This is a genomic window from Shewanella sp. SR44-4, assembly GCF_014163715.1.
Lineage (GTDB): Bacteria > Pseudomonadota > Gammaproteobacteria > Enterobacterales > Shewanellaceae > Shewanella.
In genome coordinates, this window is the sequence record NZ_JACJDU010000039.1 from 1 (window position 1) to 47,901 (window position 47,901).

At 41.1% G+C, this 47,901-nt stretch carries 35 protein-coding genes and 3 tRNA genes; 20 read left to right on the forward strand and 18 right to left on the reverse strand.

Annotation, left to right across the window (positions count from 1 at the left end; translation table 11 throughout):
- A partial coding sequence (locus tag H5125_RS16165) for a hypothetical protein (protein ID WP_182744758.1) occupies positions 1-370 on the forward strand: 370 nt, incomplete at its 5' end.
- 117 nt (positions 371-487) lie between these two features.
- Here the strand turns inward: H5125_RS16165 and katG are convergent.
- From katG to dacB, 4 genes are all read right to left on the reverse strand, one after another.
- Positions 488-2,674, reverse strand: a complete 2,187-nt coding sequence (gene katG / locus H5125_RS16170; protein ID WP_101088371.1) for a catalase/peroxidase HPI — start codon at positions 2,672-2,674, stop codon at positions 488-490.
- Positions 2,675-2,917: 243 nt separating this feature from the next.
- A complete protein-coding gene (locus tag H5125_RS16175) occupies positions 2,918-4,465 on the reverse strand; it encodes a bifunctional diguanylate cyclase/phosphodiesterase (RefSeq protein WP_182744759.1) in 1,548 nt (515 codons plus the stop codon).
- A 391-nt stretch (positions 4,466-4,856) separates the two neighbouring features.
- The gene (locus H5125_RS16180) at positions 4,857-6,269 is read right to left on the reverse strand and encodes a TonB-dependent receptor (RefSeq protein ID WP_182744760.1); all 1,413 of its coding nucleotides are present in this window, start codon (positions 6,267-6,269) and stop codon (positions 4,857-4,859) included.
- Positions 6,270-6,554: 285 nt separating this feature from the next.
- Positions 6,555-8,126, reverse strand: coding sequence for a D-alanyl-D-alanine carboxypeptidase/D-alanyl-D-alanine-endopeptidase (gene dacB, locus H5125_RS16185; protein WP_182744761.1), 1,572 nt, complete (start codon positions 8,124-8,126; stop codon positions 6,555-6,557).
- Between the two features lie 717 nt (positions 8,127-8,843).
- On the opposite strand from dacB, the gene pssA reads away from it, so the two are divergent.
- From pssA to H5125_RS16210, 5 genes are all read left to right on the forward strand, one after another.
- A complete protein-coding gene (gene pssA, locus H5125_RS16190) occupies positions 8,844-10,184 on the forward strand; it encodes a CDP-diacylglycerol--serine O-phosphatidyltransferase (protein WP_101088367.1) in 1,341 nt (446 codons plus the stop codon).
- Between the two features lie 71 nt (positions 10,185-10,255).
- The gene (locus H5125_RS16195) at positions 10,256-11,059 is read left to right on the forward strand and encodes a tRNA-uridine aminocarboxypropyltransferase (protein WP_182744762.1); all 804 of its coding nucleotides are present in this window, start codon (positions 10,256-10,258) and stop codon (positions 11,057-11,059) included.
- A gap of 150 nt (positions 11,060-11,209) precedes the next feature.
- Positions 11,210-11,563, forward strand: a complete 354-nt coding sequence (locus H5125_RS16200) for a hypothetical protein (RefSeq protein ID WP_101088488.1) — start codon at positions 11,210-11,212, stop codon at positions 11,561-11,563.
- A 135-nt stretch (positions 11,564-11,698) separates the two neighbouring features.
- Entirely contained in the window at positions 11,699-13,708 is a 2,010-nt protein-coding gene (locus tag H5125_RS16205) for an ATP-dependent DNA helicase RecQ (protein ID WP_182744763.1), read from the forward strand.
- The gene (locus H5125_RS16210) at positions 13,705-13,980 is read left to right on the forward strand and encodes a hypothetical protein (protein WP_011637386.1); all 276 of its coding nucleotides are present in this window, start codon (positions 13,705-13,707) and stop codon (positions 13,978-13,980) included. Before H5125_RS16205 ends, H5125_RS16210 begins: the two co-directional genes overlap by 4 nt.
- Before the next feature lie 324 nt (positions 13,981-14,304).
- On the opposite strand, the gene eco is transcribed toward H5125_RS16210, so the two are convergent.
- Positions 14,305-14,871 (reverse strand): serine protease inhibitor ecotin, encoded by a 567-nt coding sequence (gene eco, locus H5125_RS16215; protein ID WP_101088364.1) that lies wholly within the window; start codon positions 14,869-14,871, stop codon positions 14,305-14,307.
- Between the two features lie 398 nt (positions 14,872-15,269).
- On the opposite strand from eco, the gene H5125_RS16220 reads away from it, so the two are divergent.
- Positions 15,270-16,292: a GGDEF domain-containing protein gene (locus H5125_RS16220; protein WP_182744764.1), complete on the forward strand. Its 1,023-nt coding sequence runs from the start codon at positions 15,270-15,272 to the stop codon at positions 16,290-16,292.
- Between the two features lie 229 nt (positions 16,293-16,521).
- Here the strand turns inward: H5125_RS16220 and H5125_RS16225 are convergent, their stop codons facing one another.
- The 3 genes from H5125_RS16225 to H5125_RS16235 form a co-directional block, all read right to left on the reverse strand.
- Positions 16,522-19,224, reverse strand: coding sequence for an acetate--CoA ligase family protein (locus H5125_RS16225; protein WP_101088362.1), 2,703 nt, complete (start codon positions 19,222-19,224; stop codon positions 16,522-16,524).
- 290 nt (positions 19,225-19,514) lie between these two features.
- Complete coding sequence (locus tag H5125_RS16230) at positions 19,515-22,700, reverse strand: efflux RND transporter permease subunit (protein ID WP_101088361.1); 3,186 nt, start codon at positions 22,698-22,700, stop codon at positions 19,515-19,517.
- A gap of 5 nt (positions 22,701-22,705) precedes the next feature.
- Complete coding sequence (locus H5125_RS16235) at positions 22,706-23,893, reverse strand: efflux RND transporter periplasmic adaptor subunit (RefSeq protein WP_101088360.1); 1,188 nt, start codon at positions 23,891-23,893, stop codon at positions 22,706-22,708.
- A gap of 179 nt (positions 23,894-24,072) precedes the next feature.
- Between H5125_RS16235 and H5125_RS16240 the strand changes: the two genes are divergently transcribed.
- Positions 24,073-24,633 carry a GNAT family N-acetyltransferase gene (locus H5125_RS16240; protein ID WP_182744765.1) on the forward strand — a complete coding sequence of 187 codons (561 nt, stop codon included), beginning with the start codon at positions 24,073-24,075 and terminating at the stop codon, positions 24,631-24,633.
- Between the two features lie 63 nt (positions 24,634-24,696).
- Here the strand turns inward: H5125_RS16240 and trxB are convergent, their stop codons facing one another.
- A complete protein-coding gene (trxB, locus tag H5125_RS16245; RefSeq protein WP_182744766.1) occupies positions 24,697-25,650 on the reverse strand; it encodes a thioredoxin-disulfide reductase in 954 nt (317 codons plus the stop codon).
- 552 nt (positions 25,651-26,202) lie between these two features.
- Between trxB and H5125_RS16250 the strand changes: the two genes are divergently transcribed.
- The 3 genes from H5125_RS16250 to H5125_RS16260 all read left to right on the forward strand — a co-directional run bounded on the left by H5125_RS16250 (position 26,203) and on the right by H5125_RS16260 (position 28,104).
- Positions 26,203-27,231 carry a hypothetical protein gene (locus H5125_RS16250; protein ID WP_101088357.1) on the forward strand — a complete coding sequence of 343 codons (1,029 nt, stop codon included), beginning with the start codon at positions 26,203-26,205 and terminating at the stop codon, positions 27,229-27,231.
- An 11-nt stretch (positions 27,232-27,242) separates the two neighbouring features.
- Complete coding sequence (locus tag H5125_RS16255) at positions 27,243-27,602, forward strand: hypothetical protein (RefSeq protein ID WP_101088356.1); 360 nt, start codon at positions 27,243-27,245, stop codon at positions 27,600-27,602.
- Between the two features lie 259 nt (positions 27,603-27,861).
- A complete protein-coding gene (locus tag H5125_RS16260) occupies positions 27,862-28,104 on the forward strand; it encodes a hypothetical protein (protein ID WP_101088355.1) in 243 nt (80 codons plus the stop codon).
- A gap of 213 nt (positions 28,105-28,317) precedes the next feature.
- Here the strand turns inward: H5125_RS16260 and msrA are convergent, their stop codons facing one another.
- Complete coding sequence (gene msrA / locus H5125_RS16265; protein ID WP_101088353.1) at positions 28,318-28,797, reverse strand: peptide-methionine (S)-S-oxide reductase MsrA; 480 nt, start codon at positions 28,795-28,797, stop codon at positions 28,318-28,320.
- A 221-nt stretch (positions 28,798-29,018) separates the two neighbouring features.
- Between msrA and astE the strand changes: the two genes are divergently transcribed.
- The 5 genes from astE (at position 29,019) to nadA (ending at position 35,172) form a co-directional block, all read left to right on the forward strand.
- Positions 29,019-30,047: a succinylglutamate desuccinylase gene (astE, locus tag H5125_RS16270; RefSeq protein WP_101088352.1), complete on the forward strand. Its 1,029-nt coding sequence runs from the start codon at positions 29,019-29,021 to the stop codon at positions 30,045-30,047.
- Positions 30,048-30,203: 156 nt separating this feature from the next.
- Positions 30,204-31,382 (forward strand): thiamine pyrophosphate-dependent dehydrogenase E1 component subunit alpha, encoded by a 1,179-nt coding sequence (locus H5125_RS16275; protein ID WP_162023054.1) that lies wholly within the window; start codon positions 30,204-30,206, stop codon positions 31,380-31,382.
- 3 nt (positions 31,383-31,385) lie between these two features.
- Positions 31,386-32,363, forward strand: a complete 978-nt coding sequence (locus H5125_RS16280) for an alpha-ketoacid dehydrogenase subunit beta (RefSeq protein WP_101088350.1) — start codon at positions 31,386-31,388, stop codon at positions 32,361-32,363.
- Between the two features lie 9 nt (positions 32,364-32,372).
- Positions 32,373-33,992 (forward strand): dihydrolipoyllysine-residue acetyltransferase, encoded by a 1,620-nt coding sequence (locus tag H5125_RS16285; protein WP_101088349.1) that lies wholly within the window; start codon positions 32,373-32,375, stop codon positions 33,990-33,992.
- A gap of 112 nt (positions 33,993-34,104) precedes the next feature.
- Positions 34,105-35,172, forward strand: a complete 1,068-nt coding sequence (nadA, locus tag H5125_RS16290) for a quinolinate synthase NadA (RefSeq protein WP_162023056.1) — start codon at positions 34,105-34,107, stop codon at positions 35,170-35,172.
- A gap of 584 nt (positions 35,173-35,756) precedes the next feature.
- Here nadA and gap read toward each other — a convergent pair.
- Both gap and H5125_RS16300 read right to left on the reverse strand, forming a co-directional pair.
- Complete coding sequence (gene gap, locus H5125_RS16295) at positions 35,757-36,767, reverse strand: type I glyceraldehyde-3-phosphate dehydrogenase (RefSeq protein WP_101088347.1); 1,011 nt, start codon at positions 36,765-36,767, stop codon at positions 35,757-35,759.
- 230 nt (positions 36,768-36,997) lie between these two features.
- Positions 36,998-37,828 (reverse strand): DUF2989 domain-containing protein, encoded by an 831-nt coding sequence (locus H5125_RS16300; protein ID WP_182744767.1) that lies wholly within the window; start codon positions 37,826-37,828, stop codon positions 36,998-37,000.
- Between the two features lie 201 nt (positions 37,829-38,029).
- Between H5125_RS16300 and H5125_RS16305 the strand changes: the two genes are divergently transcribed.
- The 4 genes from H5125_RS16305 (at position 38,030) to H5125_RS16320 (ending at position 40,121) form a co-directional block, all read left to right on the forward strand.
- Complete coding sequence (locus H5125_RS16305; RefSeq protein ID WP_011637403.1) at positions 38,030-39,466, forward strand: glyceraldehyde-3-phosphate dehydrogenase; 1,437 nt, start codon at positions 38,030-38,032, stop codon at positions 39,464-39,466.
- A 328-nt stretch (positions 39,467-39,794) separates the two neighbouring features.
- Positions 39,795-39,870: transfer RNA gene (locus H5125_RS16310), tRNA-Gly, on the forward strand.
- Between the two features lie 42 nt (positions 39,871-39,912).
- Positions 39,913-39,986: transfer RNA gene (locus H5125_RS16315), tRNA-Cys, on the forward strand.
- Between the two features lie 49 nt (positions 39,987-40,035).
- Positions 40,036-40,121, forward strand: a tRNA-Leu gene (locus tag H5125_RS16320).
- Positions 40,122-40,790: 669 nt separating this feature from the next.
- Here the strand turns inward: H5125_RS16320 and H5125_RS16325 are convergent.
- From H5125_RS16325 to betI, 6 genes are all read right to left on the reverse strand, one after another.
- A complete protein-coding gene (locus tag H5125_RS16325; RefSeq protein WP_101088345.1) occupies positions 40,791-41,273 on the reverse strand; it encodes a MarR family winged helix-turn-helix transcriptional regulator in 483 nt (160 codons plus the stop codon).
- Between the two features lie 124 nt (positions 41,274-41,397).
- Positions 41,398-42,105, reverse strand: coding sequence for a TorF family putative porin (locus H5125_RS16330; protein WP_101088344.1), 708 nt, complete (start codon positions 42,103-42,105; stop codon positions 41,398-41,400).
- A gap of 27 nt (positions 42,106-42,132) precedes the next feature.
- Positions 42,133-43,350: a choline transporter gene (locus H5125_RS16335; protein WP_101088343.1), complete on the reverse strand. Its 1,218-nt coding sequence runs from the start codon at positions 43,348-43,350 to the stop codon at positions 42,133-42,135.
- Between the two features lie 235 nt (positions 43,351-43,585).
- Positions 43,586-45,280, reverse strand: a complete 1,695-nt coding sequence (gene betA, locus H5125_RS16340) for a choline dehydrogenase (RefSeq protein ID WP_182744768.1) — start codon at positions 45,278-45,280, stop codon at positions 43,586-43,588.
- A 13-nt stretch (positions 45,281-45,293) separates the two neighbouring features.
- Positions 45,294-46,760 carry a betaine-aldehyde dehydrogenase gene (betB, locus tag H5125_RS16345; RefSeq protein WP_182744769.1) on the reverse strand — a complete coding sequence of 489 codons (1,467 nt, stop codon included), beginning with the start codon at positions 46,758-46,760 and terminating at the stop codon, positions 45,294-45,296.
- Positions 46,760-47,356 (reverse strand): transcriptional regulator BetI, encoded by a 597-nt coding sequence (gene betI, locus H5125_RS16350; protein ID WP_101088340.1) that lies wholly within the window; start codon positions 47,354-47,356, stop codon positions 46,760-46,762. Before betI ends, betB begins: the two co-directional genes overlap by 1 nt.
- Positions 47,357-47,901 lie beyond the last annotated feature (545 nt).

Consider the following 47,901-nt stretch of genomic DNA (forward strand, 5'->3'; position numbering starts at 1 on the left):
AACTCAAACTCAAACTCAAACTCAAACTCAAACCGTTCAAGTACCTCAAGCCGTGTTTAATACAAAGGTAATCACTATTGAAAATTCTCAACTCAATCAATATTGGTCATTGGAGCAGATTAAACCTGTAATGTTAAACAAACGTCCTGATTGGTTACCAAGAGGTGCAGGTAAGGGCGAATATTATATTACGATTGACTCAAACGGTAACGAAGTCAGCAAAGCGCTTATTAGCTCGCAGCCAGAGGGCTGGATGACGCAAGCATTAGTCAATAAGATGCCAAAACAGCAGTATGTGCCAGCGGCATCGAATATTAAGCGAGTACCAGTGAAAGTGAAAATGGATTTTGAAGTAAAGCGTATGAATTGATCTTGAGAATACTTAACCTGTATTGAGCGATTTAACCAAATATAATTCGAGGGCAGAATAATACATTCCGCCCTCGATATTATTTTACAAACTATACATTATGACTAACCGTCGTCACTAGGCTAGGTCAAACCTGTCTGCATTCATTACTTTAGTCCACGTTTTAACAAAGTCTTTAACAAACTTCTCTTTTGCGTCGTCTTGTGCATAAATCTCTGCATACGAACGTAAAATAGAGTTTGAGCCAAAGACTAAATCAACTCGAGTTGCAGTCCATTTCACTTTATCAGTGCTGCGCTCCACAATGTGATACAGATTTTTACCTGCAGGCTTCCAGTTGTACGACATATCAGTTAAGTTGACAAAAAAGTCATTTGATAACACGCCAACATTGTCGGTAAATACACCGTGTTGACTGTTGTCGTAGTTGGTTCCTAATACTCGCATACCACCAACCAATACTGTCATTTCATGCGCGGTTAGCCCCATTAATTGAGTACGGTCGAGCATCATTTCTTCTGGCTGAACGATATAGTCTTTCTTTTGCCAGTTTCTAAATGCATCGTGTAGAGGCTCTAACACATCAAAAGACTCAACATCAGTTTGAGCTTGCGTTGCATCGCCACGTCCGGCAACAAAAGGCACCGATATCTTAACGCCAGCAGCATGAGCAGCTTGCTCTACTGCGGCTGATCCTCCGAGCACAATTAAATCTGCAATACTGACCGGCTTAGTTAGGCCTGCTTGAATAGTGGTTAACACCGCTAATACTTTTTGTAACCTTGTCGGCTCGTTACCTTGCCAGTCTTTTTGTGGCGCTAAACGAATACGTGCACCGTTGGCTCCGCCACGAAAATCTGAACCACGGAAAGTGCGGGCACTGTCCCAAGCCGTAGCCACAAGTTCAGCAATACTTAATCCACTGGCCAGAATCTTAGCTTTAGTGTCGGTAACTTCTTGTTCGGTTAAGCTGTAATCAACTTGTGGAACAGGATCTTGCCATATTAACTCTTCAGCAGGTACATCAGTGCCTAAATAACGACTTTTAGGACCCAAATCTCTGTGGGTAAGCTTAAACCAAGCACGAGCAAACACATCCGAGAAATAAGCTGGATCTTGATAAAAGCGATCTGAAATTTTTCTATACTCTGGGTCCATCTTCATCGCCATATCAGCGTCGGTCATGATAGGACTTAGGCGAATCGATGGATCTTCAACATCAACAGGCTTATGCTCTTCTTTGATGTCGATAGGCTGCCATTGCCATGCACCAGCAGGGCTCTTTTTAAGTTCCCACTCGTAGTTAAGCAATAACTCAAAGTAGCCATTGTCCCACTGAGTTGGGTTGGTTGTCCAAGCGCCTTCAATACCGCTTGTTACCGTATCGCGGCCAATACCGCGGCTTGTTTTGTTTAACCAGCCTAAACCTTGGTCTTCGAGTTCAGCCCCTTCAGGAGCGGCTTCGAGCTTTTCTGCACGACCATTGCCGTGACATTTACCGACAGTGTGACCACCAGCAGTAAGCGCGACGGTTTCTTCGTCATTCATTGCCATGCGTTCAAAGGTGACACGAATGTCTTGTGCGGTTCTCAGTGGGTCTGGCTTGCCATCAGGACCTTCAGGATTGACATAAATTAATCCCATCATTACGGCGGCTAATGGATTTTCGAGATCTCGTTCGCCTGAATAGCGGCTATTGGGTGTATCGCTTGTTGCCAGCCATTCTTTTTCTGAACCCCAGTATATGTCTTTCTCTGGATGCCAGATGTCAGCACGGCCGCCAGCAAACCCAAAGGTTTTTAGGCCCATAGATTCATAAGCAATGGTACCAGCGAGAATGATCAAATCAGCCCAAGACAACTTATTGCCATATTTCTTTTTAATTGGCCACAGTAATCTACGTGCTTTGTCTAAATTGGCGTTATCTGGCCAGCTGTTGAGTGGCGCAAAACGTTGGTTACCTGTTCCTGCACCGCCGCGACCGTCTGCTATACGATAAGTACCAGCAGAGTGCCAAGCCATACGGATCATCAGTCCACCATAATGGCCCCAGTCGGCTGGCCACCAATCTTTGCTATCAGTCATGAGTGCGTGGAGATCTTGTTTTACCGCAGACAAGTCGAGGCTTTTAAACGCCTCGCGGTAATCGAAGTTAGGATCCATTGGATCGGTTTTATTGTCATGCTGATGAAGAATATCGAGATTAAGTGCATTAGGCCACCACTCCATAACGTCGCTCGCGACTGTGGTATTGCCGCCGTGGTTTACTGGGCATTTGCCTTGGGTTTGTTGTGCTTTGTCCATGATAGGTTCCTTTATCACTAAAAATAGCATAAATTTTATGCATCACTGGATTTCTATAACAGGCTAACTGACTGTGACTACGAATGAAAGCGACTTTTTTCGGTCCGGCTAATCGATTTTATTGATGAATAAGATTAGTCATGCTGACTGTTAAAAATCGTTCGATAATAGAACAGTATGTTGATAGAGATTAGGCCAATAATTTGGTGTAAGTCATGATCCAAGTCATTAAAGACTATGATGCTAGACTGCGGTGCTCATTGATTGTTGTACTTGAATATAATGGGCAAAAGATGACATGGGCATAGGTTTACTATAGTAGTAACCTTGGGCGAGATCGCAACCGAGTGATGCTAGTAATGTCGCCGTTTCACTGTTCTCTACGCCTTCTGCTACAACATTACAATTTAAGTGTTGGGACAGAAAAATGACTGATTTTACTATTGCCAAGTCTGCATCGCTATGATGGATACTGTTGATAAATGAACCATCAATTTTAATTTGGGTAACAGGAAGGTCACGCAGTAGTTCTAGCGAAGAAAACCCCGTTCCAAAATCATCAATACTGAATGCTCCCCCCGCAGCGGTAATCTGTGTCATCGCATCCTTAGCTTGTGCAACATTGGTCATCATTGCACTTTCGGTTATTTCAAACATTATCTTCTGCGATGAGTGATTGCCGTTAACAAGTGACACACTTTTATTGATTAGGGTTGGATCTTGTAAATCTTTAGCGGACAAATTGAGGTGGATACACAAAGACAACCCCAAGGATTCAAAATGCTCAACGTCCTTTGCAACTTGTTGCATTACCCAATCGGTTATTTGGTTTATAAGGGTAGTTTGTTCGGCAATATTAATAAACACACTTGGGGGCGTGTAACTGCCATCTGGACGAGGCCAGCGAATAAGCGCTTCGACGCCGTAAAGGCTGTTGTCGCGAAGATTTATGATAGGTTGATACCAGAGTTCAAACTCCTGTTGTTCAATCGCGCGTTTTAATAAAGCACTGATATTCACTTTTTCGGCGGCATTGGTTTCAAGGCTATGATCATAGGTGGTATATAAGGTGGCTAGTTTTTTACTTGAGTACATAGCAATATCGGCTTGCTGTAACAATTGACCTATTTCACTTGCGTAGCTGGGATAGTGAGATAATCCTACGCTAGCGCCCACTAATAAATCATAACTCTCAATGCAAAATGCCTTTTCAAGCGCCTGGTGTATAGCGTTAATGGTGTGTTGAACCTGAGCTAATTCTACTTGAGTGACAATGACAGCAAATTCGTCTCCGCCAAGTCTAAATAACGTTGCATCATCGGGTAAGTGTTCCGAAACACTCTTACCGACTTCAATTAAGAGTAAGTCACCATAATAATGGCCTAAAGCATCATTGACTTGTTTAAAACGGTTTAAATCAATCAGCAACAGGCTGAATGGCAGTCCAACATCGACATGATGACTTAACGAGTTCATTAAATATTGTCGATTAGGTAGACCTGTTAAGCTATCGTGCAGCGCATTACTGCGCTCATTGATGACTAATTTTTCGACTTTAAGCAAACTCATTAAACTCAGTCGAGTGACCAACACAACAAATCCGCCACCAGAAAACATGATGATGCAAAAAATGACATCTGATATTGCCAAGTCAGATTGTTTACACAGGTAATAAAAAACCCCTGTATAGCCCAGCACGAAAAAGATGATCAATCCTCTAAGCACTCGCCAGCCAGTATTATTGTCCTTAACACAAATTTTGTTTACTGCTCTTAAACTAAAGACCAGCATACAGAGTCCTAAAATAAGCATTGATAAAGCCAATATCTGCAACAATCGCTATTTCCTGTGGTAAGAAGGGAAGGATAATCGATAAAACGAGCGAGCTGTTATTAAAGATTGCTGTAAAATGTAGTTGTGAAGGTGTGTTGTTTGTGTAGATTTATTAAGGACAGTGTATTTAAAATAGCGTTAAAAAGGTGTCTGTTAAGAAAATGGCTAACCCAAGATAGGTTAACCATTTAAATACTAGTGTACTAATGTTGTTTTTGCGTACTCAAAGTAGAAAATGAAATCAATTATTTAACGATGATTCTCATCATATTTAGTCATTGCACGTTGAGGTATCAAACATCTAACCGCGCAATGACATCTTGCCTTATACAGAATCAATATGTATTCATTAGCCGCGGTAACCAAATAATTTTTGCTCCATAATGGCTTTACTGACGGCGTCGGGTACGGCGTTAACCCATTCCCCTTGACCGCGACAAATTTGTTGTAAAATTTCTCGAGAAAAAATATTAAACAAATCAAGATTGCTTGATTCAATACTGGTGATAAAGCCGTTATCAAGCACGTGGCGGAATAAATAACGCAAGTTATTAGGCACACTGACATTGGTTAAGTCATTTAGCTCGCCTTTTTCATCCCGTTCTGGGTAGACAAACAAACGCGTATTATCAGGAAATAACTTACCAAAAGCTTCAAGAATGCCGCCTTCCATGCCACGATAATATTCTTCATCAAAAATTTGTTTAATGTTAACAATGCCCACCACAATGCCAATTTGTAATTGGGTGTACTGACGAAAATAAGCACGTAATGAAAAATAGCGGGTGTAATCAGAAATCATTACGTTATAGCCTAATAAGTTAAGCAATTTAACCCGTTCCATAATGTCCTTCTCGGTCATATTGGCATCTTTACCGTGTAAGTCATTCAGTGATATTTCTGCGATTAACACGGTATTTTTATCGGTTACCCCTTCTAATGTCGAAAAGGCTTTGTAGCCTTGCTCAATCATATCGACATTAAGGTTGGTAATGGGTTTAAATGAACCACGAATGGTTAACACGTTCTTTTTGTACAGCATATCGGCAGGTACCGCGACACTGCCATCGGCTTTGAACATAATAGCGCGAGTTTTCCAGCTGCGAATAAGATGAATATTCTTGGCTTGATTGTCGACATCTTCAAAGTAGGGACCTTGAAAGTCGATACAATCAATTTCAATCCGATTGGCTTTTAGGCTGTCGGTTAACGAATCGATAATCATTTTTGGATCTTCAAAATAATAGTAGCTGGCGTAAATAAGGTTAACCCCTAAAATACCCAGCGCTTGTTGTTGTGCTTCAGCGCTGTCATCAAACATGCGTACATGGACAATAATATTAGACGGCTCAGCACCAGGGTACATTTGAATACGCACCCCGCACCATGCATGGCATTCGTTTTTACGATTAAAGCTCTTGGCTGAGACAGTAGCTGCATAGGTAAAATATCGTGAAGACTTAGAGCGAATGGCTCCAACACGATCGACCACTAAATCAAACTCTTGCTCCATCATCGCTAGCACACGAGCTTTACTGACATAACGGCCATCTTCTTGGACACCATAGATGGCATCTGAAAATTTCATATCGTAGGCCGACATGGTTTTCGCTATCGTACCCGCAGCAGCGCCAGCCACAAAAAAGTTACGTGCGACTTCTTGTCCTGCACCAATTTCAACAATGGTGCCGTACTTTTTTTCGTCTAGATTTAAACGAAGGGCTTTTTCTTTGGTGCCACGCGAACTGACTTGCTTATCCATATTATCTCCACACGATAAAATATTCATATCTTAAGGTTACGGCTAACAATGTTATAGCAAGTTGAAATATGCGCTAGTGCTGAAAGGAAAAATGTGTCGATATAATGATGATTTTACGTTAATTGTTACTTTATTGATGTTTATAGTGGCATTTTTACTCAGGTCGTCGATGCAGATGGCCAGAATCATTATTTTTAGATTAAACAGAAGATAGCCGCCACAGTTTTAACAAAATGTGGTGGCTATGGTGATGTTATCTCGAGTCCAGGCTATCTCTAGTACTGGTTATCTTGGGACATCCATCATGGTTTGCAAAAACACCGCCGAAAAAGGCGCTTTTTGTTGTTTTTTAATCTGTGGACTTAACCCATTTTCAAATAAAACAAATAAATAATCATGACCATTACTGACATTCACTCTGCCAGCTAGGTTTGCAATGCCCAACATACTGCCTGTTTTAGCAAACACATGGTTTTTCAACGGTGATTTATTGAAATAGCGTTTATAGCGTAAAGTGCCACTAACACCAGATTCTGGTAACAACTCGAGTAAAAAGTGGTACTCAGGTTGTTGGTATAAGGTGGTGAGTACACTTAATACGTGTTCAGGCGTGAGTAAGTTATAACGCGACAAACCAGAGCCATCGGCGATGTTTGCATTTGATAAATCGATGCCAATAGAATACAGAATGGTTTTTAATGCTTGGCCACTTCGGGCAAAATCACTGGGTGCTTGATAATAAACCTCACCCAATTTTTTTAATAAACTGTCGGCAATTAAATTATCTGATTTAAGCAACATGGTTTCGAGCAATTTAGGCAAGGCTGCAGATTGGTGGCTGGCGATCACTTGTCTTTGAGCCATAAACTGCGGTTCTGTTTTCATTTTTTGTGCTGTAATGGGTTGCTGATGCACAATGCCTAAAGAAGCCAATTGTTTGGCTACGATCTGTTGCGCGTACAGTTGTGGTTCGGTAATGGCTATTGCCAAAGGCAATGATTTAGCGCCAACATGGCAGCCACTAAGATGATAGCGATTATTATCGAAACGGCTTAACGTTAACTGACACTGTGGTACTGATTCTGTTAGATATGCAGGAAGAACAACCGCATCGGTTAATGTCTTCACTGTGGGCTTAGCAACAGGTCGGTTGATGATTGGGGTGACAAAATAAGCATCATTGGTGATTTCAATGGGCCGATTTCCCATCATGGTGATGTTGGCCACTTTATTGTAGCCGGTTGTTGCTAATCGACCATAGACACAATTTTTATCAATGATGAAAGGCGATATTGGTGCTGCGTAGCAAATCCCTAAATCATCCCATACCCAGCCAGGTGCCTGCAGTTGGCTATCTTGCTCACTGGTTAATACAATATTGCCCGTCAGTTCAGTGATACCTAGCAGACTTAAAGAGGCGAGTAACTGTCGCAAATCTTGATACTTTAAGGTTGGGTCGCCACTAAATTCTATGTAAATGTCGCCAGAATATATGCCATTATCAATTTGGCTTTTATCTAAAGGTTGCTCTGCTAACGTAGTTAAACGGGTTTGATAGGTAAAGTCTTTACCGAGTTGTTTAGTTGCCGCCAATGCGGTTAACAGTTTTTGAACACTGGCAGGTTGCATTAACGATTGGTTGTTGTACTCAAATACTGTTTGTTGAGTCGTCATGTCCCACACTGTGATGCCGAGCTGTGAATGTGTTGGTTTTAGTAACTGGAGCATATTATCAAGATACAATGCTGCAGGTTGCTGGGTAGTACTATCACTATAAACTGTTTGTGGCTGACTGAGTGCTACTTGGTCGGGTGTTTCTGCTGCGATTGCAACATTCACCAGGCTTGTGATAATCAATGCTCCTAGCAGACATAAGGCTTGAGTGAACCGCAAAGAGGGTTGTTCATAAAAGAAACGAGGCTGGGGGAGACAAAAAAGAAAGGAATTCATAAAAGCCTATTGTGAGAGTTCAGTAACGATAGGTTATGTTAGCTGATGATATCCTTAGCTGATATGCATTTGATGTTTTTTGGTTATATTTCCTCATTTATGATAATTAGAATTAATGTTTAACTTATTATCATTGACGCTTTAGTTGACTAGTTAGCAAGCAATCTCGCTTTATTACGCAAATTATCAACAAAAAAGCGTACTAAAACCGCAGCTAAGTAAGAAAAATCTTGCTCATCACCTTGTTAGTCGGTAATTTCTATCAGCTTAACAGAACGCCAAGCTCACTAATCTTCAGAATTAGATGCCTCAGAGCTGCAATAGTTCTATTTTGCAGCATATTGTGGTGTGATATAAGTTGATTAGAGCGGATAGACAGACCACGATAGACCATTCAGCAATGATATTTATTATTGTAAAGGTTATCTCGTTAGCTCTATCGATATTGCGTTAAAAGAAACATCATCAATTGAGGTTGACGTTACTTATTCTGAAGTCACTTATTCCCTCAATTTATCTGTAAGCATGGCATGTATTACTTGCTAAACAGTTGAACAGCGTACTTACAATTACAATATATCGCTGTGATGTTTTTTAAACTTGATCCCATTACTGATTATGGTAATGGTCACCCATTTTAAGGAGGATGCCTTGCTGGATAAGCTAGGTGGTATTGCCCTAAATGCAGATGCTGTGTCTTGGTTGCTTAAGCCAAAAGATTTTAAGCAAGCCTTACTAACTAAAATTGCATCGGCAACATCTTCAATTTACATCGCAGCATTATATGTTGAAGATGATGAAGCTGGCCGTGAGGTATTGCAGGCGTTATTAGACGCAAAGAACCAAAACCCACAATTAGATATCAAAGTGTTAGTGGATTATCATCGTGCACGCCGAGGCCTAATAGGTCAAAAGGGCGACAGTGGTAATTATATTTTATATCGTCAATTAATGGACCAAGCAACGCATCCGTTTGATATTGTCGGTGTGCCGGTGAAGTCTCGCGAATTTATGGGTGTACTGCATCTTAAAGGCTTTATCATCGACGACACTGTTATTTACAGTGGCGCGAGCATTAACAACATTTATTTACAACAGCAAGAAAAATACCGTTTCGATAGATACCATGTTATCGATTGTCCTGAGCTGGCTCGCAGTATGCGTGACATGATAAAGCAGAATATCGTTAGCGATCCTGCCGTAAGTGTATTAAGTCAAGCTGCAGACAATGAAGATAACCCTGAAAAGAACGATGTAAAAAGTTTTAAACATCGTCTATCTCAGGCCCGTTATCAGTATACCTCTACCACTGTGGGTAACCGTGTTACGCCATTGATCGGTTTAGGCAGAAAGAACAACGGATTAAATGACACTATTGTTAAGTTAGTCGATGAATCAACTAAAGAGTTGTTTATTTGTACGCCTTATTTCAACCCGCCAACGATTTTAACTCGTGCATTAGCAAGACATCTGCGTGATGGCAAAAAAATAGATATTGTCGTTGGTGACAAAACGGCGAATGACTTCTACATTCCGCCGGATCAAGATTTTTCAACGATTGGTGCGTTGCCGTACATGTACGAGCAATCACTGCGTAAATTTGCCAAAAACCAGCAATGGGCTATTGAGAACGGACAACTGAATATTCATTTATGGAAAGATGGTATTAACAGTTTTCATTTGAAGGGCATCAGTGCCGATAATCGAAAGCATCTGATAACGGGTTCGAACCTAAACCCACGAGCGTGGGCATTGGATTTAGAAAATGGCTTATTATTGCATGATGAGTCAGGATCTTGGAAAGAGTCGTTTATTCAAGAGCAGCAATATATCTTGCTACACACTGAGCGGTTATTTCATTATAGCCAAATTGATACTTTGCAGAAATACCCTAAACCGGTGAAGAAAATAATGAATCGAATTCGCCGTTTAAAAGCAGACTTTTTATTACGCCGTATTCTATAATTTCCTCATAATGCGTTTATCAGTTCATCACCAGCATTGGTGATGAATTTTTTTCATCTTAGAGTTGCAGAATGTCAGAATTACCGACTAAACCCACTAAAGCGCCAATTCATGCGGTTCACCGTTTGCATGAGTATCGGAAATCCTTGTCGACAAAGCCCTTCGGCGCGCGAGGAAAGAAACTTATTAGATGTAATTTGTGCCTCTTGGGTGAATTATTTTGCACCTGTAAACATCGTCAATACTTGAATACCAACACCAGCTTTATGTTGATTATGTATAACGATGAAGTATTAAAACCAACCAATAGTGGTAGGCTGATTGCCGACTTAATTCCTGATACCCATGCGTTTTTGTGGACTCGAACCGAGACCGATACTGCAATGTTGGCCTTATTGTCTAATCCAACTTATCAACCATTTTTAGTTTTCCCACAACAATATATTGAGAACGATCAAGTCGTCGTTGAGCAAATAACGGTCACTTCGTTGACGACTGAGCAGGGCATAACCAAAATACCTTTGTTAGTTATGCTTGATGGCAGTTGGCGTGAAGCCATTAAAATGTATCGTAAAAGCCCGTATTTACAACAAATGCCAGTGCTTTCATTTGCACCTGAAACCTTAGCAACCTACGCTCTGCGTAAAGGCAGCCATGATTTTCAACTGGGCACAGCAGAAGTCGCGGCAATGGCATTAACCGCAGCTCAAGAGCCTCAAAATGGGTTAGCATTATCGACTTGGTTTGATTTATTCGTAGAATCTTCCTTGCTTGGGCGTAACCGTCGGGCAAAAGAAACCTTAACGCCAATTTCTGAGTTTATTGATGCTTTTAAACATGCATTACAGGCTAGTCATGAGGGCGGTAAAAAATAGCTTAATCGGCGCCAAACGGTTGCATATTGTGTTAAATTACGTGATGCTAACTGAACGTTAATGGTGTTAGTTATCGCTATTAGGTTATCAATTTTACCTAAGCAACATTCTAATCTGCAGGATTTTATTAAGGATCGTTTCGTACACATTATGGAAGAGTTGATAAACAGTGCTAGAGAGATAAATACTAAAAAATTAGTTGTTTTGTGTCGTCTTGAACCCGGTTGTTTGGGACCCGATGGTGCTGAGCATATCAACACTTTTTGCCAGGTGGCCGAGCGAGCATTAGTAAACTTAAATGCTGATGTGTGTCATTGGTTTCTTGCGCCTCGCTTAGACAAAAGCTTAATAGAAATTCAATACAGCCTTGCAGGTAAGGTGTTGTCTCGTGATAAAGCGGTTAAGTTTATTAGCTCGTTTGATCAAGACCTTGATGACATAGAAGAGCGTTTTGAAGATAAATTGACCCAATTAATTAATCAATATATTGCCCGTAAACGGTAAATGTAGCTCATGTGTTGTAGATTCCTTTCATAGCACTTTAGCCTGTACTTTAACTCTCCCCATAGTGCTAAGGCTTACCGTTTTATCAATTATCGTATAATCCTATGTTGTTTGGGGTTAATAACAGGATTTTATATGACTCCCTCAGCATATAGTGACGCAGCAACTTCTGACGTCGCTCCAACATTTTTCGATCAACAGACGCTACACCAATTGTTGCAGCAACAATTTGGTTTTACTGAGTTCAGAGAAGGCCAACAAGCCGTTATTGAAACCATTTTGGCCGGTCATTCTGCGTTAGCTATATTTCCTACCGGTTCAGGTAAGTCCTTGTGTTATCAGTTTTGTGCCCAACAGTTACCCAACCTAACCTTAGTTATTTCGCCTTTGCTGGCTTTAATGAAAGATCAGCTGGCATTTTTAGCCAGTAAAGGCATCGCCGCCGCTAGTATTGATTCAAGTTTAACTTATGAACAAACGCAACAAGTGATGCGCGATGTACGAGATCAACGTACACGAATTTTGATGGTGTCAGTTGAGCGTTTTAAAAATGAGCGTTTTAGGCAATTTCTTAAGTCAGTCCCTATTTCGTTGCTGGTGGTTGATGAAGCGCATTGTATTTCAGAATGGGGACACAATTTCAGGCCTGATTACTTAAAAATCCCTCAATATTGCCAAGAATTTTCAATCCCTCAAAGTTTGTTATTAACAGCGACGGCAACTGAGCAAGTAAAATTGGATATGGCTAAACGTTTTGGTTTGATACCAGAGCAGGTGGTGCAAACCGGTTTTTATCGGCCAAATTTAGATTTGTCTGTTGTCGCGGTTAATCAGCAACAAAAGCTCACTCAGCTCGCGTATACCGTTAAAAACTATCAAGGTGCTGGCATAGTGTATGTAACCCTACAGAAGACCGCTGAGGACGTTACTGCGCACTTAATCAGTCAAGGGATCAATGCTGCTGCGTACCATGCAGGTATGGATCAAACTGTTCGACAACATATTCAACAACAATTTATGCAGAACCACATTCAAGTGATAGTGGCGACTATTGCTTTTGGTATGGGCATTGATAAATCAGATATTCGATTTGTTATCCATTTTGATTTACCTAAGTCGATTGAAAATTACAGCCAAGAAATCGGTCGAGCAGGGCGTGATGGTTTGCTAGCCCATTGTGTGACGTTAGCAAATTTAGATGGATTAAATACTGTTGAAAATTTTGTTTACGGTGATACACCTGAAGCAGATAATATAGGTCAATTATTAGGCATTATTGCAGCTGAAACCGAAAGTGGTCGCTGGGAAGTACAAGAAACGCCATTGTCCACAGCATGTAATATTCGTTCATTGCCGTTGAAAACATTATTTGTGCAGTTAGAGCTTTTAGGCGTGATCCGCCCAAGCTATGCTTATTTTGCTGAATTTAAATATCGGTTTGTGGAAGACCAGCAAGCCATCCTCAGTCGGTTTAACGATCAGCGCCAGCAATTCTTGAGTCAGGTATTTGCCCATACGCAGTTTAAAAAGGTGTGGGGACAACTGGATTTTGACAGTTTATATCAACAACATGGTTGTGAACGACAACGAGTTGTTGCGGCATTAGACTATTTAGCTGAACAGAATTTGATAATTCTTGAGACAAAAAAAATCACTCAAGTGTATGATGTACAACAGCAGGCATTAGCGACACCGCAGCAATTACAACAATTGACCCAGCAACTCAGTCAATATTTTAGTGAGAATGAACATAAAGAGATTGTGCGGATTGGTAAGCTAGTCGATTTTTTTGAACTTGATCGTTGTTTAAGTGCAAATTTAGCTCACTATTTTGATGACCACTCGGTGCCACAAGTATGTGGTCACTGCAGCGTTTGTCGTGGGCAAATTGCCGTCTTATCCAAACAGGCTGTGGCTCCGTTACCAGACTCGGCCACAGTGACAACATTGCTTGAACCGTTAATTTTAGTGGCTCGAGCAAAATCGTTACCCACTCCAACCATTGCCACGCAGGCTAAATTTCTTGCTGGTATGATAATGCCAATGTTTAGTCGTTTGAAAGTTAAACAACTAGATGGCTTTGGACGTTTTAGTGCTTATCGATATCAAGATATTCTGGATACTGTTAAGAAGGTAAATTCATGAAACCGGTTCCTAAAATACTGTTAGAGCGACACGGTGAGTTAATACAAAGTGAAGGCGTGACGGTGGTGTCCCATATTCAACGGCAAGTTGGAGAATGGGTGGTTCAAACGTTAATGATTAAAGATTGCGATGTGCCATTTAAATACAAGCGACCTCAGCGTTTCAAGAGTTTGTTAGATCATAAAGTCAATTTAATTTACTACCCGGCAAAAGAAGTCGTGGGTGGATTTGAAATTGAAATAATGCAAGTGGTAAGGGTTCGCCGTTACTAAATCTAATCGATTAAGCTCAGCACACGATTGTCTCGGTGTGCTGAGTATTAAGAGTGGATCATTTGAGCTTTTCTCAATGTGATTCAACAATTGATGTGCCATTTTCATATCACGTTTCCAAGCATGGCAATATCGTCGCTTAGCCATTGTACAAGTGTAGTATCATCTCCCGCATCAATCTGCTCGACTAATGTCATTGCGCTTGCCACAGCACCCACATTGGCCGTTAGGCAGGGTTCAACTAACCCAAATCAAATACCCATAAATCGTCAACAGATTAACAAGGTAGCCCGAGAATAAAGATAAACTCTTTGCGTCTAATCATTATTGGCCACTATACACAAACTCGCTCGCAGTTTTCCACACTCTATATCGTAAGTCGGTGCCTTCTGGTAAATAAAACACTTTAGGTTGACGGCTGTCATAGCGTAATGTCAGTGCTTCATTAAGCACGATAAACTCAGCTGATTTAGCGTTAGTGCACATCATTTTGGTTGTCGGACCTTGCATCACTTTTTCGACTAGGTAATAGACATATCCCCAACCGGCTAATGATACTTTGTCAATGTCACCGATGAGCTTGGTCTTATTGCAATCGACGATTTGATTTTGACCAATTTGCACTTCAAACATGTAATCTTGCTCATTTTTCAGTTCAGGCAAGGTCAGTACATGTTGTACCATGCCCTCAGTGGGGGCTGGATACATTTTACTGGCTCGTTGCGGCTGATATTGACTGACATCCATAACCGTAGTGTTAATTTTCAGGGTGTTCAGATAATGATTGTCAACGGGACTGGTAGCTCGCGATCCAAACGAGATGACACCGGCACAGATGACCGTAACCGTCATCACGAATTTTATGGTATCAGTAACACTGATTCGTTTCATATTCTGTCCTTTTAAAATACATGTAATACCATCTCGCATAAAACGGCATTCTATTGTTCGTATGCACACACAAACGCTAAGGTATAGTGTGTACTTCTCACAATTAATCCCAGAAAAATAGGCCAAATCGTCTTTTACTTACCAATTGCCTTGTGCATATAATTCATAGCAGGTTTGGCATCAAACAATCCAGCTTAACCTTATTTACTCGCTCTTTCGTCAGAGTTGTATGAGTTAGTTAGTGTAAACGCTGCTTGGCATGAAAAGGGTTAAAATGATTATTTTTTATTTATGCTTGTTTATTGGACAACATCAATAATTGAGTTTAGTTCATAAGTATGACATAACATACTGATAACCTTTGACACATTGTATTTATTAATAAGGTATCGCCTTCGATGCATAATACCCAAAATCTTGAACAAACCTCGCATATACTGCATTTAGCGTTACCTAAAATGGCAGACTTAGCTATTCCTGTCACGCCAGAAAACTATGCTATTTGGTTTGATTATTTTGCTGAGAGCAACCTTAATCTAAAACGCGCAATTGACGGTTTAATTGCTAATGGTGTTCAATTTACTCCCGAAGTTAATTTAGGTTTATACAATCGATTTATTGAAGAACAATCACCAGAAATTATTGAAAACGTCCAAATCGAAACTCAAATTCTGATTAACAGCTTACTTAATAAGATTGAGCAGTTAAATGTTGGCACGGAATCTTTTTCATCTAACCTCAATCAATTTGGCGAAAAGCTGCAAACAAATCCTAATGCTGATGAGCTCAATTTTATCGTTGGTTCCATTGTCGCCGAAGTTGATCAAGTCATTGCTAATAATCGCCAAATGTCTGCGAGCCTCGAGTCATTATCTGAAGAAGTTGCTAACCTTAAAGACGAAATGGAAAATTTGAGTAAAGTGGCTATGACGGATGAACTTACATCGTTAAAGAACCGCCGCTCTTATGAGTTGTTTGCTGCAGAGCAGGTCACCAAGTTTGTCGACACTCAAACGGTATGCAGTTTGTTGATGATTGATATTGATAATTTTAAGATGTTTAATGATACTTTTGGCCACTTAATTGGCGATAAAGTGTTGGCTTATGTGGCTTTAGCCATGAAAAATACCGTTAAAGGTGATGATTTGGTTGCTCGCTATGGTGGTGAAGAGTTTGTGGTAATGTTACCCAATGCCAAGCTTATTGATGCCGTTAACGTGGCGGAAAAAATACGTGAAAGAATTACATTAAAACAGCTTTCTATCGGTAAAGAAAAGAAACAAAACCTGGGGCATATTACCGTTTCTATTGGAGTGGCCACTATTCAAACGGGTGATGATGTAGATACCTTATTATCGCGGGCTGACGAACAACTTTATATTGCAAAAGCTGCCGGCAAAAACTGCGTCAAATTTGGTTAACATTAATCGGTGGTTTTACGGTGCGATGCTCTTTTAATTAGCTTGTTTGCAGTAACCAATATTTGTGGTAACAAATGTTTGCAGTAACAAATGTTTGCAGTAACAAATGTTTGCGGTAACCAATGTTTGATTTAAAAACGTTAAGCCCACAACGAATCAACTTTTTAGCGGTTGATCCATGTGGGCTTATGTTTATCTGCTGTTGATTACATTTAACACAACCAAAATGTTATTGCGCTTTAGGTTGTAAATCCATGTGCATCTTTATTAAATGTTCTTCCATATCAAATGATACCGTAAACCCAAGTGACTTGGCGAGGTTGGCCATACTGCGGTTTTCAAACATGGTAAAGCCCGTTAAATAAAGTGTATTGTTGGTTTTATAGTAAGCAATCAGTTTTTCCAGTAGTAACTTGCCTAAGCCAATCCCTTGATAATTACTGCGAACCGCCATAGCAAACTCGGCTTCGGTATTATCTGGGTCGATAGACGCTCTTACAGCCCCTAATGTTAGCTCTTCACCATCCTCTGTCATTGTCGTCGCAATAAATGCCATCTCACGCGAATAATCAATTTGCGTTAATACTGCCATTTCTTCATGGGTCATGCGTGATCGCACTCCAAAATAGCGCTTGTATCTGTCTTCATCACTTAACGAATTATCAAAATCTAAGTGTTTAGGCTCATCTTCTGGCAAAATAGGCCGTAACATTATCTCAAGACCATTTTTTAACGTGGTAGTTTGTTCTAATTCTTTTGGATAGGGCAAAATCGCTAAACGGTTAATGTTGTCTTGCGGGGTGGCATGAAGCCGCATATTGACATCTAACAAGGTGATTTTCTCACCCGCGGCCAAAACAGGATTAATGTCTACTTCGGCAATTTCAGGACAATCAATAATTAAGTGAGATATTTGAGTCAGCATCACGCATAAAGCATTCATGTCTAGGCCGAGTGGCAAATGACGGTCTCGCAGCTTATGGGTTTTAAGTGCTTGAATCACCATATAACGAGCCAGTGCCATGTTTAACGGTGGCAGTGCAACCGCAGCGTCGCGTGTTGGGTCCCATTCTGATCCACCTTCACCTAAACAGATTGCCGGACCAAATACTGGGTCATTAATTACCGACACCCTAATTTCTTGTGCACCTGCGGTTAATGCCATTTTTTGAATAATTAATCCGTCAATTTTGGCTGAAGGATTAGTTTGATGCACCCGGTCAATAATAGAGTGGGCGGCATGACTGACATCTTCATCAGAGGCTAAATTTAGCACTACACCGTGCACATCAGATTTATACAGTAAGTCTGGTGATTGCACTTTTAACGCCACAGGATAACCGACCTGGTTGGCGACATTAACCGCTTCATCAACATCTTTTACAAATCGCGTTTCAATGGTGTTGAGTCCGTAAGCACGTAAAATATCGACGGCTTGATGGGTTTCAACCACTGTTTGACCATTATCCAAAGCGCGTTGTAATAATAGTCGTGCCGCTTTGCTGTCAGTCGGAATATTATCAGGTATCGACTGCGGTACTTCTTGGAGTAGCTTTTGGTTACGACGGTATTCGACCATGTGCATAAATGCTCTTACGGCACCTTCAGGGGTTCGATAGGTCGGAATGCCAGCTTTGGTAAACCGTTTACGGGCCAAATAAGCTGAGTCTTCACCGCTCCAATTGGTGAGCATATTGATTCTATTGCGGTTAGGGTGTTGATTGATGGTGTCGATAATACTGTTAGCAATATCAACACTTTCACCTAATACAGATGGTGAATGTAGCACCAAGATAGTGTCAGTATCGTTACTGCTCATAAGTACTTTTAATGTATCTGCATAGCGTTGGCTGTCTGAATCACCAATCATGTCGATAGGATTTTGTTGTGACCAAGTATTGGGTAAAATAGCATTCAGTTCTGCGACGGTTTTTTCTGACAATTGTGCCAGTTTGCCACCTTTAATAATCAACTCATCCGCGGCCAATACAGCAGGGCCGCCGCCATTACTCATAATGACTAATCGTTCACCTTTTAATGGGGTCGAATGAGCAAGGCTTTCTACCGCAGCAAATAATTCAATTAAATCATTTACTCTTAACATACCGGCACGTCTAAAAGCGGCTTCATAAACGGCATCGTTGCCACCAATACCACCAGTATGGAGCATTGCGGCTTGCACACCTTCACGGCTGCGACCTGATTTAATCACAAAGATGGGTTTATTGCGTGAGGCAGCGCGAGCGGCAGATAAAAAGTGACGTTTTTCGTTAATGGAATCGATATACAGCATGATAGCGCTGGTTTTACTGTCGCGGCCTAAATAATCGAGTAATTCATCAAAGTCGATATCGGTGGCATCACCGAGTGAAATAAACGACGAAAAGCCAATACCTTTGTTGTTGGCCCAATCGAGTACCGTGGTGCAAATGGCTGCTGATTGCGACACAAATGCAATTTTGCCTACGTTGGCTCCTGCGTGCGCTAAACTGGCATTGAGTCCAATAGGCGGTAAAATCATTCCCAAACTATTGGGGCCTAATAAGCGCATGCCGTATCGTTTGGCATATTGTTTGGTGAGTTCAAGTAAATTATTACCTTGCTCGTCAGTTTGCGATGCCATGCCAGAGGCCATAATAATCGCAACTTTACAGCCAAATTGAGCCAAACGTTCAACAATACTGGGCACTCTTAAGGCGTTGGTGCAAATAATGGCTAAATCAGGTTTGATCGGTAATGCTTCAATATTGGGGTACGCCAATACACCCATTACTGCGGTATATTTGGGTGTGACAGGCATTATTGGCCCAGAAAAACCGCCTGATAACAGGTTTTTCATGATTGCTTTACCTGCACGCTTATTGCCGTTAGATGCGCCAATGACTGCCACCGAAGTGGGTTTAAAGAGTGCATTAATGCTGCGTTGACTCATAAAATGTGACCTTAGCTGGCTGGCAATAAACACGGTTGTTAACACTAGATTAGCATAATATTTTATCGAATAACGATAAAGAGATTATTTTAACAGACGGGCCATTTTGTGAATAAAACCAATTACTCACTTAATCATTGGTAATCAATTATCTCATCAAAAAAAACCATCGATAGACTCGATTTCAGAGCATTGTCTCGGCCATAAAAATGCAATAAAAAAGGGCCATTTAGGCCCTTAGTCATTGTCGGTTTCATTGTCGTTATTATTGCTGCTTTAATATTGCTGCTTTAATGTTGTTCGGTTACAGATATCGTAGACGAAGGAGCTGGGACGTAAATATTGATGACCTTGCGGATCAATGCTTTACCGTCTTCAATAGCAATATACAAACATGGAATGAGACATAAAGTTACCACAGTCGCAAACAACACCCCAAACGCTAATGAAACAGCCATTGGGATTACCATTTGAGCTTGCATACTGGTCTCAGCCATAATTGGCACTAGACCAATGAATGTTGTCAATGAGGTAAGCATGATAGCTCTAAAGCGTCGGCAACCTGCATTGAGCACGGCTTGTTTCATCGGCACACCCGCTTTGCGGGAGTTATTGACATAATCCACCATCACTAGTGAGTCATTCACCACAACACCAGCAGCGGCAATAATACCAAACATCGATAGCACACTTAAATCGATGCCTAAAATGATGTGTCCCATTACGGAACCGATAACCCCAAACGGAATCACCGACATAATCATAATAGGTTGAATATATGAGCGCAGTGGAATAGCCAACAAACTATAAATCAGCAATAGCGATAAAATAAAGTCACGCATTTGTGTATCTGCGCTGTCTAATTGCTCTTGAATACTGCCAGATACTTCACTGTGGACGCGTGGATACTTAATCAGCAACTCTGGCATAAAGTTATCACGGATATCTTTAGCCAATTTAAACGGTTCAGTTTGATCTGCATCTACATTGGCCCACACGTTAATGGTTCGGTTACCATTTTCGCGGCGGATACTGTTTACGCCTTGCACGACCTTGATTTCCGCAACTTCAGATAAGGGTAACTCTGCACCTTGTGGGGTGTTAATCATCACATCTTGTACCAATGCAATTGAGTTACGCTGCTCTTCAGGGTAGCGCAGCATCACTTTGATTTCTTCGCCATTACGAATGATACGTTGTGCTTCAAGACCGTAAAAACTATTACCCACCTGTGAGGCGATATTGGCTAAGGTTAAGCCCAATGCATTGGCCAATGGCTTTAATTGGAACTGCACTTCTTTAGCACTTGACTGGCGGCTGTCGTTTACGTCGCTGACGCCTTTAAGTGAATTTAGCTTGGCTTTTAGAGCTAATGACGCTGCAACCAACTGACTTTCATCTTTACCTTCAAGCCTAAAGCTAATGTCACCGTCTTCACGACCGCCACCCATTAAACTGTCTTGAACGCTAAACGATTTAACCCCAGGAATTTGTGGCATTGCTTTGCGCCATAAGTCTGCTAAAGCAAAGGTATCCATTGGTCTGAGTGATGGATCGACCAATTTAGTCATCACTTCAGCCGTTGTTTGCCCTTTAAGATCGACCTGCATGTCAGAAATCATTTTCTGGCCATATTGCTGCTCAATCTTTTTATCAACATCATATAATGTCTGCTCTATGGCCAGTGCGGCCGCGAGCGTCGATTTTTCTGATGCATCAACGTTCATTTCAACGGTGACTCGAGGAAAGTCGTGTGGAATTTTTGGTTGACCGATAAAACGAACCAAACCGCCCATATAGAGCCCAACACATACTAAGATCAAGCTAATAAACAACATGATGACTGCGTAACGATACTCAACCGCTAATTCAAGGGAAGGGCGATAGATAGACTTAATAAATTTCGTTAAACCGCGATCAATTTTACCTTGAACAAAATTAACCCCATTACGTAACCAATCTAATGGGTTTTTTGAACCAGGTTTAACAATGGTTGGTTTTTTCATGTGCGCCAAATGCGCAGGCAAAATCAACTTTGATTCTATTAATGAAAACAATAAACATAAAATAACGATAAAACCGATTGCTTGCCCAAATGCTGATGATGGGCCATCGTCCATGGTTATCGGTAGGAAAGCGGCAATCGTGGTCAGTACCCCGAATGTAGCTGGCATAGCGACTTTTTTAACGCCACGGATAACGCTGTCAATACTTTGGCCGTGTTCTTCTGATTCACTGTGGGCACTTTCGCCCATTACAATGGCATCGTCGACCACGATCCCCAGCACTAAGATAAAGGCGAACAAGCTGATAACGTTAATGGTCACATCAATAAATGCCATTGGCATAAACAATAGGGTACCGAGGAAACATACAGGCAGTCCCATCATCACCCAAAAAGCCAATCGAACTCGCAAGAACAAAGCCAGCATGATAAACACTAATATCGCACCACTTTTCATGCTGTCGAGCATCAGTTGTAACCGGCCATCCAAGTAGTAAGTCATGTCTACCCAAGGTTCAAGTTTGACTCCTTGTGGTAATATTTTTTGCTGTTTATCGACAAAGCTATTAATGGTATCTGCCACATCAGTAATACTTTGATTTTTACCCGCGCCAATGAAAAAGGTAACTGAATTTTTACCATTAAATTTAGAGTATTGAATACCTTCTTCAAAGCCATCATTTACGGTGGCAATATCACCTAATAAGATTTTGGTACCATCATCTAGTGTCAATAAAGGCAGTTGTTCAAACTCGTAACCCACATAGGCTTGATTCTGAACGCGTAAATTGATGTAACCATTTTCTGCTTTGATTTGGCCTGCAGACATATTGCGTGAATAGCCGCGAACAGCCTCAGCCACATCATTAAACGTTATCCCAAACTCACGTAAACGGTCTTTACTGACTTCAATACCAATTTCATAACTTAAGCCGCTATAATATTCGCTAATGTTGACCCCAGGCAATTGCATGATTTCATCATTAATGCGCTCGCCTAAATCTTTGAGTTGCTTTTGGTTTAAGTCACCATAAAGGCTTAAATACATTACTTCTTGGCGAAACTTAATCCGTTCAACTTTTGGGGGCTCCATGCCGCCTGGAAAGGTTGAGATGGAGTCAATTTCAGACTTAACCTCTTCAAGTACGACTTGTGGATCATATGAGTCTTCAACCTGAAAATATCCCTGCGCTATATTACGATTCGAATAGGTAATAACCCTTTTTAAGCCTTGAACGCTTTCTAAGGCTTGTTCAATCTTAATGGTAATGCCTTCTTCCACTTCTTGTGGTGCAGTACCTGGATACACGGCGCTAAATTGAATCCAGTTAACTTCAACGGCAGGGAAGAACTGTTTACGGATTGTATTAGCGGTCAACAGACCACCGAGTATGATAATGATCATCAACAAGTTTGCCGCAACGCTATTGCGGGCAAACCAGGCGATAATTCCTTTGTTAGTATCGTCCATGATGTTTATTTACCTTCCATCGCAAGTTCAGTTTGTTCTGTTTCTACTGACTCATCTTGTAAGATTTTATCTTCAGGCAGAGCAAGTTGCATACCTTCTAACGGATAATCAAGCGCTGATGTTATTACTTGCATTCCTGATTCAAGACCTTCGGAAATCACGACATTCGCGCCTTCTTGGCGAATAATGTTAACAGGTTTATAGCGTAAGGTTTTGTCGCTATCCATCACAGCAACTAAACCATTTACAATCAAATGACGCGGAATAATGGCCACATTACCGGCATTACTGCCTTCAACATAGGCGGTAACATAGGTGCCAAATCGTAATTCATTTTTATCGCTATTGAGTCCGTATGGATCGTCTATTTCGGCAACCAGGTATGTCATCCGGCTTTTGCTGTCTACCACGCCTTCACTGCGAACAATTTTTCCTATCCACTCTTGTTTGCTTCCGGCAAAGTTTCCCGCTAATCGTACTTCAGCATGAGTGCCTTTTTTATCCAAATACTGCATTTCTTTATCGGCTAGCGGTAAGCGAATTTCTGCTGTATCAGTATTGTAAACATGACCAATTTTGCTGCCAGTGGTGACGTATGCGCCTAAACCGATTTCACGGCTGGATATAAGTGCATCATACGGCGCGCGGATAACAGTCCGCTCTAAATCGCGCTGTGCACGTAATAAACCCGCTTCAGCACTTTTTAGCTTGGCTAATTCTTGTGCTAATTGCGGCTTGCGCAAACTAAGATCAGTTGGCTTACTGCTGGTTATTTCGGCCCATTCACGTAAGGCAACTTCGGCATTGGCTCGTTCTTGTACCATGTTGGCTTTAGACGAGGCGATGTTTGCTTGAGCATCTAATAATCCAGCTTCATAGTCACTGGGATCAATTTTAGCTAAAACATCACCTTTTTTAACAAAGCCACCTTTGACGAATTTATCGGCTAAATAAATAATTTCACCACTGACTTGTGCGACGAGTTCGGTGTCGTATTTTGCCGCGACAACACCGTATGAACTGACAGAAAAAGTCATCGGTTTATATTCAAGTGCTTGAACAGACACTAAAGGGGTGGTATCAACTTCAGGCTTTTCTTCAGGCGGTTTTTTTAGTGCAGCAATGCCAACTAAACCGGCTATTCCAATACCTAATACTATGATGGGTAATATTATTTGTTTTTTAGTAGCCACAATGCTTCCTTTTTATAATCCGATATTTTTGCAGTAAGTTCATTTCATACCACCAATAGTCTTTTTTCTACTGTATATGTTAATCGATATGTTTAGTGTTTGTTGTTTCATTGTGTAAACTTGTGTGTCAACTACTTGCATGTGATCTCATGACATAAAACCTTTAGGGAACAGATATTGTGCAGATTGAAAACACCTCTAGATTACAACTGTCATTAATGACTCTTAATGACAGCGCACTATTATTTGAACTAGACCAAGATGAACGAGTCATGCACTTTCTTAATGGCGGCAATAAAACCACTCAGCATCAGATAGATACGATCATGTTACCTAGATTGGCTCAATATTTAAATCCGCCAAAAGGTTGGGGATTATGGAAAGTCCATGCGCTCGATTGTTACGCCAATGACCAACACGGGTTAAGCGGCGAGTATTTAGGCTGGGTATTAGTCAGACCGATGCACTTTTTTACCCAAGCACAACCGCATAACTTAGAGTTAGGTTGGCGGTTTAAGCATATTTGTTGGGGTAAAGGCTATGCTACAGAAGCTGCCAAAGCGGTCATGGATGCTGTCAGTGAGCCTGATGACGTGACTCATGTGAGTGCGATAGCAGTAGAGGAAAATATTGCCTCAATTGCGATTATGAAAAAACTCGGTATGACGTTTCAACATAAAAGTATTCACCGCGATCCTTTAGGAGATACTGAAGCCGTGTTTTATCAAAAAGCGGTGTAATGTTTTTTAAGGCAATAAAAAAAGCAGCCTGAGCTGCTCTTTTGTTGTATTACATACTGTCGATTACTTTTTAGCGTCTAAATAACGCTCAGCATCAAGTGCAGCCATACAACCCGTACCGGCAGAAGTGATGGCTTGACGGTAATGTTGATCCATCACGTCGCCACAAGCATATACGCCTTCAATGCTAGTTTGAGTCGCATTGCCTTGTAAACCACTGTTTACTTGTAAGTAACCGTGATTCATTTCTAATTGACCAGCAAAAATACCAGTATTAGGGCTGTGACCAATCGCAATAAACACACCAGCGACTTCTAAATCGGTCACTGGACCATCTTTAGTGCTTTTCTTCTTAAGCCCGGTTACACCCATCTCGTTACCCGTCACTTCTTCAAGTGTTTGGTCTAGGTGTAAAATGATATTACCGTTCGCAACTTTATCCATTAAGCGATTGATCAGAATTTTTTCTGAACGGAAGCTGTCACGACGGTGAATTAAGTGAACTTCAGAAGCTATATTACTTAAGTAAAGTGCTTCTTCAACTGCAGTGTTACCACCACCAACCACCGCAACTTTTTGGTTACGATAGAAGAAACCATCACATGTTGCGCAGGCAGAAACACCACGGCCCATGAATGCTTCTTCAGACGGGAGGCCTAAATATTTAGCCGATGCGCCAGTAGCAATAATGAGTGCATCACACGTAAACTCGCCGTTGTCACCTTTTAAGCGAAAAGGTCGCTCAGTTAGTGTCACTTCGTTGATGTGATCAAAAATAATTTCAGTATCAAACTTCTCAGCGTGCTTTTGCATGCGTTCCATTAATGCTGGACCAGTTAAGTCTTCAGCATCGCCTGGCCAGTTTTCTACTTCAGTCGTAGTGGTTAATTGACCACCTTGCTGCATGCCTGTGATCATCACAGGATTTAAATTTGCACGCGCAGCATAAACAGCAGCGGTATAGCCAGCAGGGCCAGAACCTAAAATTAGTAGGTTAACGTGACGAGCTTCACTCATGATTTTGTTCTCCGATAACATGCCTTAAGCAATTTGCATGGGATTGTATGGAATTTACCGCTGCGGGTAAAGTGAAGTTGAGTGCAGGAAATCGATTGGGGTTATCTATTGTGTAAATATTCCGTTTCAGGTGAGTGACGTTACCTGAAACAAATCAAAACTAGTTAGCGCTTGTTGATTTTTTAATAGAATAGTTAATCATTATGACCTGCACAGATAAAAGTAACCTCAACGTTAAAATATATCAAATGAGTAATGAAGGATATAAATGATAGTAAGAGGCCTTTTATCGTGAACAAATTATAACAGGTGTGCAAAAAAACAATTGTTTATAAAATGGCGATTAAAATATTGCTGTTCTGATAGCACACCTTGGAACGGAGAAATATCATTTATTCCAATGAAACGGCATCGCTCATAGCTAAAACCTTATATTAGGTTAACAATTATACATCATTTTTTTTTAATGATGATATATTCATTGCTCATTGACTGAAGCTCAAATGATTCATAGCAGCTTCAATAGGATTGATTTTTTTAAAGGATTAAACGATGCCAAATAATATAGAGCTATGCTATAGCAAAAGTAATACCTACCCAGTTAACCCAAATAACGAACAAGTCTTTGCTACGTTTCAACAAGACAATCCACATATTAATGGTGCTTTTGTTTCTGCTGGCACCCCTTTCATTATGCGTAATGGCAACACTAATGGCACTAATTGGCGCCAAGAAAGACCTGAATTAGTCTGCACGCTTAATCAAATACAATCTTTACCACAACAAGCAAAACGAAATATCGCTTTGATGGATGATATGTTTGGAGGCGAAAACCTACAAGCACTCGCTGATTTTTATCAAGCAGAGTTAGCACCCATGCTGCGCAATGAAAGCATAGGAGCCATAGGCGCAGCATCAACTGCCTTAGATACAAGATTAAGTAACTTTGCTAAAGCCGCTAATAAACTTCAAGATGCATTAGAGAAAGTAAGAATTGGCGCACAAGCAAAATATCCTAAAGCCCAAATGATGATGTTAGAACAAAACGCAAGGGAACTAGGGAAAGACTTTAATCAAAAGTTCCAAGCAGAAATCAATAAATACATTGGTCGGGTCAAAAGCAAAAGAGGTACTGTTTACAGTAATGCTGATCGAGGTATCAATAAAGCAAAAAGCGGTAGGTCCATAAAACCGATTCAATTTACCTCTACAGTCGATTTTCAAAATTTACGTGCTTTTGAAATGGGAGCTAATGTTCTCGGTAAAGGGTTAATTGTGCTTGATGCTGGGATTCGTGCGGGCAATGTACATGTTGATTATTTAGCTGGAGCTAATTGGCAAAAGCGTGCCGCGGTTGAAACTGCCGGTTTTGGTATAGGTACAGCTGCTGGTTTATGGGGGGGAGGTCAAGTCGTAGCAGCCGGCCTAGGTGTTGCTATGCTAGCTACGCCTGTTGGATGGGTCATTATTATCGGTACTGCCATTACGGTTGGAGTTGTAGCGGCTAAAGGTGGAGATATTGCTGGGAAATGGGCTGCCAATAAAGCCTATAATATCGGAGATTGGCTTAATAGCCTGTAAAGGAGGTATTCATGTCAGAACTATCAACTGAAGACTGGATGGGTATATTTTTTTTTATTACCTTCTGTATGTGGAGTATTGCTGTACTTTTGTTTGGCCGAATTACCGTTAAGCATATTGAGCGCGAAATGGCAAAAGAGGACATATTGCCGGCAGAATGGGATAAAGGCATAGGTATGAGATACCCCGCTTATGCGAGTATTATCATGCGCCCTAACGCTAAAAGGCATGCTTCTATTGTTGACATAGAAGCTACCAAGCGCTTTAGTCGAAAAGTCGACTGGTATTTGGCTGTATTTGTACAGATCTCTAGTGTTGTGTTTTTTACTCTTATGTTCACTGTTGCTTATCTATACGGCCCTGATAACTAGCAAAATTGGTTGCCTTAATATTTAGATACGACGATAACAATCGGTATTGTGGTGACTAAGGCCGGTAATGGGATTGGGATATTCGGAGCTAATAAAGCCTTTAATTTAGGTGACTGATTAAATAGCCTATAGCGAGGGATTTATGTTAGAACTATCAACTGAAAGCTGGATGGCTGTAGTGTTTTTTATTGTATTGCTTATATGAGGTACTGCCATATTTTTATTTGGCCGCATTACTATTAAACATCTTGAGCAAGAAATGTTGAAAGAAGGGATAGAGCCCCCAGCTTGGGATAAAGGTATTGGTGCACGAATGGTTGCTTACGCTGGGGTTATAGCTTGGCCCAACCTCAAACGTCATGCTTCTCTTGTTAATATTGAAGCGACAAAGCGCTTTAGTCGAAGCAAAGACAAAAAACTTGCGTGGTTCTACATTATTTCTTTGGTAAGTATTTTTACTCTTGGATTAATTATTTACTATCTATATATCCATAAGAGTTAGTAGTGTTACTGGGTGATTGATTTTACATCGATGAGTAATATTAAGTAAAAGCTAACAAAAACATCTATCCTCTGCCGTTGCTCAAATAGGGTGTTTTTGTTTCATTGTTGAAATAAGGACATCTCTCTTATTTCAACAATGTGTCGTAAACTCAAAAATCTCAGTGATTTTGGTTGATCACGAATAAGAAAAGTACTATTTATCTCAATCCAATTAGTAAACCAAGTGACAGGTTGGTAAATTATTTTTTTCTAAATAATTCTGGTGGTATTCCTCGGCAATGTGGAATGTTTGTATCGGTACAATTTCAGTCACAATATGACGCTGTCCCCATTTACCGCTTCGTGCTAATGCCAGCTTTGAGCTTTCAGCTTGGGCTTTTTGCTCTTTATCGTGAAAAAAAATCGTGCTGCGATATTGAGTACCAATGTCACCGCCCTGCATATTCAGCATGGTTGGGTTGTGATTTTTCCAAAAAGTGTCCAACAAGTCGTCGTAACTGACGATTTCTGGATCAAACTCAACTTGAACCACTTCTGCGTGACCAGTTGAACCCGTCTTCACTTCTTTATATGTGGTCGCACTGTCTTTGCCACCCATGTAGCCACACGTTGCGTTACTGACGCCGTTAATTTCACGGAAAAAATATTCAACACCCCAAAAACAGCCTGCACCAAATGTTGCTAACGCCATGACATACCCTTAAAACAAATTATAGAAGTCTAGATGGCTACAATTGTGTTGAATATTGTGTAGTTTTGCAAGCAAACTTTTATTAATAAATAAATCTAACATATGCCACCAATAAAATAGCGTTTGGCTATGATAGAATCCGCGACAATAGGCAGTAATAGTTAACATCGTTTTACGTCAAAGTTAACTACGCCATATAATAATGAGACAAGGAGTTGATAGTGTTATCTGACCTGATGATAAACCATGATTTTTTAGCCTATACCTTAGCCAATCCAAATCAATTACCTGAAGCATCTGATTTTATGTTGGCAGATCATACCCGTGTAGATGTATGGGATACGGGAGTGATTGTATTTACTCCGGCTAATGCAACCAAAGATATCGTGCTGTCTTGTGCTGTGCACGGTAATGAAACTGCACCGATTGAAATCTGTAATCAACTCATTAAAGATTTGCTCAGCCAACGAATTGTTGCCAAGCAGCGAGTGATGTTTTTAATTGGTAATCCGGCCGCGATCATCAATAAAACCCGTTTTATTGATGAAAACATGAATCGTCTATTTAGTGGCGCGCATTCTAAAGGCGAGGGCTTAAGCCATCCGGAGCGTCACCGAGCAAAAGCGTTAGAGCAATACGTGGCAGACTTTTTCAATGCCAATAATGACAATCAGCGTATTCATTACGACTTACATACTGCTATTCGTGCTTCTAAGCATGAAAAGTTTGCCATATACCCATACCGTCCTGGCCGTGCTTTTAGCGGTGAACAAATTATGTTTTTGGCGGCATGTGGCGTTGATACTATGTTGTTTCACCACGAACCAACAACGACGTTTAGTTATTATTCGTCAGAGCAATTTCAAGCAGATGCTTTTACTGTGGAATTAGGCAAAGTAATGCCATTTGGCCAAAATGATATGAGTCGTTTTGCACAAACTCATACTATGCTTGAAAAGTTGATTACTGAAACTGAGTTAGCACCTGTTGAGTTCGACCCTAGCAAGGTCAATTTGTATAAGGTATCGCGCTCTATTAACAAGCACTTTGATAATTTTGAATTTAGCTTTGCAGGCGATGCAGAAAACTTCAGTGCCTTTAGTCAGGGCGAGGTATTAGCGACAGAAGGCGGGAAGCAAATCACAGTCGAGCAACCATTAGAAGCGATCGTATTTCCTAATGAGAACGTGCCGGTTGGCCAACGTACGGTGTTGTGTTTAGTACCCGCGTTGAACGAAACTATTATCTAGTCGTAAAGCAATATATACATGTCAATCGCGAGTAAAATGCGTTTACAGTGAGAGTAAGTATTGATAGGTAGTTTACGTTAACGTAATGTCTACTCGCATAGTATAAATAGAGCCATGTTTATGTTGAACATGGCTCAACAATAACAAGAGCATAATATGAGCAACGCACCACTGACCAATGAAACAGTGCACCGTGTCAGCTTCTTAGACAAAGCGTCATTGCACATCCCCATTTTGCGTATTTTGCAAGCTGATGGCACCACTTATGAAAGTGCGGTTCTACCAGTAATCGACAAGGCTCTGGCCGAAAAAATCTTTGATACCTGTGTTTTTACACGCGTATTAGACGAGCGTATGTTGGGTGCCCAGCGTCAAGGACGGATTAGTTTTTACATGACCTGTACCGGTGAAGAAGCCTCAATTATTGGCAGCACAGCCGCGCTTGATAAAGACGACGTCATTTTGGCTCAATATCGTGAGCACGCCTCATTGCGTTATCGCGGCTTTACGACTGAACAATTTATGAATCAAATGTTCAGTAACGAGAAAGATTTAGGTAAAGGTCGCCAAATGCCGATTCATTACGGTAGTCGCGAACTTAATTACCAAACTATTTCATCACCTTTAGCAACTCAAATTCCACAAGCCACAGGTGTTGCTTATGGCATGAAATTACAAGGCAAGCGTAACGTCGCCATTTGTTATTTTGGTGAAGGCGCAGCATCAGAAGGTGACTTCCATGCTGGCTTGAATATGGCCGCAGTGCTTAAGTCTCCGACCATCTTTTTCTGTCGTAACAATGGTTATGCTATTTCAACCCCTACAGAAGAGCAATTTGCCGGTAACGGTATAGCCAGTCGGGGTGTTGGTTACGGTATGCATACCATTCGTGTAGACGGTAACGACATGCTAGCGGTGTTAGCCGCCACGCAACAAGCTCGTGCCCACGCACTTGAACATAATGCTCCAGTATTGATTGAAGCGATGACGTATCGTTTGGGCGCGCATTCTTCATCAGACGATCCATCTGGTTACCGTTCAAAAGAAGAAGAAGCCAAATGGCAGCAACACGATCCAGTAAAACGTTTTAAATTATGGATGGTTAACAAAGGCTGGATAACTGAAGCCGATGAAGCCAAGTTATTTGAACGTTATCGCGAAGAAGTATTAGCAGCGGTTAAAGTAGCTGAAAAGTTACCTATTCCGAAACTAGATGAAATTATTGAAGATGTGCTTGATAAACCGACTCCAGCATTGAGAAAACAGCTTAAAGAGCTGAAAGAACACATTGCTAAGTATCCAAAAGCCTATCCAAAAAGCGCAGGGAGACTCTAAACCGTGGCTCAAATGAATATGTTACACGCCATCAACGAGGCGTTATCAATAGCCATGACTGCCGACGAGCGCATGGTGATTTTTGGTGAAGACGTTGGCCACTTCGGTGGTGTTTTTCGCGCGACTTCTGGTTTACAAGAGCAGTTTGGTCGCGACCGTTGTTTTAACACGCCGCTCACTGAACAAGGTATTGCTGGTTTTGCTAATGGTCTAGCATCTTATGGCATGACTGCTGTTGCAGAAATTCAGTTTGCTGATTATATTTTTCCGGCATTCGATCAAATCGTTAATGAATCGGCAAAATTTAGATACCGCAGTGGTAATCAATTTGATGTGGGTGGGTTAACCTTCCGCACACCATACGGTGGTGGTATTGCCGGTGGACATTACCACTCTCAATCACCTGAAGCCTATTTTACCCAAACGCCTGGTTTAAAAGTGGTCATTCCGCGTAATCCAGAACAAGCTAAAGGGTTGTTGCTGGCGTCTATTCGCGATCCAAACCCGGTGATTTTCTTTGAACCTAAACGTTTGTACCGCGCATCTGTTGGCGAGGTTCCAGCCGGTGACTACGTTATCGAATTAGGCAAAGCACAAGTGGTTAAGCAGGGCAGTGATATTACTGTTCTGGCTTGGGGCGCACAGATGGAAATCGTCGAAAAAGCCTGCGAACGTGCCGAGAAAGAAGGTATTTCATGTGAAATTATCGACTTACGCACTATCGCGCCATGGGATGTTGAAACTATCGCAAAATCAGTGACCAAAACAGGTCGTTTACTGATTAACCATGAAGCGCCATTAACCGGTGGTTTTGCTGGTGAAATTGCGGCAACCATTCAGCAAGAATGTTTCTTATCGCTTGAATCACCGATCAATCGTGTGTGCGGATTAGATACGCCTTATCCATTGGTGCATGAAAAAGAATACATGCCAGATGAATTAAAGACCTTCGAAGCCATCAAGGCCACAGTGTCGTTTTAGGAGTAAGGTATGATTAAAGATTTTATTTTACCCGACATCGGCGAAGGTGTGGTGGAATGTGAATTAGTTGATTGGTTAGTTAGCGAAGGTGACATTGTCACTGAAGATCAACCGATTGCTGATGTAATGACAGATAAAGCCTTAGTGCAAATTCCGGCGCCGCATGCTGGAAAAATTACCAAGCTTTACTACGCCAAAGGTGAAATCGCCATTGTGCATCAACCATTGTACGCAGTAGAAATGGATGGAGATGACAACGATAGCGTCATTGAAGCCCCTGTAGCAGCTATGACACCGGTTAACGATTCAGCTGTTAACAACAGTAATGCTGTTACGGCCACAACCAGCAGTCAGTCAAACATTGAAGAGTTCTTATTGCCTGATATCGGTGAAGGGATTGTTGAATGTGAATTGGTTGATTGGTTAGTCGAAGAAGGCGATATCGTCGTTGAAGATCAACCCATCGCTGATGTGATGACCGATAAAGCGTTAGTGCAAATCCCGGCCATGAAAGCCGGTAAAATTGTCAAACTGCATTATCGTAAAGGTCAGCTTGCTAAAGTGCACTCACCTTTATTTGCCATTGAAGTAGAAGCTGAAGTTAATGCTCCGTCAGCTCCTGTTGAAGTGGTTGAACAAGCACAAGCAGCTGCGCCACAAGTTAACCTTGAACCTGTTGCACAAGGTAAAGCCTTAGCTAGCCCAGCCGTTCGCCGCATGGCACGCGTACTGGACATTAATATCGCTATGGTTGTTGGCACAGGCAAAAATGGCCGAGTTTACAAAGAAGATATTGAACGTCATCAGCAAGGTGGTCATGCCACTCAAGCTGCAGCAAGCACAACGCCAGTGTCGTCAACGAGTCAAGATAATGCTCAAGCTGGCAGTTCTGTGAATAGCGGCATAGTGAGTAATGTAACGGCGAACGATCGGGTTGAACCTATCAAAGGCGTCAAAGCTATTATGGCGAAAATGATGGTTGAGTCAGTATCGACTATCCCTCATTTTACTTACTGTGAAGAGTTTGACCTTACCGAACTCGTTGCCTTACGTGAAAGCATGAAGCAACGCTATTCAACTGACGAAGTGAAGCTGACCATGATGCCATTCTTTATGAAGGCCATGTCATTAGCGATCACAGAATTTCCGATATTAAATAGCCAAGTTAATGCAGATTGTACCGAACTCACTTACAAGTCTCGTCATAACATTGGTATGGCCGTTGATTCAAAAATGGGTTTATTGGTACCGAATGTTAAAGACGTACAAAGTAAGTCTATTTTGGATATTGCTGCTGAAATTTCACGCTTAACCACCGCCGCACGCAGTGGCCGTGTGTCGCCAGCAGATTTGAAAGACGGTACCATTTCGATTTCTAATATCGGCGCATTAGGCGGTACCATAGCAACGCCGATTATTAACAAGCCGGAAGTGGCCATTGTGGCGTTAGGTAAATTACAAATACTGCCACGCTTTAATGCTAAAGGTGAAGTTGAAGCGCGTAAAATTATGCAAGTAAGTTGGTCTGGCGATCACCGCGTTATTGATGGTGGCACCATTGCTCGCTTCTGTAATTTGTGGAAACACTACCTAGAGCAACCACAAGAAATGTTATTAGCCATGCGCTAATGATGATTAGTGTTAATTGCACTATCTTATCCAAAAGGACGCTAACACGTCCTTTTGTTTTAAGTGGCTTTTTCGTATAATACTCGAACAATGTAAATCGATTGGAACCTGTATGAGTCTGTCGGCACCTAAAATTGAAATGATTGAATATCCGTTTCCGCCAAAACCTGCCGTGTTGTCTGACACTGAAAAAGCACAGTATAAAGCACGTATTAAACAGTTATTGATTGATCAAAATGCAGTACTTGTTGCCCATTATTATACCGATCCTGAAATTCAAGCATTAGCTGAAGAGACGGGCGGTTGTGTGTCTGATTCATTAGAAATGGCCCGCTTTGGTCGTGATCACCCAGCCAAAACATTAATTGTTGCTGGCGTTAAGTTTATGGGCGAAACCGCTAAAATCTTAAGCCCAGAAAAAACCATTTTAATGCCAACTCTTGAAGCAACCTGTTCATTAGATTTAGGTTGCCCGATTGAGCAATTCAGTGAGTTTTGCGATGCCCATCCCGACCATACGGTTGTGGTATATGCTAATACCTCTGCCGCAGTAAAAGCACGTGCGGATTGGGTCGTAACCTCAAGTATCGCACTTGAAATTGTCGAGCATTTAGACAGCCAAGATAAAAAAATTATCTGGGCACCCGATCGTCACCTAGGCGCTTACATCAACAAACAAACTGGCGCCGACATGCTGTTATGGCAAGGCGATTGTATTGTGCATGATGAGTTTCAAGCCAAAGCACTTCGTGAGCTTAAAAAACAGCATCCTACGGCGGCGATTCTAGTACACCCAGAATCACCTGCCAGTGTAGTAGAACTTGCTGATGCTGTAGGCTCTACTAGCCAGCTGATTAAAGCTGCGCAAACCATGCCAAACGACAAGTTTATCGTCGCTACCGATCGCGGCATTTTTTATAAAATGCAGCAAGCGGCTCCTGGTAAAATATTACTTGAAGCCCCAACCGGCGGCAATGGAGCAACCTGTAAAAGCTGCGCCCACTGTCCATGGATGGCCATGAACGGTTTACCCGCTATCGAAGCTTCATTAGTCGATGCCGATAAAACCAATCATGAAATATTTGTGGGTGAAGAACTTCGCATTAAAGCACTCATCCCACTCACCCGCATGCTCGATTTTGCCAAAGAATTGAACATGAAAGTGAAGGGCAACGCTTAAACGTTTAGGTTTAGGTTTAGGTTTAGTGTCCATGAAAACAGAAAACCGACATTTAGTCGGTTTTTTTGTTTTTATAAAAAGTCATTTATTTCTGCAAATACACTTATATAGAGTCCATTGAAACAACGCCGTGAGCATGGCATGGATGTCATATTAGCTTTCGCTGGTCAGAGTCACTCTTTGATATTCCATTACCATGGCATTCGTAAATCCATTGACATCAGATTGCTATCGGAAGCGCTAGGGATTTTTGACAATGGGCGAGGGCGTGACTAGCGAAGTTAAACGCTGAATTAGTCTCGATCTAAATATTCTGCTTATCAAAAGATTTAGTTGGAGCGATGAGGATTTGTTAAGGGATCAATCGCTTTACCCTTTGACTTAGGTGTGAGCGAAACGCCACTAGCTTCTCGACCGAAGGCCGCATAGATCAAAAGAAAGTTAATAAACAGAAATCAACACTGCATCGAAACAATAAGAGAAGGGGATGTTGCTCACCCAGCAGCCAAAACAAAAAGCCCCGCATATATGCGAGGCTCTTAAGCTAACTAGATTTCTATCAAGTATTAAATAATATTTGTAGATTACTTAGCGTTCATTAGTGCAACAGCGTTGTCTAACATGCGGTTACTGAAACCCCATTCGTTATCATACCAAGACATCACTTTCACTAAACGACCATTAACACGAGTTTGTGTTGCGTCGAAATTCGAAGAGAAAGGATTATGGTTAAAGTCGATAGACACCAATGGTTCTACATTAATCGCTAATACTTCAGACATTGGAGACTGTAGTGAAGCACGAGTAATGATGGCATTAACTTCTTCAACAGTAGTGTCGCGAGATGCTAAGAAGGTTAAGTCAACTAAAGATACGTTAATTGTTGGTACACGTACCGCTAAACCGTCAAATTTGCCTTGAAGCTCAGGAACCACTAAACCTACTGCAGCAGCTGCACCGGTTTGGGTTGGGATCATAGACATTGCCGCAGCACGAGCACGACGTAAATCTGTGTGATACACATCAGATAAACGCTGATCGTTAGTGTAAGAGTGGATAGTGGTCATTAAACCAGACTCAATCCCAAGCTCATCATTTAACGGCTTAGCAATAGGCGCTAAACAGTTAGTAGTACAAGAAGCATTTGAAACTACTGTCATATCAGCAGTTAATACTTCGTTGTTTACGCCGTAAACAACAGTGGCATCAACATTCTTACCTGGAGCAGAAATAAGTACTTTCTTAGCGCCAGCAATAAGGTGCGGTTGCACAGATTCTTTAGAAGTGAAAATACCAGTACATTCGAAAACGATGTCAATTTTCAACTCAGCCCAAGGTAACTTTGATGGGTCACGTTCTTGGAAAGTTAAGATCTTGTCGCCATTAACATAGATAGCTTCATCGTCGTGATCAACTTTTGCGTTGAAACGACCATGTACAGTATCGTACTTAGTTAAGTGAGCATTAATTGATGCATCACCTAAATCGTTTAATGCAACGATTTCGATTGGGTAATTTTTTTCGCTTTCGTATAGAGCACGTAAAACATTTCTACCGATACGGCCATAGCCGTTAATTGCTACACGGATAGTCATCTCATATCCCTCAAGTTAAAATAATTTGGTGGCATGTAAATCGCCTGGTTGTAAAATTACCAAATTGGCTGTAATAATCAAGCTAAATCACCTAAATATGCCGAATTAAGCCAATAATTTTGTATTTTTTTTACATTAAGCTCATTTTGAATATAAATTAAGCACAGTTTTGTAAGTTGTACACTAACGTAAGCGAGATAATATTGGCCGATTAGTGAGGTGATTTATGCTTACTTTAGTAACATCTCGCTGCGACTCTGTGCAAATTGTTTACTCATTACCGCAGAGATTAATTCAAGTGCTTGTTTATCGAGTTCTGTCGCTAATGTTTTATTACCTTTAATAATGGCCAATAACTTTTCTTCATCGGCATGGTTGTCACTCATTAACAAATTTGCTCGAGTTAACAGGTATTCTTTTTCAGCATTTTGTTGTTGCCGATATATTGATGCTAACGCTAAAAACCAATCAGCATCGATTTTGGCTGGTTCTGTTGTGGCTAACAAATGCAAATAAAGCGTTTTAGCGTCGTTAGGTGAGACTCGCACATAATAAGCTGCTAGTTGGGTAATAATGTCATTGTCGGTGAGTTGACCTTGCTTATAGGTGCGTTCAACAATGGCGAATGCGTCTTGATCGTTGAAACGCGTCCAACGATAAAATGCCAAATGCACCTCATTATTAGTGCGGGTAAATTCTTGAAGTTCAGATAATGTTTGAGTACTTACCGCAAATGCTCGCTCGCGATCTCGTGTACGGTCGGTATTCAACTTATGTTGAACCCCTGCGGCTAATTCGATGCAGTTACTGTAATTTTCTAGATAAACCAGCTGCTGATAAAGTTGTTTCCCAGTGGGTGTCGAACTCTGTTTTAACGCGTATCGATGACGGATCAAGTCGCCTTTTTCAAATCGGCACCAACTATCTTTGTGTAAATCGCTACAAAGTTCGGGATTATTTTTACAAATGAGGTCGCTATTACGGTCATTATCGCAGCCAAAAAGGCCAAATAATGCCCCAATAACTATAAATGATGTAATTAATACAAAATTTTTGCTCAAAATCGTCTCCGAGAGGTAAATTGTCTAATAAAATTACACATTTACCGAAAATTTGTTACTAGCGAAATAACCTGTATTTCATTACAATGTCGGCGACCAACAGGGGGCCACCCCCATACAATATACTAAATTATTGGTCTTTTCTTTTTGTTACTCAAACCTTTCTGAAAAAACGAGAAAAGTGAGATAAAGGATCCCTACATGAGCGCAGATAAACATTTACAGAGCTGGCAAGAACGTTTCGAAATGGCAGAAGCAATGCAACCGTTGCTTGGCAAGTTGTATCGTAACCAAGGCATTGAAGTAATGGTATATGGTAAACCATTGCTTAATGCATCAACCATCGAAATCATTAAGTCACACCGTTTAGTACGTCGTCATGTCGGTGAAAAATTACGTCTTCGTGAAAGTTTCCCATTTGTTGTAGCACTTAGCAAATTAGCGATTAAACATTGCAGAGTGGATATTGGTAAATTAGCGATTAATTACTGGCGTAATAACAAGGATGCGAGCGGTATTGAAGCTTATATGACACAAGAATTGTCAGAAGCGGTTAATCACGGTGATGATACCCCGGCTCGTGATGTTGTACTTTATGGTTTTGGTCGTATCGGCCGTTTGCTGGCACGTTTATTAATTGAACGTACCGGTAAAAGCAACAAATTGCGTCTGCGTGCCATTGTGTTGCGCGGTGGTAAAAAGGGTGATTTAGAGAAACGTGCTAGCTTATTGCGTCGTGACTCGGTACACGGACCATTTAATGGCTCTGTCGAAGTTGATGAAGAAAACAACGCAATCATCGCTAACGGCACTTATATTCAGATTATTTACGCAAATTCTCCTGATCAAGTTGATTACACTCAGTATGATATTAAAGATGCATTAATTGTCGATAATACTGGTATTTGGAAAGATGAAGAGGGTTTAGGTTTACACCTTAAAAGCCCAGGAGCTTCAAAAGTATTGTTAACGGCACCCGCTAAAGGCGCTATTAAAAATATCGTCTATGGTGTGAATGAAAACGATATTCTTGATGAAGACACAATCGTTTCAGCGGCAAGCTGCACTACAAACGCTATTACGCCAGTGTTGAAAGCGGTTAATGACAAATACGTTATTGAGAATGGCCACGTAGAAACGATTCACTCGTATACGAATGATCAAAATCTAATCGATAATTACCATAGTGCCGACCGTCGTGGTCGCAGTGCACCGTTAAACATGGTGATTACTGAAACGGGTGCCGCTAAAGCTGTTGCTAAAGCATTGCCTGTATTAGCGGGTAAGCTAACCGGTAACGCAATCCGAGTTCCAACACCTAACGTATCAATGGCGATTATTAGTGTTAATTTACAACATGAAACCAATCGTGATGAACTGAATGAATATTTAAAAGATGTCGCATTACAGTCTGGATTACAAAATCAAATTGATTTTACTGAATCAACTGAAATAGTATCTAGCGATTTAGTCGGTTCACGTTATGCCGGAGTTGTTGATTCGCAAGCGACGATAGCAGAGGGTAAACGTGCCATTTTATACGTATGGTATGACAACGAATTTGGCTATAGCTGCCAGGTTGTTGGTGTTATGCAAAAAATGCTTGGTTTAACCACATTATCATTACCAAAAAGCTAATGTGTTATAAAAACTAACCATTCATGGTGGTGAATACTCGAAAGGCGTACAAGCTTAATATCGCTGTTTATTGAGTACTTACCGTCATATTTATGATAAAGCATCTCTTTGGAGGTGCTTTTTTATGCGCGTTGTAATTTATTTAATCATAATGATGATTTATGCATCAAACAGTCATTATGTTGCAATAAATGTGTTTTTATTGATTGACTATCGGGGCTAAAACGGTAGAATGCCATTCCGCAGTCAGGGGAAACTTCTTCAGCTGTTAAGTTTGAAAGGCGTTATTGTTCTTACAAATTTAGTAAAGGTTATAGGCGATACAAATGCGACATTAGCTCAGTTGGTAGAGCGATACCTTGCCAAGGTATAGGTCATCGGTTCGAACCCGATATGTCGCTCCAATTTCTTATCTTATCCGATGGATTTGAATTTGGTTAAAGCATGGCGCGATGGCAGAATGGCTATGCTACGGATTGCAAATCCGTCGATCTCGGTTCGACTCCGGGTCGCGCCTCCACGAAATTGCGTTTGATGGTTACTTTTAGTAACGGTTAAAACAACACTTTGCCCGAGTGGTGGAATCGGTAGACACAAGGGATTTAAAATCCCTCGCTGAATAAGCGTGCCGGTTCAAGTCCGGCCTCGGGTACCATTATAATCTCTAGTAATAGAGAGTGGTGTAAAAAAGCCTCAACATTAGTTGGGGCTTTTTTACGTCTGAAATTTGTGAATTAGATCGAAAGAATAAAATCCCTCGCGCTCTGGTTGAACATCAGGCGTACAGGCGCAAGTCCGGCCTCGGGTACCATTATAATCTCTAGTAATAGAGAGTGGTGTAAAAAAGCCTCAACATTAGTTGGGGCTTTTTTACGTCTGAAATTTGTGAATTAGATCGAAAGAATAAAATCCCTCGCGCTCTGGTTGAACATCAGGCGTACAGGCGCAAGTTCGGCCTCGGGTACCATTATAATCTCTAGTAATAGAGAGTGGTGTAAAAAAGCCTCAACATTAGTTGGGGCTTTTTTACGTCTGAAATTTGTGAATTAGATTGAAAGATCAAAATCCCTCGCGCTCTGGTTGAATATCAGGCGTGCCGCTCTTTATTAATAACAATCGTCAGAAAATTGAGCTGAATATTAAGTGTTATTGTATTGGTGGGGAGACTTTACAATAGAGGAGGATGCTGATGATAAGATCTTTGGGTTAGTCACACTTTGGAATCAAATGTTAGCTTGAAGCTAGGCTTGTCTAGGAATGAAACATAACGTGAGAGGCCTGTAACTCTATGAACCATCACGTTATGAATAGAAAAGGGTGGTGACTAAGACTGATCGTCTAGTTGAATTTGGCCTACATATAAAACAGGGGCAGCATCAATTTCATTGGCATCCATCATGGTAGCTATCCGCTCAACGGCAGACAATAATTGACTTTGTTCCCATTCTTCAAGGTTTTGATAACGCATAATAAAATGTTCTTGCAGTGGTTTAGGTGCGCTATTTAATAACGTTTTACCTGCGTCACTTAACGATAAATGAACTTTCCGTTTGTCGGTTTCGCTGCGCGTTCTAATCACCATGCCACGATTTTCTAATCGATCAATAATGGTCGTCACTGTCGCTGCACTCAAATTAATTTCTTGAGCTATTTGTTTGGCCAGTGGAGCGTCAAGTTGATCAATTTTCTGTATGACCATTAATTGTGGTCCAGTTAGACCCGATAGTTTATTTAATTGACGTGAGTGTATATCAATAGCTCTGATCACCCGGCGCAATGAAATTAATAGTTGTTCGTATTTTTCCATAATCCCCTCATAATTCACCATGCACCTTAGCAGAATTCGGCTTATTACTCATGTCCAATATCAAAAAAAGCAGAATAATGTCATAGACATTATTCTGCTTAGCTATTTTATCAGCAATTACAACTTAAAGACTGAAAGTACGTGATACCGATAATACTGCGCGGGTATCGCTTAAGTCTGTGTCCATGCTCGTGTCTTCAACGGCAACGTTGAAGTCAAAACCTTCCCAGCTGGTTAAGTACTCTGCGCGATAATGGTTGTAAGACTTGTCACCGTCCCATGCCCATTTGTCTTCGTCTTGCGAAGTAGAGCGGTCAAAACTAACACGGATGTCATGACCTTCTGCAATGGTGAAGGTATGAGCAACCATCATGATGTAATGGTCAGCATCAACACCAAAGTAATCCCATGAATACCAAAAGTTTAATTCACTTTGACCAAGCGATGAAGCATAGCCAAACTTAGTGTAAATCTCTGGGTAGTAATACTCATCAGAGGCATCATCACCATGGTAAGTGTAATATGCAATACCCGCATCTACAGACACTCTGTCTGTTAGTTCAAAATATTTACCTGCGTAAAAATCAAGTTCTAGCCAAGTGTCATCAGCACTGCCAAAGTCAACATTCGATGCCCAAGCTCCAACGTACCAACCGTCATCGGCAGCATAGTCTAGGCTAGCTTGTAAGGCAGGATCATTGTCTGTTTGGCTAACACCATTAAAGGTATAGTCAGAGGTTGCATTAACGGTTGTGCTTAACTCACCAGCCATTACTGAAGTCGGTAAAGCAAATAAGCTTAATAAGGCTAATTTTTTCATTGTGGTGTTCATCATTATTCCTTGGATCATTATTATTGTTTAGTCTGCTAATTCGATTTTAGTAAAATCGATTTTATTTTCTTTTGGAGAACGTTCTATATCAGTCACTTTACGGTAGTGCGATTTTAAAATGTATCCGAAACAACTTAATATCAAGGCAATAGCGAGAGCGCCAACCCATTGAATTTGTAAAAAGTCTAGTTTGAATAACAAGGTTAAGCCACTCAGTACCACTACATTACCGATGATATAAGGTACTTTACCAAAACGTTCAACGGTAAGGTTTAAGTTATCTGTATATAAACGAACCAGTGAATCGAGTGAGTTAATAACAAACATTACCCCTACAATCACCATTGCTAGATTATAAAAACCTGACGTATCAATACCATTTGCGCTGTAGTAGTACAGAACCGTGAACCAAATCGCGATTGGAATTGAAGGGAATACCATCATGGCTATTAATACTTGATAGGTTTTCATTCCACCCACAAAACGAGCGGTAAATTGACCAATCATAATGCTCCATGCAAACCACCAGAATAGGTAAAATTCGTGGTAATCGTTTATTGGAAGTACAAAGTTATGGATGTTGCCAAAATAGTCACCAATTAATGCAAATGTAGTAAAGAACTCACCCACACTAGAATCGTCTGATAAAAATGCGCCCGCCCACATGATGGCGATTAAACCAAAGAACAACCAGGTACTGCCTAAACTAAGATAACGAACATAGCGAATACTGGTGCTTGAATACACTGCGGCGGCAATAACCATAAACACGATTAAATAGAAGCTGCTAACAACGGTTTCACCATCACCTAATTGCGGTAAATACCACGGTAAGTTAGTTAATAATAAATAAGCGGTAAAGGCACATGTACCAATGATCACTACGTTATTAATAAACTTTATCAATGGAATTTCAAAATACTTTACTCTTGGTTCAATAACACAAAAGTAGAAGCAGGTTAAAAAGTAAAACGCCCAAATTAAGCAGGCCCAAAAACCAAACTCTATGGCTAACGGATTACTAAATCCATATTCTGGACTGGTTGCTAAATCTGCATAACCAGCAAATTCAGTTAACGGAAACATGATTAAGCCAACATCAAGCCCTGAAGTGAACAAAATGGCAATAAAGGTAAATTTACGCACCGGTGTCACACCAATGCACTGCATGTTACCCCAACGATAAATAACAAATGCGATAGCGGCAAAAGTGAATAAAATGCCTATTGATAACCAGGTCGTCATTATTTAACTCCCGGGTGAATAGTGTGTGCGAACATAATGTTGGCTCCTTGTTGTATGTTTTTTATGCCATAGAACAATTTTTAAAGGCAAAACGCCCTCAAGCCTTAAGTATCGTGATGACGATAGTTAAACCCTGATAGATTGAACTTGGCTAAATAGGCCATTTACAAAAATGTAGGTTGGCCATCAACCTGTTGTCGATGTGTGTAAATGAATACACATCGACGAATGGGTGTTAATCAATTTGTCGTTTAGGCGCTTGTAATCGTTGTGATGTTTGCCATTGCTCAGCAATAGTCACTTTTGCCAAACTTGGCGCAAGAGGTTTGTTGCCTAAAATGATGTCGGCAGCGCGCTCGGCGACCATAATAGTAGGGGAGTTTAAGTTACCATTTGGAATGGTCGGGAAAATTGACGAGTCAACCACTCGCAAACCATGAATACCGTGAACTTTTGTTTCAGAGTCGACAACCGCCATCTCATCTTCACCCATTTTGCATGAACAAGAAGGGTGGTAAGCACTTTCTACTGAGCTTCTTACAAAGCGGTCTATTTCTTCATCGGTCTGTATTGATAAGCCTGGTTGAATTTCTTCACCACGATACTCATCTAAACCCGGTTGATTAATAATTTCACGGGTTAAACGCACACACGCTCTAAAGCCTTCAATATCATCTTGATGCGATAAATAATTGAACTGAATTTGTGGCGCAACCTTGGCATCATTTGATACAACCGTTACGGCGCCACGGCTTTTAGGTTTATTGTGGCCAATATGAACTTGGAAACCATGGCCAGCAAATGCTTCTTTACCGTCGTAACGCATAGCAGCAGGTAAAAAATGGTACTGTAGATCCGGCCACTCTAAACCCGCTTTTGAGCGGATAAATCCACATGATTCGAAATGGTTAGTTGCGCCCAAACCTGATTTATTAAAAATCCAGCGAGCACCAATAAACAATTTGTTTAACGGGTCAATTTTGCCATTGAGCGAAATAGGCTTTAAGCACTTAAATTGGAAGTAAAACTCTAAGTGGTCTTGCAGATTCTGACCAACACCGGGTAATTGATGTACTTGTTCAATGCCTGCGCTAGCTAACGTGCTTGAATCACCAATACCCGACAGTTGTAAAATATGCGGTGAACCAATAGAACCTGCAGATAAAATCACTTCTTTATTGCAGTTAACATCTATTAGCTCGCCTTTACGTTCGTAACGAACGCCGACAGCCGTTTTGCCTTGCATAATCACTTTATGTACAAGCGCATGAGTGACCACGGTTAAATTCGGACGTTTCATCGCAGGGCGAAGGTACGCATTTGCCGTAGACCAACGCACACCATTTTTAACGGTCATGTGCATTGGGCCAAAGCCTTCTTGCTGACTAGCATTGTAATCATCAGTGGCTAGATAGCCGGCATCGACACCTGCATCCACAAAAGCTTGATATAACGGGTTTTTCATTTCATTACCGTTATTAACCGCTAATGGGCCTTTATCACCGCGATAAACATTACCGCCAAAAGACCATGTTTCAGCTTTTTTAAAGTAAGGCAGACAGTGAGCATAATCCCAGTCTTTTGCACCTTGTTGTTGCCACTCATCAAAATCACGTGCATGACCACGTACGTAGACCATGCCATTGATTGATGATGAACCGCCTAACACTTTGCCACGCGGGCAATGCATACGGCGATTGTCCAAATGTGGTTCGGCTTCTGTTTCAAACTGCCATGCATACTTTTTAGTATTCATAGGGATAGATAGCGCCGTAGGCATTTGAATAAAAATGCTTTTGTCGCTACCACCGGTTTCAAGTATCAGGACTTTATTGTCTGGATTTTCCGTTAAGCGGTTGGCTAATACACAACCTGCGCTACCGGCACCAACAATAATATAATCGTATTCATGAGATATTTGCGTAGACATTAATGGGTCACTCCTAAAATGGGCTTTCAAGTGACTGCATACCAACGTAAACAGCTTTTATTTGGGTGTATGCTTTTAATGTTTCAGAGCCATTCTCACGACCAATACCAGACATCTTGTAACCACCAACCGGCATTTCTGCAGGAGAGGCACCATAAGCATTTATCCAACAAATACCGGCTTGCATTTGATGAATAACACGATGTGCACGGGTAATGTCTTGCGTAAATACACCTGCTGCTAAGCCTAGGTGAGTACTATTGGCACGCTTAACAACTTCATCTTCATCAGCAAAGGTAAATACTGACATCACAGGGCCGAATATTTCTTCTTTCGAAATCGTCATCTCATCAGTGCAATCCGTAAATACAGTCGGCGCCACAAAGAAACCATTCGGTGCATTGTCAGGCGTTAATGCTGTTCCGCCTGTTAATAAGATGGCACCTTCTTTTTTACCGATTTCAATGTAGTCGAGTACTTTTTGCTGATGGTCGCGTGAAATCAATGCACCAAAATTGGTGTCAGGGTGCATTGGGTCTCCGCAAACGATGTTTTGTTCGGTACGTTCTTTTAAGCGTTGGATAAAGCGCGGATAAATATCTTGCTGCACAAACACGCGAGTACCGTTGGTACACACTTCACCTTGAGTATAGAAATTCGCTAACATTGCTGCTGATACCGCATTTTCAACATCGGCATCATTAAAGATAATCAATGGCGACTTTCCGCCTAGCTCCATGGTCACGTCTTTTAGTGAACCCGCAGCAGCGGCCATCACTTTTTTACCGGTTCCGACTTCGCCCGTAAATGACACTTTAGCGATATCTTCATTGGTGGTTAGCCATGCGCCAACTCTACCGTCACCTTGAACAACGTTAAACACGCCATCTGGTACACCCGCTTGAGTGAATATTTCTGCTAAACGCATTGCGCCACGAGGTGTTTCTTCTGAAGGTTTAAAAATCATTACGTTGCCGCAAGCCAATGCAGGGGCTGCTTTCCAACAAGCAATTTGTAACGGGTAGTTCCATGCGCCAATACCAGCACAAATACCTAACGGCTCACGGCGAGTATAATAAAAGTCAGCGCCAACAGGCTGTTGATTGCCTTCAATACTTGGGGCGAGTCCGGCAAAGAACTCTATAGAGTCGGCGCCAGTAACGATATCGACAACCGAGGCTTCTTGCCATGGTTTACCGGTATCCAATACTTCACCTGCCGCAAGCTCATCATTTTGCTCACGGAGTAGGGCAACGGCTTTTAATAAAATGCGGCTACGTTCTATCGGCATCATAGCTGACCAAACTGCAAAACCTGCTTTGGCACTCTCTATGGCGGCTTTTTGCACAGACTCGGTTGCTACTTCAACTAAATAGCTGACTTCTCCAGTAGCAGGATTGATCACTTCAAATGTTTCGCCTGTACCGTTTGATTGGTATTTTCCATGGATATAATTTTGATAAATAACTAACGATGACATTATTCTACTCCGTTGTGCACGATCACAGCCTTGATAAAGGCTTTAGATAAAATTTGGGCTTGTTTAAAATCTTCTATTGGGGTGGTACTCAACGCACTGCGTAACCAAAAACCATCAATTACTGCCGCTGTTTGCTTGGCTGCATTAACAGCTGCTGCATTGGGTAATAATTGTTTAAACGAAAAAAGCAGGTTGCTGTATAACCGCTGACTATTAATGTTTTGCAATCTTGCTAACCCAGGATCGTGCATCGCTTGGGACCAGAAGCTTAACCATGTTTTTGTCGCGGCTGTTGAACGTTGTAATTCGGTAAAGTTTGCTTCCACGATCATTGAAAGCCGATCTATTGGGGTTAATGTTTTGCCTGACGTTCTTGTCAGTAATGCTTGCTTCAATTCCTCTAACAGAAATTTCTGCGTGGCTTCAATTAACCCTTGTTTACCACCAAAATAGTGGCTGATGATCCCTGATGACATTCCCGCCAATCCACTAATGGTATTAATAGTAGTGTTTTGTAACCCATGACGTTCGATTGACATTAACGTGGCATCTATCAGCTGTTGTTGTCTGACGTTTTTCATTGTAGGTCTTGACATAAAAGGGGTCCGTTATCTGTATTAAGAGTTGTTAATTGAACGCTCAATTAATAACGATACTAATGATTAGTGCTGTAATTATCAAGTTATAACTTGATATAGATCACAACATTCCAGTGACAAAATAAGATAGGAAACTAATTATAAAAAATAAGACACTGTTCTGTATAGGTTAAATGTTATCTGGCTTTGGTTGATGGTTTGTTGTAAAAAACGAAGACATTTTACATAAAATCATTACAGCTGCAGTTATTTTTAGGTTTTTGATTGATAAAATATCATTTTAAAATGGCTATTCTGCTCCCCAAACACCCTAACTCCTGCACATATTGCTTGGCGCGCCATAACCCCTATATTGATTTATTAACGAGGGAGTTGTTAGCACATGGAGGGAGGTATATTGATTAAAGCTGTTTGTTTTAGCCAATTTCACCAGTATTTTTTTGAGTGTGTCACTATACAACCACAGCCTTATTCTCTCCGACTAATGTTAGGTGTTAATGTTATCCATATGGGTGATGTATTCTGCTAAGTGTTCAGTGTTC

Coding starts and splice junctions, on each gene's coding strand:
- katG (WP_101088371.1), bottom strand. CDS start 2,674: ATGGACAAAGCACAACAAACCCAAGGCAAATGCCCAGTAAACCACGGC.
- H5125_RS16175 (WP_182744759.1), bottom strand. CDS start 4,465: ATGCTGGTCTTTAGTTTAAGAGCAGTAAACAAAATTTGTGTTAAGGAC.
- H5125_RS16180 (WP_182744760.1), bottom strand. CDS start 6,269: ATGGATAAGCAAGTCAGTTCGCGTGGCACCAAAGAAAAAGCCCTTCGT.
- pssA (WP_101088367.1), top strand. CDS start 8,844: ATGGTCACCCATTTTAAGGAGGATGCCTTGCTGGATAAGCTAGGTGGT.
- H5125_RS16195 (WP_182744762.1), top strand. CDS start 10,256: ATGTCAGAATTACCGACTAAACCCACTAAAGCGCCAATTCATGCGGTT.
- H5125_RS16200 (WP_101088488.1), top strand. CDS start 11,210: ATGGAAGAGTTGATAAACAGTGCTAGAGAGATAAATACTAAAAAATTA.
- H5125_RS16205 (WP_182744763.1), top strand. CDS start 11,699: ATGACTCCCTCAGCATATAGTGACGCAGCAACTTCTGACGTCGCTCCA.
- H5125_RS16210 (WP_011637386.1), top strand. CDS start 13,705: ATGAAACCGGTTCCTAAAATACTGTTAGAGCGACACGGTGAGTTAATA.
- eco (WP_101088364.1), bottom strand. CDS start 14,871: ATGAAACGAATCAGTGTTACTGATACCATAAAATTCGTGATGACGGTT.
- H5125_RS16220 (WP_182744764.1), top strand. CDS start 15,270: ATGCATAATACCCAAAATCTTGAACAAACCTCGCATATACTGCATTTA.
- H5125_RS16225 (WP_101088362.1), bottom strand. CDS start 19,224: ATGAGTCAACGCAGCATTAATGCACTCTTTAAACCCACTTCGGTGGCA.
- H5125_RS16230 (WP_101088361.1), bottom strand. CDS start 22,700: ATGGACGATACTAACAAAGGAATTATCGCCTGGTTTGCCCGCAATAGC.
- trxB (WP_182744766.1), bottom strand. CDS start 25,650: ATGAGTGAAGCTCGTCACGTTAACCTACTAATTTTAGGTTCTGGCCCT.
- H5125_RS16250 (WP_101088357.1), top strand. CDS start 26,203: ATGCCAAATAATATAGAGCTATGCTATAGCAAAAGTAATACCTACCCA.
- H5125_RS16255 (WP_101088356.1), top strand. CDS start 27,243: ATGTCAGAACTATCAACTGAAGACTGGATGGGTATATTTTTTTTTATT.
- H5125_RS16260 (WP_101088355.1), top strand. CDS start 27,862: ATGTTGAAAGAAGGGATAGAGCCCCCAGCTTGGGATAAAGGTATTGGT.
- msrA (WP_101088353.1), bottom strand. CDS start 28,797: ATGGCGTTAGCAACATTTGGTGCAGGCTGTTTTTGGGGTGTTGAATAT.
- H5125_RS16275 (WP_162023054.1), top strand. CDS start 30,204: ATGAGCAACGCACCACTGACCAATGAAACAGTGCACCGTGTCAGCTTC.
- H5125_RS16285 (WP_101088349.1), top strand. CDS start 32,373: ATGATTAAAGATTTTATTTTACCCGACATCGGCGAAGGTGTGGTGGAA.
- nadA (WP_162023056.1), top strand. CDS start 34,105: ATGAGTCTGTCGGCACCTAAAATTGAAATGATTGAATATCCGTTTCCG.
- gap (WP_101088347.1), bottom strand. CDS start 36,767: ATGACTATCCGTGTAGCAATTAACGGCTATGGCCGTATCGGTAGAAAT.
- H5125_RS16305 (WP_011637403.1), top strand. CDS start 38,030: ATGAGCGCAGATAAACATTTACAGAGCTGGCAAGAACGTTTCGAAATG.
- H5125_RS16325 (WP_101088345.1), bottom strand. CDS start 41,273: ATGGAAAAATACGAACAACTATTAATTTCATTGCGCCGGGTGATCAGA.
- H5125_RS16330 (WP_101088344.1), bottom strand. CDS start 42,105: ATGAACACCACAATGAAAAAATTAGCCTTATTAAGCTTATTTGCTTTA.
- H5125_RS16335 (WP_101088343.1), bottom strand. CDS start 43,350: ATGACGACCTGGTTATCAATAGGCATTTTATTCACTTTTGCCGCTATC.
- betA (WP_182744768.1), bottom strand. CDS start 45,280: ATGTCTACGCAAATATCTCATGAATACGATTATATTATTGTTGGTGCC.
- betB (WP_182744769.1), bottom strand. CDS start 46,760: ATGTCATCGTTAGTTATTTATCAAAATTATATCCATGGAAAATACCAA.
- betI (WP_101088340.1), bottom strand. CDS start 47,356: ATGTCAAGACCTACAATGAAAAACGTCAGACAACAACAGCTGATAGAT.